The organism is Streptomyces sp. NPDC007971 (assembly GCF_042958635.1).
In the GTDB taxonomy this organism is placed as follows: Bacteria; Actinomycetota; Actinomycetes; order Streptomycetales; family Streptomycetaceae; genus Streptomyces.
Window position 1 is genome coordinate 1 of sequence record NZ_JBIBJK010000027.1, and the last position, 57671, is coordinate 57671.

38 protein-coding genes (1 of these 38 running past the window's edge) are annotated in these 57671 nt (G+C 71.6%); 27 read left to right on the forward strand and 11 right to left on the reverse strand.

The window, feature by feature from the left end; translation table 11 throughout:
* From ACFZCP_RS39565 to ACFZCP_RS39575, 3 genes are all read right to left on the reverse strand, one after another.
* The coding region (locus tag ACFZCP_RS39565; protein ID WP_391439498.1) for a VOC family protein at positions 1-272 on the reverse strand (272 nt) is incomplete at its 3' end.
* A 155-nt stretch (positions 273-427) separates the two neighbouring features.
* Positions 428-2053, reverse strand: a complete 1626-nt coding sequence (locus ACFZCP_RS39570) for an RICIN domain-containing protein (RefSeq protein WP_391439502.1) — start codon at positions 2051-2053, stop codon at positions 428-430.
* 625 nt (positions 2054-2678) lie between these two features.
* Positions 2679-4250 (reverse strand): hypothetical protein, encoded by a 1572-nt coding sequence (locus tag ACFZCP_RS39575; RefSeq protein ID WP_391439504.1) that lies wholly within the window; start codon positions 4248-4250, stop codon positions 2679-2681.
* Positions 4251-4339: 89 nt separating this feature from the next.
* On the opposite strand from ACFZCP_RS39575, the gene ACFZCP_RS39580 reads away from it, so the two are divergent.
* The 3 genes from ACFZCP_RS39580 to ACFZCP_RS39590 all read left to right on the forward strand — a co-directional run bounded on the left by ACFZCP_RS39580 (position 4340) and on the right by ACFZCP_RS39590 (position 9454).
* A complete protein-coding gene (locus ACFZCP_RS39580) occupies positions 4340-6097 on the forward strand; it encodes an FHA domain-containing protein (protein ID WP_391439508.1) in 1758 nt (585 codons plus the stop codon).
* Positions 6094-7677, forward strand: coding sequence for a protein kinase (locus tag ACFZCP_RS39585; protein ID WP_391439511.1), 1584 nt, complete (start codon positions 6094-6096; stop codon positions 7675-7677). Before ACFZCP_RS39580 ends, ACFZCP_RS39585 begins: the two co-directional genes overlap by 4 nt.
* Before the next feature lie 190 nt (positions 7678-7867).
* Positions 7868-9454, forward strand: coding sequence for a hypothetical protein (locus ACFZCP_RS39590; protein WP_391439513.1), 1587 nt, complete (start codon positions 7868-7870; stop codon positions 9452-9454).
* A 161-nt stretch (positions 9455-9615) separates the two neighbouring features.
* Here the strand turns inward: ACFZCP_RS39590 and ACFZCP_RS39595 are convergent, their stop codons facing one another.
* A complete protein-coding gene (locus ACFZCP_RS39595) occupies positions 9616-11676 on the reverse strand; it encodes a restriction endonuclease (RefSeq protein WP_391439518.1) in 2061 nt (686 codons plus the stop codon).
* Between the two features lie 306 nt (positions 11677-11982).
* On the opposite strand from ACFZCP_RS39595, the gene ACFZCP_RS39600 reads away from it, so the two are divergent.
* From ACFZCP_RS39600 to ACFZCP_RS39635, 8 genes are all read left to right on the forward strand, one after another.
* Entirely contained in the window at positions 11983-13191 is a 1209-nt protein-coding gene (locus ACFZCP_RS39600; protein ID WP_391439522.1) for a SpoIIE family protein phosphatase, read from the forward strand.
* Positions 13192-13831: 640 nt separating this feature from the next.
* Entirely contained in the window at positions 13832-15172 is a 1341-nt protein-coding gene (locus ACFZCP_RS39605; protein ID WP_391439527.1) for an MFS transporter, read from the forward strand.
* Between the two features lie 172 nt (positions 15173-15344).
* Complete coding sequence (locus tag ACFZCP_RS39610) at positions 15345-16640, forward strand: condensation domain-containing protein (RefSeq protein WP_391439533.1); 1296 nt, start codon at positions 15345-15347, stop codon at positions 16638-16640.
* Positions 16641-17170: 530 nt separating this feature from the next.
* On the forward strand, positions 17171-20386 hold the full coding sequence (locus ACFZCP_RS39615) for an amino acid adenylation domain-containing protein (RefSeq protein WP_391439537.1): 3216 nt from the start codon (positions 17171-17173) through the stop codon (positions 20384-20386).
* Positions 20386-22494, forward strand: a complete 2109-nt coding sequence (locus ACFZCP_RS39620) for an amino acid adenylation domain-containing protein (RefSeq protein ID WP_391439541.1) — start codon at positions 20386-20388, stop codon at positions 22492-22494. The genes ACFZCP_RS39615 and ACFZCP_RS39620 overlap by 1 nt, the downstream gene beginning before the upstream one ends.
* A gap of 1 nt (position 22495) precedes the next feature.
* Positions 22496-24403, forward strand: coding sequence for an amino acid adenylation domain-containing protein (locus ACFZCP_RS39625; RefSeq protein WP_391439544.1), 1908 nt, complete (start codon positions 22496-22498; stop codon positions 24401-24403).
* Positions 24393-27605 carry a condensation domain-containing protein gene (locus tag ACFZCP_RS39630; RefSeq protein ID WP_391439549.1) on the forward strand — a complete coding sequence of 1071 codons (3213 nt, stop codon included), beginning with the start codon at positions 24393-24395 and terminating at the stop codon, positions 27603-27605. The genes ACFZCP_RS39625 and ACFZCP_RS39630 overlap by 11 nt, the downstream gene beginning before the upstream one ends.
* A gap of 99 nt (positions 27606-27704) precedes the next feature.
* Positions 27705-28313: a hypothetical protein gene (locus ACFZCP_RS39635; protein WP_391439552.1), complete on the forward strand. Its 609-nt coding sequence runs from the start codon at positions 27705-27707 to the stop codon at positions 28311-28313.
* A 19-nt stretch (positions 28314-28332) separates the two neighbouring features.
* On the opposite strand, the gene ACFZCP_RS39640 is transcribed toward ACFZCP_RS39635, so the two are convergent.
* Together ACFZCP_RS39640 and ACFZCP_RS39645 are read right to left on the reverse strand one after the other, a co-directional pair.
* A complete protein-coding gene (locus tag ACFZCP_RS39640) occupies positions 28333-28506 on the reverse strand; it encodes a hypothetical protein (RefSeq protein ID WP_391439555.1) in 174 nt (57 codons plus the stop codon).
* 169 nt (positions 28507-28675) lie between these two features.
* Positions 28676-29542, reverse strand: a complete 867-nt coding sequence (locus ACFZCP_RS39645; protein WP_391439558.1) for a hypothetical protein — start codon at positions 29540-29542, stop codon at positions 28676-28678.
* 498 nt (positions 29543-30040) lie between these two features.
* Here ACFZCP_RS39645 and ACFZCP_RS39650 point away from each other — a divergent pair, with 498 nt between their 5' ends.
* The 5 genes from ACFZCP_RS39650 to ACFZCP_RS39670 all read left to right on the forward strand — a co-directional run bounded on the left by ACFZCP_RS39650 (position 30041) and on the right by ACFZCP_RS39670 (position 37125).
* The gene (locus ACFZCP_RS39650; protein ID WP_391439562.1) at positions 30041-30640 is read left to right on the forward strand and encodes a WHG domain-containing protein; all 600 of its coding nucleotides are present in this window, start codon (positions 30041-30043) and stop codon (positions 30638-30640) included.
* Positions 30641-30888: 248 nt separating this feature from the next.
* Positions 30889-31881 (forward strand): zinc-binding dehydrogenase, encoded by a 993-nt coding sequence (locus ACFZCP_RS39655; RefSeq protein ID WP_391439565.1) that lies wholly within the window; start codon positions 30889-30891, stop codon positions 31879-31881.
* A gap of 242 nt (positions 31882-32123) precedes the next feature.
* Positions 32124-33377: a cytochrome P450, cyclodipeptide synthase-associated gene (locus tag ACFZCP_RS39660; RefSeq protein WP_391439568.1), complete on the forward strand. Its 1254-nt coding sequence runs from the start codon at positions 32124-32126 to the stop codon at positions 33375-33377.
* A gap of 337 nt (positions 33378-33714) precedes the next feature.
* Positions 33715-35652 (forward strand): ATP-binding protein, encoded by a 1938-nt coding sequence (locus ACFZCP_RS39665; RefSeq protein WP_391439570.1) that lies wholly within the window; start codon positions 33715-33717, stop codon positions 35650-35652.
* 381 nt (positions 35653-36033) lie between these two features.
* Positions 36034-37125: a 2-dehydropantoate 2-reductase gene (locus tag ACFZCP_RS39670; RefSeq protein WP_391439573.1), complete on the forward strand. Its 1092-nt coding sequence runs from the start codon at positions 36034-36036 to the stop codon at positions 37123-37125.
* Between the two features lie 46 nt (positions 37126-37171).
* On the opposite strand, the gene ACFZCP_RS39675 is transcribed toward ACFZCP_RS39670, so the two are convergent.
* Positions 37172-37810 (reverse strand): TetR family transcriptional regulator, encoded by a 639-nt coding sequence (locus ACFZCP_RS39675; RefSeq protein WP_391439577.1) that lies wholly within the window; start codon positions 37808-37810, stop codon positions 37172-37174.
* Positions 37811-37879: 69 nt separating this feature from the next.
* On the opposite strand from ACFZCP_RS39675, the gene ACFZCP_RS39680 reads away from it, so the two are divergent.
* The 3 genes from ACFZCP_RS39680 (at position 37880) to ACFZCP_RS39690 (ending at position 42286) form a co-directional block, all read left to right on the forward strand.
* Positions 37880-39487 (forward strand): FAD-linked oxidase C-terminal domain-containing protein, encoded by a 1608-nt coding sequence (locus ACFZCP_RS39680; protein ID WP_391439580.1) that lies wholly within the window; start codon positions 37880-37882, stop codon positions 39485-39487.
* 280 nt (positions 39488-39767) lie between these two features.
* Positions 39768-40655 (forward strand): LysR substrate-binding domain-containing protein, encoded by an 888-nt coding sequence (locus ACFZCP_RS39685; RefSeq protein ID WP_391439586.1) that lies wholly within the window; start codon positions 39768-39770, stop codon positions 40653-40655.
* Positions 40656-40741: 86 nt separating this feature from the next.
* Complete coding sequence (locus tag ACFZCP_RS39690) at positions 40742-42286, forward strand: AMP-binding protein (protein WP_391439595.1); 1545 nt, start codon at positions 40742-40744, stop codon at positions 42284-42286.
* Positions 42287-42529: 243 nt separating this feature from the next.
* Here ACFZCP_RS39690 and ACFZCP_RS39695 read toward each other — a convergent pair whose 3' ends face one another.
* Entirely contained in the window at positions 42530-43666 is a 1137-nt protein-coding gene (locus ACFZCP_RS39695) for an FAD-dependent monooxygenase (protein ID WP_391439598.1), read from the reverse strand.
* Between the two features lie 90 nt (positions 43667-43756).
* Here ACFZCP_RS39695 and ACFZCP_RS39700 point away from each other — a divergent pair, with 90 nt between their 5' ends.
* The gene (locus tag ACFZCP_RS39700; RefSeq protein WP_391439603.1) at positions 43757-44515 is read left to right on the forward strand and encodes a TetR/AcrR family transcriptional regulator C-terminal domain-containing protein; all 759 of its coding nucleotides are present in this window, start codon (positions 43757-43759) and stop codon (positions 44513-44515) included.
* A gap of 176 nt (positions 44516-44691) precedes the next feature.
* On the opposite strand, the gene ACFZCP_RS39705 is transcribed toward ACFZCP_RS39700, so the two are convergent.
* Together ACFZCP_RS39705 and ACFZCP_RS39710 are read right to left on the reverse strand one after the other, a co-directional pair.
* Positions 44692-45615 (reverse strand): NAD-dependent protein deacetylase, encoded by a 924-nt coding sequence (locus ACFZCP_RS39705; RefSeq protein ID WP_391439606.1) that lies wholly within the window; start codon positions 45613-45615, stop codon positions 44692-44694.
* A gap of 370 nt (positions 45616-45985) precedes the next feature.
* On the reverse strand, positions 45986-46729 hold the full coding sequence (locus ACFZCP_RS39710; RefSeq protein ID WP_391439613.1) for a methyltransferase domain-containing protein: 744 nt from the start codon (positions 46727-46729) through the stop codon (positions 45986-45988).
* Between the two features lie 568 nt (positions 46730-47297).
* Between ACFZCP_RS39710 and ACFZCP_RS39715 the strand changes: the two genes are divergently transcribed.
* Positions 47298-47927, forward strand: a complete 630-nt coding sequence (locus tag ACFZCP_RS39715; protein WP_362698582.1) for a DUF1524 domain-containing protein — start codon at positions 47298-47300, stop codon at positions 47925-47927.
* A gap of 471 nt (positions 47928-48398) precedes the next feature.
* The gene (locus ACFZCP_RS39720; protein ID WP_391439906.1) at positions 48399-50024 is read left to right on the forward strand and encodes a M4 family metallopeptidase; all 1626 of its coding nucleotides are present in this window, start codon (positions 48399-48401) and stop codon (positions 50022-50024) included.
* A gap of 456 nt (positions 50025-50480) precedes the next feature.
* On the opposite strand, the gene ACFZCP_RS39725 is transcribed toward ACFZCP_RS39720, so the two are convergent.
* Entirely contained in the window at positions 50481-51185 is a 705-nt protein-coding gene (locus tag ACFZCP_RS39725) for a Clp protease N-terminal domain-containing protein (RefSeq protein ID WP_391439620.1), read from the reverse strand.
* Positions 51186-51715: 530 nt separating this feature from the next.
* Between ACFZCP_RS39725 and ACFZCP_RS39730 the strand changes: the two genes are divergently transcribed.
* The 5 genes from ACFZCP_RS39730 to ACFZCP_RS39750 form a co-directional block, all read left to right on the forward strand.
* Positions 51716-52702 carry an Ig-like domain-containing protein gene (locus ACFZCP_RS39730; protein ID WP_391439625.1) on the forward strand — a complete coding sequence of 329 codons (987 nt, stop codon included), beginning with the start codon at positions 51716-51718 and terminating at the stop codon, positions 52700-52702.
* A 951-nt stretch (positions 52703-53653) separates the two neighbouring features.
* Positions 53654-54754 (forward strand): M20/M25/M40 family metallo-hydrolase, encoded by a 1101-nt coding sequence (locus ACFZCP_RS39735; protein WP_391439627.1) that lies wholly within the window; start codon positions 53654-53656, stop codon positions 54752-54754.
* Positions 54751-55650 carry a lysine biosynthesis protein LysX gene (lysX, locus tag ACFZCP_RS39740; protein ID WP_391439633.1) on the forward strand — a complete coding sequence of 300 codons (900 nt, stop codon included), beginning with the start codon at positions 54751-54753 and terminating at the stop codon, positions 55648-55650. The genes ACFZCP_RS39735 and lysX overlap by 4 nt, the downstream gene beginning before the upstream one ends.
* On the forward strand, positions 55650-56963 hold the full coding sequence (locus ACFZCP_RS39745) for a DegT/DnrJ/EryC1/StrS family aminotransferase (RefSeq protein WP_391439636.1): 1314 nt from the start codon (positions 55650-55652) through the stop codon (positions 56961-56963). The genes lysX and ACFZCP_RS39745 overlap by 1 nt, the downstream gene beginning before the upstream one ends.
* A protein-coding gene (locus tag ACFZCP_RS39750; RefSeq protein WP_391439640.1) for a thiamine pyrophosphate-dependent enzyme crosses the window boundary here: on the forward strand, positions 56960-57671 show its 5' portion. The gene runs 131 nt beyond the window's last position; only the first 712 of its 843 coding nucleotides appear in the window; its start codon is at positions 56960-56962; the stop codon falls past the right edge of the window. Before ACFZCP_RS39745 ends, ACFZCP_RS39750 begins: the two co-directional genes overlap by 4 nt.

Here is a 57671-nt window from a genome sequence, read left to right on the forward strand (position 1 = left end):
AGGCGCGCGACCAACTCCGCCTGATGGGCCGCAGAGGTGGTGGCAAGATCGAGGTGCACACGGTTCTTCGTCGCAGTCTTGGGCTCCGGGACGGCAACGACGTCGATGCAGACGGCGACCGGGTCCGGCCAGACGAAGCCGCCGCCGGGTTCCACGTTGGTCACGCCCGGTCCCTCGCTGGAAACACCCCAATCGAGCGCCTCCGCCCAGAAGCGGCCGACGGCCTCGTCATCAAGAGCCTTTATGTTCACCTGAACAGGTCGCAGTGCCATGCCGGCGATCCTATGCGCCCGCTCTGGACGTCCACACCGTCGCCGAAGAGAACGTCCAACTGGAAGGACGCGCGCAGAGGACGCCGCCGTCCGACGGGCGGCGGCATGCCCGTTCGGGCATGCCGCCTGTCGGGTGGGGGCTGCGGACACCCTGCTCAGCGAGCTGTCCTGGACCATTTCTCGTCCTGGGCGCCGTTGCAGGTCCACTGGATCAACTGGGACCCCTTCGTGGCCTGCGAGCCGAGGGCTAGGCACTTGCCCGAGTAGACATTGCGCAGCCCGTGCGTGTCCGGGTCGTACCACCACTTCTCGTCGACGGCGCCGTTGCACGTGAACTGGACCATGCCCGCACCGTCGGTGAGTTTCGACGCGGGGCCCATGCACTTGCCCGAGTACGCGTTCTGCAGCTCGTAGGCCCGCTTGCCGTTGGAGTCGGTGGTGTCGCCGAACACCCAGAGCTCGTCCTGGCTTGTGTTGCAGCCCCACTGGACGACTGTCGCGCTGTTGACGGTCTTGCTGCCCACACCGGCACACAGCGCGCTGTAGTCATTGCTCAGGTAGGTGGCGCTGTCGATCCGCCTGGGCTGCATCGAGAAGACGACGCGATAGTCGGTCTTCTCGTTGCTGCCCCACAGACGGCCCGCGTTCGGATCGTAGTTGAGGTCCTGGGTGAGGGGCGGGGTCCGGGTCAGCGGCACCGTCTCACCGTCCGGCTCGGCGCGCCAGATGCAGGAGTAACTGCCGTCGTCCCCAGGCCGGGTGTCCCCCATGTAGCCGGTCCTGCACTCGGCGGACAGGTAGAAGTAGGTGCCGTCGGTGGCCACTCCCTGCAGCTGGCGGACCGGAGCCACATGGGCGGACGTGGCCGTGACCGGCGATGAGCCTCCTTCGCCGATGTACTGCAGCGGCCAGGTGATCACGCGCGCATCGCGCCTGTCGATGGACTGCGGGGGGTTCAGGTACCGCAGTTCGTCCGAGTTGCTCCGGTACTCCCCGGACACCAGGCGCGGCTGTGTACCCGAGCGGTCCAGACTGAGGGAACTCAGGCAGGCGATCATGCCGTCGCAGGCCCGCGGGCTCTTGTTGGAGTCCTTGTCCTCCTGGGCTTTGGTGCGCGTCATGTAGCGGGCGACCATGGGCAGGGCCCACTGGTGGTGGTCGGCGGACGAGACGCCGTTCTTCATGCCCACGCCGTCGGCGACGGAGCTCATCTTCCACAGGTGGTTCAGGTCGTAGATCTGCAGCTCGCCGCCGTTCGCCACGAACAGCCTGTTGCCATACCAGACGACACCGTCGGCGTGGACGTCCGGCACCGCCTGGAAGTCCGGCTTGTCCCTGCTGCCGACGGGCCTGACGAGCAGCACGTGTCCATAGCTCCAGTCCTTGCCGGTGGACTCGAGGATGGAGAGACGGGCCTTCAGGTCCCCCTTGTGGGTGTCCTTCGTGCTGCCCTTGCCGTAGTACCAGGCCTGCATGTACAGGTGATGGCCGTCCACCGTGCCGCTGTCATAGGCCTCGTGGGAAGCCGTCATGCCCTGCGGGTGCCAGCCACCGGTGTCGGACCAGGAGCTGGTGTTCTCGTCCGCCGAGTCCCAGCAGAATCCGTTGTACTTGAAGACGCCGTTGATCCCCGTCGTCTTGCACAGGGTGCGGCCGACGTGCTGACGTGACTGAGCGACGCTCAGGGGTGGGACGACGGAGACGGCCTTGGTCGCCTCCACGCCCTCGATCACGGATCTGGCCGTTTGGTCGCCCTTCGGCCCCGGGGCGACGCCTGGCATCTCACGCGGGTACAGATGGAAACCTGAGTGGTCCACCGCCCGGAACGTTCCGCCGTTCGGCCCACCGTCGGGAGGCGGCGGCAGGGTGTCTGCTGCTGCCTGCTGACTGCCTGTCACCACGGCCGCCAGTGCGGACAGCGCGACCAGTGCCGCTCCGACTCTCCCACCGCGGCGTGCACGTATATTCGATATCACGGGATGAAACGGTAATGACCCGGTCAAGATAGTCCAGGATTTCGCAGATACCGGCGCGTTCCTCGGTCGCGGCGGCCTGCGCGGGCGTGCGGCGCCCGAGTCCGGCTTCCCCGCAGATGCCGCGGACCGGGGAGGGCTGCCGGGGAGCAAGGATCCGTGCGGCCACTTCGAGGGACCTGACGGGCCACGCCGGTCGTCCCGGCGGCGGCGCCGGCGCCTCGAACTCCCGAAAGGACGGGTTCTCGGCCCTGAAGCCGGAAGTGCGGGTTCTCGGACCTCTGGCTCGCTGTCGCGCCGCGGTACTGTCGCGCCACCGCACTGCCGTACTGCCGCGCCGCCGACGAGGTGGGCCGGGTCGGTGGCGCGATTCCGTCGGCATCCGTTCGTCGCGTGCCCTGCTCCTGGTCTTGCGCGGGTTGGGTCATGCCCCTTATAACCGTCCCTGCAGGCATCGGTGGGGATGGCCGGAAATGGCAGTTGCCGCCGACCAGGGGGGATCCTCAGCTCCGCCGGGATCGGCATCAGCGCGCGACGACCCACGGAGACCGAGGACATGACCGACAACGCCTTCCACAACGCCATGACCCGCCTTGCCGTCGACCCGGCCTTCAGGGCCGAACTCGACGGGGACGCCGATGAGGTGGCCCGAAGACTCGGCCTTACACCCGACCAGGTCACCGCACTCCGCTCCCTCCGCGTCGAGTCGGGATCCGATGGGGGCCCGGCCGCACTCGACCCGCGACTGTCCAAGTCGTCCCTGTTCTTCGGCAGCGCGGCACATGCCTTGACGCACCATGACGTTCCGGACGTTCCGGCCCACCAGGTGTCCGCTGACCACATACCCGCTGATCACTTCTCCGCCGACCACGGCTCCGCCGACCATGGCCCCGTCGACCACGCGGCGGACTCGCCATTTCCCGCTGGAGGCCAAGAGGCCACCGGTGCCTTCGACGTGTCCGCTACCGGTGCCCAGAGCCTGCTCGGCGGGGGACTGGTCCATCAGTCGCCGACCGACGTGGGCGGTGGGTTCGGCGAGTTCGGTGAAGCCGGCGACTTCGGTGGATTGGGGAACGGGGACGAGTCGGATCTTGGCGGGCTCGGCGGTCATGCCGGGGGCGGTGCCGAGGGCGACTTCGGAGGGTTCGGCGACTTCGGCGGAGGCGGCTCCGAGGGCCCGGGCGGCTTCGGCGGTGGCGCCGGGGGCGACTTCGGCGGGCTCGGTGACGGTGGGTTCGGAGACGGTGGCCTCGGTTCCGGCGGGTTCGGATCCGGTGGAGACCTCGGAGGATCCGGCGGATTCGGTGACCTCGGCGGTCACGGCGGAGGCCTCGGCGGCGAGGGCGGCGGCGACGCGGGTCACTTCGGCCACGGTGGCATCTTCGACCGTGACGAGGGTGACGGTCACGGTGGTGGTGACGGCGGTGGTGGCGCAGCCGGTGGTGGCGGTGAAGGCGGTGGCGAGGGTGGTGGCCACGGTGGTGGTGGCGGTGAAGGCGGTGGCGGCGAGGAGGGCTCCGGTCACGGGGGCTCCTCCGGCGGTGAAGGCGGCGGTCACGGTGGGGGTGAAGGCGGCGGCGAAGGCGGTGGCGAGGGCGGCGGTCACGGTGGGGGTGAAGGCGGCGGTGGCGGTGAGGAAGGCGGCGGCCACGGTCACGAGGGCGGCTCCGGCGGCCACGGCGGAGGCGAAGGTGGCGGAGGCGAAGGTGGCGGGGGTAGCGGTGAGAACGGCGATCGTCCGCCGGGTGGCGGGGGCAGTGGTGAGAACGGCGACCGTCCCTCCGGCGGTGGCGGTGGCGGCGGCAGCGAGGAGAACGGCAATCGTCCCTCCGGCGGCGGTGAGAACGGCAACCGCCCCTCCGGAGGCGGCGAACCCGGTGGCGGTGACCCGGGCAGCGGTGAGAACGGCGGTCGCGGCCGTGAAACCATCGGCGGCGGCTCCGAGACCGTACGCGGCGGTGTGAACTTCCCCGGTGCCTCCCGCATCGGCGACATCTCCACGCACCTGTCGCCCTCCGCCCCCGGCCCCGACGCGGAGGGCGGCTTCTCCGACGGAACGTTCATCAGCGGATCCGGCGCGGGCTGAGCCGAACCATGCTCTGCCACGCCTGCCGCGTCCATGTGCGGCGCGACTTCCCGTACTGCCTGCACTGCGGCACTCTCCGCCGCGGCGCGGCACCGACGTCGTACGCCGCGCCGCACCTGCGCGGCCTCGACGATCCCTCCCTGCTCGTCCCGCTCGCCGGCCCGGTCACGACGCTGGGCCGAGGCGCGGACAACGACGTCGTCCTGCCCGACGGAAGCGTGTCGCGCAGCCATGCCCGGATCGTGCGCACGGAGTCGGGGTTCCGGATCGAGGACCTGGACTCGTTCAACGGTACGGCCGTGGCAGGCGTCGAACTGCACGGTGGCGTGGCCCACCTCGCCGACGGCACCGAACTGTCCGTCGGCGACGTGCGCCTGGTGTTCGAGCAGCCCCGCGAGGCGCACATCGGCCAGCGCACCCAGGTCGTCGGCACCCAGCTCACCCAACTTCCCACCGCCGTGAAGGACGCGGCGCCGGAGGCGAACGGCCCGCTCACCGCGCGTCCCCGGCGCCGCTCCGGCTGGGCGCTCAAGCAGGTGCCCACCGATCGCGGCGCACCCCGGTGGGTGCTGAGCAACACCCGCACCGGTGTGTACCTGGAACTGGACGAGCGAGAGGTCTTCCTCTGGAACGCCGTGGACGGCGAGAACACCGTGCGGGACCTGCTGTTCGCCTACGCCGACCGCTTCGGCGAACTCGCCCTGCCGCGCATCGAGGCGGCGCTCGCCGCGTTCGCGAACGCCGGCCTGCTGCGCGGCCTGCCCGGCCGTCCCGAGGCGGCGGAGCGGTCGGGCTGGCGCCGCGCGGGACGAGCCGTGTACCGGGCGCTGCTGAAACTGGAGGTGTCGGTCCCCGGCCTCGACCGCACCGTCACCCGCCTCTACCAGGCCTTCGGCTGGCGGTCCTTCACCCGGACCGGGGTGATGCTGGTCTGGCTGTCGGTGATCGGCGGCCTCGTCGCGTTCTTCGCCGCGCAGGGACGCCAGCACCTGCTGGACTTCGGCGGGGCGGGCGTGTGGGGCCCGGTGCTAATCGCCGCCGGCTATGTGTCCGCCCTGGTCGTGCACGAGCTGACGCACGCGCTCGCCGTGAAGTCGTACGGCCGCAAGGTCCGGCGCGGTGGGTTCCTGCTCATGATGGGCATGCCGTTCGCCTTCGTGGACACCAGCGACATGTGGTTCGGCACGCGCTGGTCGCGGGTGGTCGTGGCACTGTCCGGGCCGCTGTCGACGGCGGCGCTGGCCGGCTGGTGCGCGGCCGGAGCGGCATTCCTGCCCGCCGGCCCTGCCTCGGCCGTCCTCTTCCACCTGGCCTTCGGGCTCTACCTGAACACTCTGTACAACTTCAACCCCCTGATGCCGCTGGACGGTTACCAGGCCCTGACGGACGCGCTGCGCGTGCCGCGCCTGCGCGAGGAGGCGAGCGCGTACTTCCGCAAGGGGCTCTGGCAGGACCTGCGCGCGGGCAGGCGCCCGGGCCCCCGGCAGGCAGGCATGGCCGCGTACGGCCTCGCGGTCGTCGGCGGGACGTACGGCTTCCTGGCCCTGGCCCTGCTGGCCTGGCGCTCCCGGATCGGTGACCTGCTGGACGGCCGGCTGAGCCCGCCGTGGACCACGGTGATCGAGGCCCTCGTGGTCGCCCTGGTGGCCTTCCCCGTGTGGTCGGCACCCGCGCGGTGGCTGATGCGCCGCCTGCGGCACCGTCGCGCCACGAAGGGCGCGGCGCCCGTCCCGGCGATGGGCGCGGCCATGGAGGGGACGGCATGACAAGGGATCCGAGCAGCGGCGAGGGCGATCGGCGCGGCGACTGGGCCGTGCCCGGCTACGTACCCGTACGCACCCTCGGCGAGGGCGCAGGCGGACGGGTCGTACTCGCGCGGCACACCGCGACCGGCGTCCCCGTCGCGATCAAGTACCTGAGCCCGCGCTTGCGCGGCGACCGGGAGTTCCTCGCCCGCTTCCGCGCCGAGGCCCGGCTGCTGGGCGAACTGCGCCACCCGTGCGTGGTGCGGCTGTACGAGTACGTCGAAGCGCGCGCCGGTGCCGCGATCGTCATGGAAGCGGTGGACGGCGTCAGCCTCCGCCGGCTGCTGCGCCGGCACGGGGCGACCGGCCCCGAGGCCGCCCTGGTCCTGCTCAAGGGGTCGCTGCTGGGCCTCGGCGCGGCTCATGCGGCCGGGGTGGTCCACCGCGACTACAAGCCGGAGAACGTGCTGGTCCGTGCCGACGGCACCAGCGCGCTCGCCGACTTCGGCATCGCCGTACGCACCGGACGCCAGACCGAGGCCGCCGGCACACCCGCCTACATGGCGCCCGAGCAGTGGCAGGGTGAACCGGCCGGACCGGCGGGCGACGTGTACGCGGCGGCCGCCGTGTTCCACGAGTGCCTGACCGGGCGCCGCCCGTTCACCGGCGACGACCTGACCGCCTTGCGCCTGCAGCATCTGCGGGCCCCCGTCCCCCTGGACGACGTACCCGCGCCGGTGCGTGGACTGCTGCGCAGGGGACTGGCCAAGGATCCGGCGGACCGGCCGGGCATCGAGGACTTCCTCGCCCAGCTGGAACGGTCCGCCACCGAGGGGTACGGCGCCGACTGGGAAGAGCGCGGCCGCCGCCGACTCGCCGAACTCACCGCGCTGCTGGCGCTGTTGTTGCCGTTCACCGCAACGGTGACCCTGGACGCGCCCGCGCAGGCCGTCACCCTGCTCGGCCGGGTGAAGCGCAGCGGATGGAAGGCCGCCGCCGGAGCGGTGGCGCTCGCGGTCGTCGCGGGCGGCGCGACCGCTGTGGCCGCCCATCCGCACGACACCACGACGACGGTGGTCAGTTCGGTGCCGTCGGCCGTCAAGTCAGCCACGCCACCGGCCATTTCACCCTCCAGCGCGCCGACGACCGTGCCGCCGACGCCGACGACCGCCACCACGCCCTCCGGCACCCCCTCGGACAGCCCGTCGGCCTCGCCCACCCCCTCCCTGACCACCGCCGTGCCGGCGGAGCCGCCCACTCCGGCGACCGAAGGCACGGAGGCGCCCACAGCGGGCACGGTCACCCTCACCATCGGTTCCTGGCAGCGAGGGCAGGCCCCGGGCACGCTGATCGCCGACGTGACCGTCGACACCACGGGAACCGGGCCCGTGACCGTGACGGCGAACTACTACGTCGACTCGCCCGCCGATCCCTACGGCAACCAGACCAAGAACCTGTCCGGCAGCACGCACTACCCCGTGACCTTCGAGGCCGACTTCGCCAACCACCCCTGCCGGGGCACCTGGATGGTCACCCTCACCAGCACCCCGGCGCCCGTGAACGGACCACAGACGGCGTCCCTGGACGCACCACCATGCTGAGCGTCGCCGCGAATGCAGCACCGAACGCCGTCGCGAACCCCGCGCCGAACGCCGTCGCGAACCCCGCGCCGAGCACCGTTGCGAATGCCGCGTCGAGCACCGTTGCGAACGCCGCGCGGAGCGTCGTAACGAACCCCGGGCCGAGCGCTGTACCGAACGCCGTATCGAGCGAGAACGAGAACGGAACGACATGACGACAGCCACCTCGGTCGCCGGGCGGCCCCTGTCGGGATGGTCGCGGGACGCCCGCCACGGCACCTGGCACGCCCTGCTCCCCGGCCGGTCCGACGAGCACTCGCTCGGCGCGCTCCGCATCGACCGTGCCCTGCTCGTGCCGGAGGGCACGCGCGAGCGCCTGGCGACCGCGGTGATCGCCGTGGCCGAACTGCGTCTGCCCGGGGTGCTCGTTACCGTCGACCTCGTCGCGGAGGCGGGGGAGGTGTGGCTGATCACCGCCCGGCCGCCGGCTCCCACACTTGCGGACCTGCTGGCGGACGGCGGTGGCGGCCTCGACGCGGGCAGCGCGGCCAGCGTCCTGAACGAGACCGCGCAGACCCTGTTCAGCCTGCACAAGGCCGGCCTCGCCCACGGGACGCTGGACACGGACACCGTGGTCCTGGCCCCGGACGGCGTCGCCCTGCTCGCCGAGGCCGCGCTGGGCACGGTGCTCGGTGACGCACCGGACTCCGCGCGCCGCGAGGCCGACGTCGCGGCGTGGGCCGACCTGTCGCACACCCTCGGCGAGGCCTGGGCTGCTCCCGGCACTCCCGCCGCCGCCCTTCTCGCACAGTGCTCCGCCCTCGCCGGTACCGAGGGCCTCGCGCCGGCCCGAGCCGCACTGGTCGCCGGACGCGCTGCACTTCCTGCGGGCTTCCTGCAACGTACGGAACTCCGCACGGCGGTGGCCGCCGCGACCCCGGCGCTCACCGCGACTCCGACGGGGGAGGAGACGTGCGACGGGCCGACGGACAAGACGGCAGACGGCAAGCAGTGCGAGACGGCAGACGGGAGGAGGCGCCAGACGGTAGACGGGCAGAGGAAGGAGGCAGCAGACGGGCAGCGGAACGAGGGAGCGGACGGGAGGAGGTACGAGACAGCAGACGGGCAGAGGAACGAGACGGCAGTCGGGAAGAGGTACGAGCGGGCCGCCGACATGTCGGACGAGACGGTGTTTCCCGACACCGCCCGGGACGACCAGGCCACCGTCCTCGGCAGTCGCAACCGCACCCCGCACCAGGCCCACCCGACCGCCCCCACCGGCGAGGTTCTTCTGCGTTTCGGCCCAGGCGTTCCCGTCGACGCCCAGGATGTCCTCCGCGCCCAATGGCGCACGGCGCCCGTGCCCCCCGACGGCCGCTCCCACCGCCGCGTACGGCGGGCCTGGATCGCCACGACCGTCTTCGTGGCCGCCGCGGTCGTCCTGCTCTGGCTGCTGCTGCGGCCGGCCCCCGCCTCCACGGTCACCGCCGTCGAAGTCCAGGCCCCCACCGGTCGCTTGCACTGCGGTCAGACCGCCGATCTGGTCGGTGTGGTGACCACTGACGGCCGTGGAGGCCCGGTGACGTACCACTGGCTGCGCAGCGACGGTCACGACTCGGGTGAGCTGGTCCACATGGCGCGCAGTGGCGAACGCCGGGTCACCGTGCACCTCCGCTGGACCGTGCGCGGACCCGGCGGATTCCGCGGCACCGCACGCCTGCTGATCGCGCACCAGCGAAAGCCGCTGGGGGCGGAAGGGACCTTCAGCTACGTCTGCCGGAGCCACCGCAGCGGGTGATCCGATCGCTGCAGAGGACACGACCTGGCGACGCGTTCGGCATCCTCGCGCGGCCGGGACAGCTCGACGGCGCGCGGTCGGGCGGTGCGGCCTCCCGGTTCCAGTGGCAGAGCCGGAATGTCCGGAGCCGCCTGCAGTCGTCCGGAGCGGGTGCGAACGATCTACTCCACTTCTACGCCGTAGTCCCTGACGAGTTCTTCCAGGCCGCCGGTGTAGCCCTTGCCGCCGAGGACGAAGTCCCAGTCGCCGTTGGACCTTCGGCGGAAGGAACCGAGTACCAGGGCTGTCTCGCGGGGTCTGCCGTCGGAGACGTCGAGCCGTCCCAGTTCGGCCGTCCCAGGGTCGAGAAGCCGGATGCACGCGTCCGTGAAGCCGGAGAGGTCCGCGTCGGGGTCGGTCTCCGGGTCCACGGCGGCCACGAGCACGAACCGGTCGGCAGCCTGCGGAAGTTCGTCGAAGGCCACACGGATCGCGGCCTTGTCAGGGGCGGTGGGAGGAACCACTCGTACCGTGCCGTCGGGCGTTCGGTGGTTGTTGAAGAAGACGAAGTGATCGTCGCTGAGGACGCGGTTGCCCCGGCAGACGAGTGCGCACACGTCCAACGCGACGCTTCCGCTCCATGACATGCCCAGAATGCTGTAGTCGGCGGGCAACCGGGCATCCGCACCCGGCGGGGTCGTCTGCGCCGTGGTGGGGCGGCCTCCATCGCCCAGTCGCCCACGCAGTCCATGACGATGCAGCAGATCGACGAGCTCCGGGCCCGAGATCAGTTCCAGGGGTTTGCCGTTGGCGAAGGTGCGCGAGCCGGAGCCGAAGCCCGACGTCGTCACGAGGACACCCTTGTTGGCACCGGCGTCCTGCACGGTCCCGTACAAGTCCCGCACGGCCGTGGGCGGCACCGTGTTGCGGTAGCGCTTCACCTGCACGACGATCTTCCCGCCCCTGATCGGTGCCGGATCCAGCGCGTCGACGTCGACACCGCCGTCGTTGGAGCGCTGGGTGGTCACCGCCTGCATCCCCATGGCCCGGAAGAGGTCGGCCACGAGGTGCTCGAACGCGATCGGATCCATGGCGTACAGGTCCGGCTCGTCATCGCCGCCATGAGCGACAACGCGGTTGCCGACCTCTGGTGGCCGGCGGCTCGGCCGCACGGGGGCGAGCTGGTCCGGCCGCGCCGAGAGCTGCCCTCGAAGTCCGTCGGTCAGGCAGGTGACCGGGTCCACCTGCGCCAGGTGGAGATCACGGAATGACGACCGCGAAGCCATGACGGTGGTGAGGTAGAGGTGGCCGCGCCGACCGGTCGTGGGGTCGTGTTCGTCCACGAATCCGTTGAAGGCCACGGACTCGAGGGCTCCTGTGTCGTCCGCGGCGAAGAGTTCGTGCAGGACGAGCAGCACGGACTGCGCGACGACCTCTCTGTACAGGGCTCGACGCTGACCCACCGGACGAGGGGATTCCTTGTCCTGGTCGAGGGAGGCCACGTACCGCACGGACCGGGCTTCGGGGACCACACCGTACCCGGGGAGCTCCCAGTCGAGGACGAGCTGCCGCGCTTCCGCGTCGTACGCCGCGGAGATCTGCCGAGGGAAGTTCTCGGGCCATGCGGTCGAAGCGTAGAGAGCGGCGGAGAAGTACTCGACCACCGCCTCCGGGTCTCTGTGTCTGACTCCCTCGGTCACCTCGCGAACGCCGGCGTTGTGCCGGCGGACCTCCGCGAGCTGGGCACTCGCCCACCGCTCGTACTCCCGCTGCGATGCAGCAAGCTGCTGCCGGCGCTGAGTCTCCGCCGCCAGTGCGGCCTGCCGGTCCCGTTCGAAACGCGCCCGCGCTCCCGCCTCGGCCTGCGCGCGCCGACCCGCCGTCCAGCCACCCTGCGCCTGGTACAGGGCAGGGTTCGGCATGGGTACGGGGTGGGCTGACGCTCCCGGCGCGAAGGGCTGTACCTCCTCGGTCCGCATCAGTGTGGCCGCCCTGAAGACCGGTGCCTGGCAACCGGCAGCGAGAAGGCCTTGGAGCGAGGCCACCTGGGCGTCCAGTTCCTCCGTACGACGTTGCGCCTGCGCCTGGCGGTATTCGCGGTGGCTCTGGGCGGCTCGGCGCTGGTGGGCCCGCGCTTGCTGCTCCTCTTGTCTCCGCCGTCTGGCCTCGGCCTCCAGCCGGCGCTGTTGCTGCCGTTGGATCTCAGCCCAGACACCGACCAGACCGGTAGAGCGACGACTCATGTGCTGCAGGCCCTCCCCAGGACGTAGGCAGCCGAAAGGCGCTTTGGTTGTCCCCACAACCAGATGTAACGGGACGACTCTATCCAGCAATGACCGCCTCGCCCATCCACTCGGCAAAGGCCGTCTGCTCGCATCATCCCCGCAGGTCAGCGTGGTGCAAGGGCAGCTACTCCGTCTCACCGCATACGAGGCGCGCAGGGCCGGCGCAGGTGATCGGCCCGGCCGCTCTCCGCCCTCGCCACGGGCTTCGCCTGACGTGAGAGGCGGCGGGATCGGTGTGAGACTGGGCGAGGAAGGGGTGATCCTGTGTCGGACCCACCGCACGCGTCCTTTGGTCCCGACACCGACGTCGACGAGAAGCGGCTGGAAGAGCTGATCGTCGAGGCGCAGACCGCCCTGCCGGTCGAACTGCCCGACCTGGCGAACCGGTGTGCCTCGTCCCTCGGCCTGGACACCGCGTTGATCTACCTCGTCGACCTGCAACAACAGCTGCTCGTTCCTCTCGACGAGGCCTTGGAACCGCTGCCGGTGGACCGCTCGTCGGCCGGCTGGGCGTACCGCACGGTCTCCCCGCGGGTGGCCGAGGCCGACGACGGCTTGATCCTCTGGATGCCTCTGGTCGACGGTGCGGAGCGGCTGGGAGTGCTGGCGGTGCGGACTGCCTCGCTCGACGCGATCCGGATGCGCCGCAGTCGGATGCTGGCGCATCTGTTCGCCATGCTGATCACCTCCAAGCGCGCCTACAGCGACTGGCTCGCCGGCCGTACCCGCACCGCGACCATGGAGTTGCCCACCGAGATGCTGCGCGCTTTCCTGCCGCCCCACACCATCGGCAGCAGCAAGTGCGTATCGACCGCGGTCCTGGAGCCGGCGTACGACATCGGCGGCGACGCCTTCGACCACTCGGTGGTCAAGAACCTGCTGCACACCATGATCCTCGACGGCATGGGCCACGATCTGACCGCCGGCCTGACCACGTCGGTCGCCATGGCGGCGGCGCGCAACACCCGGCGCAGCGGTGGCGACCCGGCCGATGTCGTCGCCGCCGTCGACCAGGCGATCGCCCAGTGGCTGCCCGACCACTTCTGCACCGGCGTGCTGTGCCGCCTCGACGCCGAGACCGGGGTGCTGCGCTGGGTCAACTGCGGTCACCCCCCGCCGCTGCTGATCCGCGCCGAACGGGTGCTCGCCGGGGTGCTGGACAGCTCCCCGCAGCCGCCGATCGGTCTGGCCGGCCTGCTTGCCCCGGAAGCCCGGCAGGTCCACGAGACGACCCTGGAACCCGGTGACTGCGTCCTGCTCTACACCGACGGTGTCCTGGAGGCCCGTGACGCGGACGGGGCGGAGTTCGGCCTCGACCGGTTCACCGACTTCATCATCCGCTCCTCCGCCGCCGGACAGCGCCCGGCCGAGGTGCTGCGGCTGCTCATCCACGCCATCCTCGACTACCAGCGCAACCAACTGCGGGACGACGTGACCATCCTGCTCTTCGAATGGCGCCCGCAGCACCGGTGATGCGGTAGCGCGCCGAGCTTTTCCGTGCTCGTGCTCGTGCGCGGTCGTCGGGCGGGTCGGGGACGAGGCCGGCACCCTAGGGCACTCGCTCGCTCCAGGGGCTCATCGGGCATGGCCTGTCGGGGAGTGGGCGGCATCCTTCGGATCGGCGGCAGGGTTCTGGACTGCGAGGCGCAGCCCGCCCGTTGGCGTGGGCGTCGGCATTGGCCTCGGCGTCGGCGGCGGCGGGCGGACGAAGGACCGGCCTCCGGGCATGCGCGTTCCGGGCGGGGCCCGGCTGCCTGCGGATGTCCCGTGACCACCTGCCGGGCCTCCTGCGGTGCGCGTGGGCCGGCGCCGCATACGCTTCTTAGCCGACGGAATGGATGATTCCGCACGGGTCTGATCGCGTGTGAGTGTTTTCGGTCAGGATCCGTGCAGTTACTCTGCGTGCGGGAGGCTGGTCGCCTCACTCCCGCCTCCCCTGCCCCCTCGGGTGTGTGCCTGTCGGACAGTGCGTGCCGGGTGGCGGGCATTCATGTGGAGGTACGTAGGATACGGCGAAAGTTTTCCTGACTTGCCGCCAAGTAGGCGCAAGAATCGACCGAAACTGACCGGGATGCTTTGACTCCTGATCGGCCGTTCAGTGAGTGTCGTTCACATGTCCGTCACATCCCGAGCCGCCGCCGGTGGCCCGATGCGCATACGCGACTTCCGGATGCTGCTCGCGGGAGCGGCCGCCGGACAGCTCGGTGCCCAGGTCACGCTGGTGGCCCTGCCCCTCGTGGCCGTCCTCGAACTCGACGCCTCCGCCTTCCAGGTGGGCCTCCTCACCGCCGCGGAGACAGCCGCGTTCCTGCTCGTCGGGCTGCCCGCCGGGGCACTCACCGACCGCATGCGCAAGCGACCCCTGATGATCCGCGCGGACCTGGTGCGCGCCGCGGCCATGGCGAGCATCCCCGTCGCCGCGCTCGCCCACGTCCTGACGATGGCTCAGCTCTACGCGGTAGCTCTCGTCACCGGCGTGGCGACCGTGTTCTTCGACGTCGCCCACCAGAGCTACCTGCCCCAGATCCTGCCCCGCGACCAGCTCGTGGCCGGCAACGGCGCTCTGGAGACGGTCCGTTCCACCGCCCAGGTGACCGGCCCCGGAGTCGGCGGCGGGCTGGTCCAGCTCGCCGGGGCGCACCTCGCCGTCATCGTCGACGCCATCGGCTACGCACTCTCCGCGCTGTTCCTCCTGCGCGTCGAACAGCCCGAGGAACAGCCCGAGCCGGCCACCGGCGGTTCCCTGCGCAAGGACATCGGCGAGGGCATCCGCTTCGTCACCGGCCATCCGCTGCTCCGTGTCATCGCCCTCACCACCGGCCTCGCCAACCTGTGCACGGCCGTCCTCATGGCGACGCAGACCGTCTACCTCGTCCGCGTCGTCGGGCTGCAGCCGGGCGCGCTCGGGCTGGTGATGTCCGCGTCGGCCGTCGGAGGGCTCCTGGGTGCCCTGGGCGCCGCACACCTCGCCACCCGACTGGGGCAGGCCCGGGTCATCCTCCTGTCCGTCCTCGTGACCGGGCCGTTCGCCTTCCTGTGGCCCCTGTCCGGTCACGGCGTCCTCGGCGCGGCCCTCTTCGCCACCGGATCGGCGGTCGCCTCCTTCGGTGCCGTCGTCTACAACGTCTCCCAGGTCAGCTTCCGCCAGGGGCTGTGTCCGCCACGGCTGCTCGGCCGGATGAACGCCACCCTGCGCTTCCTCATGTGGGGCACGCTGCCGCTCGGAGCACTCCTCGGCGGCGCCCTCGCCCAGTCCTTCGGGCCGCGCACGGCACTCGCCTGGTGCGCCGCCGGCTTCCTCGCCGTACCGCTGCCCCTGCTGTTCTCCCCGCTGCGCCGGATGCGGGACCTGCCCGGACCGGACGACCCCCTCGCAGGTGCCGCCGACGAGACACCGCCCAAGGCCGCCACCGCGGACGGCGGCGAACGGACCGCCCCCGCGCCCACCCGCTGAACCACGCGCGCGGTCCCGCAAGGGCCTCCCCGCGCCAGCCCTGCCCCTGCGCGGGCACCGCCCCGCGCCCCCATCGCATCGCCCGGTACCGGTACAAGGCAGGACGCACACCGCCCGTACCGGCACCCACCGCCCCGCTCCGTGCAACCGCGGCCACGACAGAGAGGACCACGTGCTCAGCATCACGAGCCAGTACCTGGCCCGCTACCGGCATCACACGGCCGGCGACCGGTCCGGCGCCCTGCTGCCCGTCACCGGGGCACAGCGCCGCTTCGTACTGGTGCGTTCACTGGACCCGTCGGGACGCCCCGACGTGGTGCCGATGTTCTTCGCCTTCCCGCACGACACCATCGACCCCGAACGCCTGCGGTCAGCGGCCCGTCGGCTCGCCGCGCGGCACACCGCCCTGCGCTCGCGGCCCGTCGTCGTCCGCGGGACCCCCGTCCTGCGCGTCGGAGAGCCGGACGTCTGCGTGACCCGGCCGGCATCCGCCCCCGGCGAGCGGCCCGCCGACACGCTCCGTCGCGCGCTGGCCGCCTGGGATCCGCAGGGTCCACCGCTGAGGCTGTTCCTCGCACGCGACGACGAGGACCGCAAGGAGGACATCCTCGCCGTCGTCCTGGACCACGCCGTCTGCGACGGCCGCTCGCTGGCCCGGATCGTCGAGGACCTGGGAGCCGCATACGCCGAGGACGCCGGCGCGGCCCGTTTCTCGCCCGAGGAGACACAGGCCGAACTGGTCGCCTACCGAGAGGCCGTCCTGCTCCAACTGGCCGCCGAGGACCGGGCGGAGACGCCCGAGGCGGTCGCGTACTGGGCGGACCGGCTGCGCGCCCTACGCGCACAGGCCCCGCCGCCCCGCCCGGACCGCGTGCCGGACGGCACACTCCCGAGCGGCGCCGCGCAGGCCGTGCTGCCCGCGCACGACGGCGGCGTACCCTTCCCCGACCTGCTCGACGCCTGCCGCGCCGCGGCCCGCGCGCTGTACGGTCCGGGCCACGTCGTCCCGCTCGGCTACCCGTGGGGAGGCCGTCCCGCCGGCGCGGAGACGGTCGTCGGCTGCTTCCTCAACACCGTCGTCTTCCCGGCCACCACCGGCCAGGACTCCGCCGCGGGGGCGACGGCCGACGCCTGGTGGGACGACCTCGACCGGGCCGACGCGCCCTTCGACGCGGTCGTGGCCGGCGCGCGGTCCGCCGGCTCGGGCTGGACCGGCAGCCTCGACGGCCTGCTGACCGTGGACGACGACAGCCGCCGGCCTCCCCTCGTGCTGGCCGGTGTCGAAGGACGGGAGGCCGACGTCGACGGCAGACAGGTCCGCGGTCCCTTCGCCGTGTCCGTCACCCAGGGCGCGGAGATCCGTCTGCGGATGGTGTGGGACCGGGCGGTCCTCGACGACGACACCGCGCACGGTGCGTTCGACGCGCTCACCCAGGCGCTGTGCCCGTCGGAGCGGGCCGTGAACTGACCCCGCCCCCCTGGGCGCACGCACCCCGCCGGCAAGATCCGAACGGGCCGACACCGACGACGCTCCCCGAGGCGAGACTCCCCGAAGCGAGGCTCCACCGCCCGGAACCGGAACGTCACCGGGACCCGGAACGTCGCCGGAGTCCGGATCGTCGCTGGAATCCGGTACGTGCTCCGGACTCGGTACGTGCTCGGGACTCGGTACGTCATCGGGAACCGAGAGGTGCCCGGAACCCCGAACGTCCCCGGAACGCACCGCATCCGGGGAAGCCGACGCCTCACCGGGCTGCAGCGCACCACCCGGGTCCACCCCACTCCCGCCCGGAGCCACCCCGCACCACCGCACACCCCGCACGAGCGGATCCGGGGCGCCCCTCGCGGCACAGCACCGCCACGACCCGGAGCACCGCCCACCCCCGCGCCCCACGTTCCACACGGCTGCGCGCAACCCGCGAAGCCGCCCGCACGACCGTGCCGGCCACGACCGGGACCGGCACCGGCAAACCGCCCCGACGACCTCAGGGATCGCCCATGTTTCCGCTCTCCTCCTCGCAGGAGATCGTCTGGCTGCACGAGCAGATGCAGCCCGGCAGCCGCGCCTACAACTTCACCGCCGCACTCGACCTGTGGGGCACCCTCGACACCGAGGCGCTGCGCCAGGGGCTTGTCGCCACGCTGGCACGCCACCCCGGTCTGCGGCTCGAACTCGTCGCCTCCACGGGGTCCGTACCGGGGCAGCGGGTCGCGCAGCAGTGCCTGCCGAGGCTGCACACGGTCGACCTCAGCGGGGGAGAGGACCCCGAGGCTGCCTTCGCGCAACTGCTGCGCACCGAGGCCGAGACGCCGCTCGACACCTTCGAGGCACCGCTGATCCGCTGGACGCTCGTACGGCTCGCCGAGCGCCACCACCGGCTGGTCCATGTGGAGCACCACCTGATCCACGACGGGCACTCCTTCGCGATCCTGCTCGACGACGTGTTCCGCGTCTACCGTGCCCATGTCCTCGGCGAGACCCCGAAGCTGCCGCCCGCCCCGTCGTACGCGGACCACGTCCGGGCCCAGGCCGAGGCCGCGTACGCACCCGAGTCCCTCGACTTCTGGCGGAACGAACTGCGCGACCAGCCCCACGACCTGCCGCTGCCCGGCCTCACCCGCCCCGGCGCCCGCCGCAGGCACCACGGCGGCCAGCTGCGACAGGCGATCGGCGCCGATCTCGCCGAGCGGCTGCGCGGGCACGCCCGTGAGCGCGGCCTCACCCCGTTCGCCACGCTCCTCGGCCTGTTCGCCGAACTCCTCCGCCGGCACAGCGGCCGCTCCCGGATGGTCATCGGCACCGCCGTCGGCAACCGCCCCCTCGGCTACGAGGACGCCGTCGGCATGTTCGTCAACACCATCCCGCTGCCGCTCGCCCTCGACGCGACCACCCCCGCCCAGGACACCATGGACGAGGTCACCGACACCCTCATCCGCGCCCTGCCGCACCAGGACGTACCGGTCCAGGAGCTGACCCGGGCGCTCGGCATGCACACCTCCGGCGCCGACAACCCGCTGTTCTCCGTCATGTTCAGCGCCCACGACGCACCGCTGCCCGAGATCGACGTACCCGGCCTCGACATCACTCTCTTCGAGGGGTTCAACACCGGCACCACCCGCTTCGACCTCGATGTGGTGCTCCTGCCGGACGACCGGCGCGGCGTCACCCCGCGCCACGGCGCGCCCGGAATGACCCTGGTCTGGGACTACGACGCCGACCTCCTCGGCGAGGACGTTGCCCGGCTGCTCACCGGCCGCTTCCTGGACCTGTTGCGCGCCTACCTCGCCGCCCCCGAGACCCCGCTGGCCGACCTGGCACCTGCCGCGGTGGAGCCGGCCGCCCGGGCCGTGCCCGTCCCGGCCGACCGCGATCCGCTGGATCCCGCGGCCGCCCACCACCCGTCCCTGCCCGCCCTGCTGTGCGGCGCACGCCGCCTCACCTACGGCGAACTCGACGAACGCGTCGGCTCGCTCGCGCAGCGACTGCGCACCGCGGGCGTGACGCCCGGTCTGCCGGTGGCCGTCGTCCTGCCCCGGGGGACCGACTCGGTCGTCGCCCTGCTGGCGTGCCTGCGGACCGGCGCCGTCTACTGCCCGCTGTCCCCGTCCGACCCTCCGGCACGGCTCGGCCTGCTGCTGGAGCGGCTCGCACCGGCACTGGTCCTCACCGGCGACGGCACCCCGGACCTCCCGGAAGCACTGCCGACCGCCCGGATCGACGCCCCGGTACTGCCCCGTGCCCACGAGGCGGACGTACTGCCCGGAGCCACCTACGTCATCCACACCTCCGGCTCCACCGGGACGCCCAAGCCGGTCGCCGTCGGCCGCGCGGCGCTGGAGCACCATCTGACCGCGACCGCCGACCGGTTCGGCCTCACCACCTCGGACCGGGTGCTGATGTTCGCCCAGCCGTCCTTCGACGTGGCGCTGGAGGAAGTGCTGCCCACCCTGTACTCGGGTGCGTGCCTGGTCCTCCCCGAGCACGAGGTGCCCACCGGCGCGGAACTCGCCGACCTGCTCGCGTCCGCCCGGGTCACCGTCGCCAACCTGCCCACCAGCTACTTCCTCGCCACCCGCGAGGACCTGCGGCCCGTCCTGCGCGACGAGAGCTGGGCACCGAGGCTCCTGGTCCTCGGCGGTGAGCGCCTTCCCGCGCAGGCACTGGGCGGCGTCCTCGCCGACACCGACGCCACCGTCCTCAACGTGTACGGCGTCACCGAGGCGGCCATCAGCTCCACCGTCCACGAGGTCTCCCGCGAGGCACTGGCCGAGGGTGCCGAGATCCCCCTCGGCACCGAACTGCCGGGCGAGCGCGTCCATGTCCTGGACGCCCACCACCGGCCGCTGCCGTCCGGCGCCGTCGGTGAACTCGCCGTCGCCGGGCCGGGCCTCGCCGAGGGGTACGCGGGCAACGCGGAGGCGACGGCCGCCCGGTTCGTCACCGTCGACGCGCTCGGCGGTGAGCGCGTCTACCTCACCGGTGACCTCGGCTACCGCGGTCTGGACGGCCTGCTGTACTTCCTGGGGCGGCGCGACAACCAGATCAAGCTGCGCGGCCACCGCATCGAGCTGGAGGAGATCGAGGCCGCGGCGTCCGCGGCGCTCGGAGGCCGCTCCTGCGCCGTCGTGCTGGACCGTGAGAGCTCCGGAGGGCCCCGGCTCGTCGGCTTCCTCGAAGACGCCGCCGACCGCGGGGACTTCGACGAGAAGGCGCTCCACGCCGAGCTGAGCCGCCGCCTGCCCGGCCCCCTCGTGCCGGCCCGGTGGACCCGGCTGGACACCATGCCGACCCTCGCCGGCGGCAAGCCCGACCGGACGGCCCTTGCCCGTCGCGCGGCGGCACTCGACCCGGTGCCCACCACGGCGTCCGGTCCCGCGTCCGACACCGACACCATGTCCGGGACAGCGTCCGACACCGAGGCCGTGTCCGGGACTGCGCGCGGGCAGGGCCCGGCGGCCGCCGGCGTGCCGGACGATCCGATGACGGCCCTGCTCACGGAGGGCTGGCGCAAGGTCCTCGGCCACAGCCGCTTCGACGCCCGCTCCCACTTCTTCCACAGCGGCGGCCATTCCCTGCTCGCCGCCGAGCTCGCGGCCTGGCTGGAGCCCCGGCTGGGCACCCGCCCGCCACTGAAGGTGCTCTTCCGCAACCCTGTGCTCGCCGACCAGGCCGACGCCCTCGCGGCCACCGCCACCCTCACTTCGGAGTCGTGATGACCCAGTCCCTGCCCACCCTCGACACCCCCGCCGCGTCCCTCACCACCGACACCGCGCCCGCGCCCCGCGCCACCGGCACCATGCCCGCGCCCCGCGCCACCGGAACGGCGACCGCGCTCCTCACCGACGGCAGCGGCATCACGACCGCGCCCCTCGTCGGCGGCACCGGCACCAGCATCAGCACCGGCACCGGTATCAGTACCGGCGCTGCGACCGCGCCCGGCGTTGCCGAAATCGGCACGGACACCGGCACCGGCACCGGTGCCGCGTCGAGCATCGCCCACGGCCCGGCCGCCGAACCCACCGCCGTGCTCGCCCGCTTCGAGGACTGGGTACGACGGACCCCGCAGGCCCCCGCCGTCATCGACGGCGACCGGACCTGGACGTACCGGGACCTCGACACCGCTGCCGCCCGCGTCACCTCTGCCCTGCGCGAGCGCATACGGCCCGGGGACCTGGTCGGCGTCTGCCTCGACCGCTCCACCGCGCTGGTGGTGACCGCCGTGGCCCTCGCCCGGATCGGCGCCGTCTACCTGCCGCTCGGCCCCCGCCCCGGCGAGCGCCGTACCCAGGCTGTCACCGAGGACCTCGACGTCGCCTGTCTCATCGGCGACCCCGGTGTCCTGCCCGAAGACCACCGGGCCGGGGAGCGGGTCCCGCTGCCCCTGCCCACCGACGGCGTGAACGCCCCTGCCGCCGCGGTGGCTGCCTTCACCGAGGACGGCCGCGGCGCGCGGCGTGCGCCCGAGGGCGCCCTGTACGCCGTCCTGACCTCCGGATCCACCGGCCGCCCCAAGGCGGTCGCCGTGGCCGAGGCCTCGCTGTCCGTCGCCCTCGACTGGTACCGGGACGAGACCGGCCTGGCACCCGGTGACCGCCAGTCCCTGCTCATCGGTGTCGCGTTCGACCCGCACCTGCTGGAGCTGTGGGCCGCACTGACCTCCGGTGCCGCCCTCGTCCCGGCCCCCGACGACACCCGCTGGGACTCGCAGGTGCTCGCCGACTGGTGGCGCGACGCCGCCGTCACCGTCTCCGTGGCGGCCACTCCCACCGTCGAACCGCTCCTGGACCGGCCGTGGCCGCAGGACCTGAAGCTGCGTCACCTCGTCGTCGGCGGTGACCGCATGCGCCGCCGCCCCGGCCCCGACGTCACCGCGACCGTCCACAACGCCTACGGCCCGGCGGAGGCCACCGTCGTCGCCACCACCCACGCCATGCGCGGCACCGACGCGGACGCGGGCGACCCCGCTGCGCCGCCCATCGGCACCCCGCTGCCGGGCGTCACCGTCGTCGTCACGGGCGACGACGGCCACCCCGTCGCCCGCGGCCAGGACGGCGAACTGCGCATCGGCGGCCACTGCCTGGCGCTCGGCTACCTCGACCCGGAGCTCACCGCACAGCGGTTCACCGCCCCGCCGGAAGACCTGCCGCTGCCCGCGGCCGACCGCCTCTACCGCACCGGTGACCGGGTACGGATGAAGGCCGACGGCAGCCTGGAATTCCTCGGCCGCCTCGACGATCAGGTCAAGATCAGCGGCGTACGGATCGAACCGGCCGAGGTGGAGGCCGCCTTCGAACAGAACCCCAGCGTGCGCAGCGCTGCTGTTACCGTGCTGCGCGACAGCTCCGGCCACGCCCGCCTGGTGGCCCACGTACGTCCCGCCGACGGTGCCGAGCCCACGGCCGCCGATCTGCTCGGCGCGGTCCGCGCCTGGCTCCCCGAGCAGGCCGTCCCCTCCGCCGTGCGGATCGTCGAGGGCTACCCCCTCGACGCCAACGGAAAGGTCGACCGGGCCGCCCTGGCGGCTCAGGGCCTCGCCCCCGCAGTGCCGGCGACGGCTCCCGACGATCTCGCCGGCGCCACGCCCACCGAACGGCTCGTCCTGACGACCGTGCGCGACCTCCTCGGCCGCCCCGGCACCACGCTCGGCGACAACTTCACCGACGCCGGCGGCACCTCCGTCGTCGCCGCCAGGCTGCTCGTGGCCGTCGAGCGCGAGACGGGCGTACGCCCGCGCGCCCACGAACTGCTGCGGAGCACCGACCTGCGCGCCTTCGCCGCCCTCCTCGACCAGCGCCGGACCCCGCGACCGGCAGGAGCCTGACATGACATCCACGACCACGCAGTCCGCCGGCGCGGCGAACCACACGCCTTCGGTGCCGTCCGGAGCCCCGACCACCGCACACGTCCCGCCGCCCGCGCGGGCGGCGGCTCTGACGGCACTCGTCGCGCGGCACGCCGAACTCACCCCGAACGCGCTGGCCGTCGTCGACGGCGACACCACCCTCACCTACGGCCGTCTCGCCCAGGCCGGCCGGGCCCTCGCCGCACACCTGCGCGACCACAAGGTGACCCGCGGCGACCGGGTGGCGCTGCTGACGACCCGGTCGGCCGGCACGATCGTCGCGCAGCTCGCACTGTGGTGGGCCGGGGCCGTGTGCGTACCGCTCGACCCCGCCCAGCCCCGGCCCCGCACCGAAGCGATGATCGCCGACGCGGAGGTGACGCTCACCGTCGGCGACGCGCAGCTGCTGGACGCGGCCGCGCTCACCGGACCCGTCCTCGCCCTGCCCGAGGATCCGCGGCGGTGGGAGCGCGACAGCGACCGCCCCACGAGCGCCGGGCCGGACGAAGCCGCCCCGGACAGCCCCGCGTTCATCATGTTCACCTCGGGCTCCACCGGCCGGCCCAAGGGCGTCGCCGTCCCGCACGCCGCCATCGCCGAACTGGTCACGGCGCCCGACTACGTCACCCTCACCGCCCGCGACCGTGTCCTGTTCCACTCGCCCATGACCTTCGACGGCTCGACGTTCGAGGTCTGGGGGGCGCTCGCCAACGGCGCCGCGGTCGCCGTCTGCACCGTGCAACGGCCCTCCCTGGAGGACCTGGCCCGGCACGTCGAACGCCACGGCGTGACGGTGGCGTTCTTCACCACCGCCCTCTTCCACCAGCTCGCCGCCCGGCGCTCCCGCGTCTTCGCCCAGCTCCGCTCGGTCGTCGTGGGCGGCGAGGCCATGGCCGCCACGCACGCCCGCGAGGTGCTGACCGCCTTCCCCTGGCTGGAGCTCGTCAACGGTTACGGGCCGACCGAGACGACCACCTTCGCCACCGCCCACCGGGTCACCCAGCGCGACTGCGACGCACCGATACCGATCGGCCGGCCCATCGCCGGGGCCACCGTGCACGTCCTGGACGACGACGGCCGCCCGGTCCCGGACGGCGACCGGGGCGAACTGTGGATCGGCGGCAGCAGACTCGCCCACGGCTACACGGGCCTGCCCGAACTCACCGCCGAGCGGTTCGTCGACCACCCCGACGCCGGGCGCATCTACCGTACGGGCGACATCGTCTCCCTGCGGCCCGACGGCCCACTGGAGTTCCACGGCCGCAACGACGACCAGGTCAAGGTCCGCGGCTTCCGCATCGAACCCGCAGAGGTCGAACACGCCCTGCGCCGGGAGCCGGACGTCGACGACGCGGCCGTCACCGTCGACCGCACGGGCACCCCCGAGGCACGCCTCGTCGCATTCGTCGTCGCCGCCCCCGGACCCGTGCCCCCTCCCGCAGCGCTGCGCGAGCGGCTCACCGCCGTCCTGCCCGCCCACCTGGTGCCCGACGCGGTCACCGTGGTGGAGCAGCTCCCGCTCACCCCGTCCGGCAAGGTCGACCGGCGCGCGCTGACCGAACGCGCCCGGGCGGCCGAGAACAGCTCCACGGACACGCCCACGACGGTGATGACACCGCTGGAGCAGGCCGTCGCCGAGGTGTGGAGCCGGGCACTGGGCAACGAGGTCACTCACGCCGACGCCGACTTCCTCGCCCTCGGCGGCCATTCCCTCCTCGCCCTCGCCGTCACCGACGACCTGCGCGAGGAACTCGGGATCGAGCTCGCCCTCGCCGACTTCTTCGCCGCCCCGACCGTCGCCGCCCAGGCCGCCCTCGTCGAACGCGCCCTGATGGCCGCGCACAGCGACCTCCACCCCGAGACCTCGGAGCACAGCGATGTCCACTGACGCCGACTCCACGGCGCGCACCCAGCAGCAGCAACTCCAGCGGGAACTGCTGCGCCGGGCCCGCGCCGGAGCCGCCCGGCGCACCACGGCCGCCCCGGACACCGGCGCGGCCCCGGGCGGGAACGAGCGCTCACCGCAGGACACCGCCCGGGCCGCCACCGACCTGCCCCACGGCCGCGTTCCGCTCTCGCGCGCCCAGCGCCGCATGTGGCTGATGGAACGGCTCGGCGGCGCCGGCGACTCCTACCACGTGCCGTTCGCCACCCGTGTCCGCGGCCCGTTCGACCCGGCAGCGTTCTCCACCGCCCTCACCGCGCTGGTGGCCCGCCACGGGATCCTGCGCACCCGCTACGAGGAGCAGGACGGCGAGCCCTACCAGGAAGTGCTCCCGGCACCGCAGACCGTCCCCGTCCCCGTCGTCGACACCGCCGCCACGCACGCCCCGGCGCTGCTGCAGCGAGAGGCGACCCGGCCGTTCGACCTCACCGCCGGCGAGGCCGTACGCGCACTCGTCCTGCGCCACGCACCCCAGGACCACACCGTCCTGCTGACGTTCCACCACATCGCCGTCGACGGCGGCTCACTGGAAACCGTGGCCGACGAACTCGCCGCCCTCCACACCGCGGCCGGCGACGGAACCGGCCGGCCCGCACTCACCACACCGCCGCAGTACGCCGACCATGCGCGCCGCGAGCACGACGAGATCCCCGGCCTTGAGGCGGAACTGACCCACTGGAGCGGCCTGCTGGCCGACGCCGACCCGCCCCGCCTGCCCCTGCCGACGACGGTCACGCGGCACGCCGCCGCCCGTCCGGCAGCCGTACACACCGTGCCTCTCGCGCCCACCCTGCCCGACGCCCTGCGGGCGCTGGGAGCCGAGCGGCGCGCCACGCTCTTCGCCGTGTCGCTCACCGCGGCCTTCGCCGCACTGCACCGCCTCACCGGCGACAACGACCTCGTCATCGGCGTGGCAGGCACCCACCGCAGCGGAACCGCCATGCGCGGCCTGGTCGGCCTGTGCGTCAACACCCTGCCCGTACGGGTGGACACCTCCGGCGACCCGTCCTTCGCCCAACTGCTGGGGCGGGTACGCGACGCACTCCTGGAGGCCCAGCGCCACCGGCACATCCCCCTCGACCTCGTCCTCGAACGCCTCGGCGCCCGAGCGCGCGGCGCCGACGGCACCGCACTGATCCGCGTCACCTCCGACGTCCTCGGCGAGCCCACGGTGCTCCGGCTGCCCGGTACGTCGGCCGAGTACGTCGACGTCCCCACCGACGGCGCGAAGTTCACCCTCTCCTACGGCCTGGGGGTGGGCGATGCCGGACATCCCGTGGCACTCGTCCAGTACGACCGCAACGCACTGGACGACGCCGTGGCGCAGGCGACCGCACGGGACTACGCGGCCCTGCTCGACGCGGCGGCGTCCGACCCGGAACGCAGGCTGACCGATCAGCCCGGCTTCCGGACGGGGACCGTGTCCGGGACGACGCCCGGTTCCGCCACGCCGCACCTTCCTGCCCGGCGCGATGACGCGGGCGGCGTTCCCGGCACCCGTGATGACGCGGGCGACGACCTCGGCAGGCGCGATGACGCGGGCCACGTCCCCGGCCTGCGCGGCGAGGCCGGCGGCGTCCCCGGAGCGTGCGACCAGGCCGGTGCCTGTTCCGGCGCGGGGTCCCGGCCGACGGGCCGGATGGGCGCGGCCACCCAGTCCTCACCGGCCGGGGAAGCCGGCGCGCCGGACGGCGCCGGCCACCCGGCCGCACAGGCCCTGCGCGCCCACCCGCAGGTCGCCGACGCCACGGTGGTCAAGGCCGCCGAGGGGCCCCTTGTGGCCTATGCCGTCCTGCACGACAGCGTCGGCCCGTCCGGACACGAACTGCTCGGTCTGCTGCGCCGTTCGCTCGCGCCCGAGACCGTACCCGCCACGGTCACGCTGCTCGACGTGCTGCCGCGCACGGCTGCCGGCGCGCTCGACCGCACCGGCCTGCCCGGTCCGCACACGCCGAGCGCCCCGTCCGGCCCCCGCGCCCAAGCCGTCACCGAGACCTTCACCGCGCTGCTCGGTTCCCCTCCGTCACCCGACGACGACTTCTTCGCCCTCGGCGGCCACTCCCTGATCGCAGTGCAGCTGGCCGAACGCCTGCGCACGGAGGTCGGACTACCGCTCACCGGCCTCGATGTGCTCCAGGCCCGGACGCCCCGGGCACTCACCGCGCTCCTCGACGAACGCGCAGCGCAGCAGACCGCCGCCAAGGCCGCGAGCAGGCCGGCCCGCTCCCTGAAGATCCGCCCGGGCACCGTGCTGGTCACCGGGGCGACAGGCGGCGTAGGCGCGTTCGTCCTGCGTGAACTGGCCGCCCGGGGCCGCCCCGTGCTGGCCCTGGCCCGGCCCGAGTCCGCTCATCTGATCACCACCGAGGGCGTCGATGTCGTCGAGGGAGATCTCTCCGACCTGGCCGGGCTGCGGGACGCCGTCGCGAACGCGGACGCGATCGTCCACGCCGCCTGCACCTTCACCCGGCCCGAGGTGGACCTGGCGGCCATGGAGACGATGGCCGAAGCCTGGCGGCACGGCCCGTTCGTGTTCGTCAGCAGCATCGACGCCCATGGACACCCCCGGGCGGACCGGGTCGCCGAGGAGTCACCGCCCCACGAGCCCATCAGCCCCTACGGGAAGGCCAAACTCGACTGCGAGGCGATGGTGCTGGGCGCCGCGGGAACCGAGGGGCGCGGGGGAGCGAGCGCCGTGCGGTCACCGATCGTCTGGGGTGCGCACGACCGGCTGCGCGAACAGCTGCGCTGGGGCGCTGTCGGCAGGCTCTACCAGGCCGCCCGCCACGGCGAACCGATCGAACTCCCTCGCTCCGGCACCGGCGGACACGCCTGGTACGGGGCCGCGTGGGTGCACGCGGCCGCCCTGGCCCGCGCGGTGGCCGAGTGCCTGGACCGCCCTGTGCACGGCGTCGCCAACGCCGTCAGCGGTCATGTGTCCTGGCGCGACCTTGCACACGACCTCACGGAACTCCTGGGCACCTGCGGTGACTTCCACGACACCGACGAGGTCCCTCGGGACCTCGACCACCGCTGGCACTACGACAGCACGCGCCTGGCCCGTCCGCTGCGGGCGCGGCCGGGGGAGGACCGACGGACCGTGCTGGCCGAGATGATCGAGGGCATGACGCCCGACAACGGCTGACGCGCAGGCGGCGCCCGGATCCCTTCAGGGAGTACCGGGCGCCCGCCGCGCCGTGCAGGGCGATCGGCCCGGCGGCGCCGACAAAGGCGAAGGAGTTGAATGACGCCGGCGGGGGAGGCGCTTGACGCTCGCGGACGGTTCCACTTTCCTGTCCGTGTGCCGGAAATGAACGACAGTGTTCTTCACGTCCTCATGGCGTCCATGGGTGCGCTCCCCACTTTTAATATCGTGTACTTGTCGCCTGGTGGGAAGGTCAAGGACAGGGTTCTCAAGCATGACCTCCTCCACGTGCTTCTGATCGACAGGGAATGGCCCGTCACCTTCAGGTTCGAGGACGAGTACAGTGCCGCCGTCGTGCAGGCGGTTTTAATGAGGGACTGCCGAGTGTCGGCCCGGTCCGTGAGCGGAAGGACGTCTGCCTGCTCCAGGCCGGTGCCCGGCCTGGACGAGATTCGCGAGGTGACAATCCCCGGGGTGGTCTCGTTTCTCAGGAATGTGCTGGGCCGGTTCGGACTGCGCGTCCCGCACGATTTCAGACCGCCGGACATTGAATTCATCCAGGAGTACTACCGGTTGGGCCTGCTCTTCGCCGAGGAGTTCCGCGCGATGCACGGTGAGGACTATGCCGCGATTCCCGCGGAGACATTGAAAGACATTCCGTTCGCGCATGTGTTCCGGAGCTTCCAGCGGGCTGCCGCGAGACTCTGAAATCCCGGGCGGAGCCTGATCATTCAAGTGCCCCGGACTTTCCCTGCTCGAACGCGACGCGGCAGCGTTCCACCTGGTCGGCCACCTGCTCCATGAACCAGCGCATGATCTCGTAGGGGACGACGTGCTCGTCACCACTGTGGATGTGGACGGCGTAGTGACGGCCTGCGTGTACTCGCAGCTCTGCCGGCACGGCGGCAGGCTGCCGCAGCTGCGAGGCCAGGGCCACGGAGATATGCAGACCGAGGTCAGCCCCGGAGGGGCGGGCGTTGTGCGACCCGCGGCCGGGCGGTGGCTCGCCGGGACCGGTCCGGCGACGGCGGCTCTCCCGCTGTTCCCGACCACGGGTCGCTGAGGGGCCCCTACGGGCGCCAGTCCGCCTCCAGGTCATGGGAGTCGGTCTTGGTGAGCTGGGTCAGTCCGGTGCCGTCGGCCTTTACCAGGTAGAGGTGTTCGGGGTCCGCGTCGTCGCCACCGCCTCGGGTGAAGACCAGACGGCTGCCGTCCGGGGACCATGAGGGGTTCTTGTCGTTGAGGCGGGCCGCGGTGATGCGGTGCACTCCGGTGCCGTCGGGGCGGGCGACGTAGAGGTGGGCGAAGCCCGAGGAGTCCACGCGGCTGAAGGCGATCCGGTCGGTGCGCGACCAGTCGGGGGTCCAGTCGTGGGAGCCGGCCGCGGTGACCGCCGTCTGGGCCAGGGTGGAGAGCCGGATCCGCATCACCCTGCTGTGTCCGCCCGCGTCCGCACGGTTGAACGCCAGGTACTTGCCGTCCGGGGACCACGTCGGGTGGAGGTCGTCCGCCGTGGTGTGGGTGAGCCGGGTGGCGGGGGTGCCGTCGACGTCGGCCACATAGATCTCGCGCTGGGTGCCGACCGGCTTCGCGTAGGCGATCCGCTTGCCGTCCGGGGACCACGCAGGGTCGGAGGCGCCCTTGGTGCCGGGGACGGCCTTGAGGTCACTGCCCGAGGACTTCATCGTCCAGATGCCGTCGATGGCGCCACCGGATCCGTAACGGACGAAGGCCACCTGCTTGCCGTCGGGGGACCAGGTGGGCATCACGTCGCTGACCGTGGAGGTGTGGGTGAGCTTGACGGGCGTGCCACCACCGGAGGAGATCGCGTAGAGGTCTTCGACGGGCGCTGCCGCGGTGTAGCGGGCGAAGACGATCGGATGGTCGCCCGCCGCCCCCGCGTCACCTGCGGCGCCGAGGGTCAGAGGTACGGACATGGCGAGCACCGCGGCGGCCACCGCCGCTCGGCCGCGCCGCGTTGTGCCGTTCCTGCCGCCCCTGCCGGTTCTTCGGTCCCCTGCGGCGGTTCTGTCATTGCTGGTGCGGAGTTGTTCGTGCGTCAAGGTGTCCACCCCGATCCCTCCCGGCGGCCCGTTGCGGGCCGCTCCGGCCGGTAAACATCCCACCCGGCCGGGTTCCGGGGAAGCGCCCGCGCCCGGTGGTACGAGCCCTGTGACATGTTCCGTACATCGCTGTCACACGCGATGCGGTGCCGGTGCGCGGGCGCCTCCCGAAGATCACGAACAGGCCGGCTGCGATCTTCGGCGTGCGCCTGCCGTTGGTGCATCGTTGGTGCAGGTGCGGGCGAAAACCCTCCCCTGTGCCGTCGCCCCCCCGCAGCAAGGTGCGCCACCGCCTTTGCTGATCTCTTATGATGTGTGCTCTGCTCACATCGGAGTGGCAGTCTGAGCAGCGGCAACTTCCGAGAGGTGATCATGCCCAGGTCGAATGCCTCGTATCACCACGGCGACCTGCGTGCGGCCTGTCTGCGCGCCGCCCGGGAGCTGCTGGAGCAGGACGGCGGTGCGGCGCTGTCCCTGCGCGCCGTGGCGCGGCGCGCAGGCGTGTCGCCCACGGCTCCCTACCGTCACTTCGCGGACCGCGACGCACTCGTCTCCGCGGTCGCCGCCGAGGGCTACCGGGAACTCGCGCAGAAGCTCCTGGCCGCGCACCCGGCACCCGCGTCGCCCGACGACATGGCTCTCGTCGCCGTCGCGTACGTCGCCTTCGCGCTCGAACATCCGGCGCTGTTCCGTGCCATGTTCTCGGAACCCTGCGACCCGGGCAGTGACGAACGGGTCGCCGCGACCGCCGCGATCTCCGGGTACGTGGACAGCCTCGCCCGGCGTGCGTTCCCCGGTGTCACGTCGGACGCGCTGCCGACCGCCGTGTGGGCCCTGGTCCACGGTCTGGCGGTCCTGCACCTCGACGGCAAGCTGGACGCTTCCAGTCCCGACGCAGTGGCCGACCGTGTCGGTGCCGCCGTTCGTGCCCTGCTGGCCGCGCAGCCGACCTCGACCCCGTCCGCACCGTGAAGCCCCGCGTCGCAGGCTGACCGCTCGACCAATGTTGACGCTGCTCACTTCCGCGCCCTAATGTGTGCGGTGTACACATTGAGGCTGAGGGCAGCCGGTCCCGCCGACGCCGGGCCCGCACATCGCTTCGGCTGCCGTACGGCGCACCCAGGCCGGGCCGGACCCTGTGCCCTTCCGCCTTCACCTCGACAACGCCGGACAGGCGTCTACACCGCCGCCACCCTTGTGGACGTGCGCGGAGGAGCATCATGAAAGCAATCTCGATCAAGGAACCCGGGGGACCGGAAGTCCTGCGGTGGACCGACGTGGAAGACCCCCGTCCTGCTGCGGGCGAAGTGATCGTCGACGTCGTCGCCGGCGCCGTCAACCGGGCCGATGTCGCACAACGCATGGGCCTGTACCCGGTCCCGCAGGGGGCGTCGCCCTACCCCGGGCTGGAGGTCTCCGGACGGATCGGCGCCGTCGGTGACGGCGTGACGGGCTGGCAGCCCGGCGACGAGGTGTGCGCACTGCTGACCGGAGGCGGGTACGCGCAGAAGGTCGCCGTCCCAGCCGCGCAGTTGATGAGGGTGCCGAAGGGCGTCGGCCTGGTCCAGGCGGCAGCCTTGCCCGAAGCCACCAGTACGGTGTGGTCCAACGTCTTCATGGCCGGTGCCCTGAAGGCCGGGGAGACCTTCCTCATGCACGGCGGCGCCGGCGGGATCGGCACGACGGCCATCCAGATCGCCAAGGCCCGTGGCGCCCGCGTCGTGACCACGGTCGGCGGGCCCGAGCAGGCCGCCCGGGTCCGCGAGCTCGGCGCAGACCTCGCGATCAACTACCGCACCGAGGACTTCACCGAGCACGGCCCCTACGACGTGATCCTCGACGTCATCGGCGGCGACTACCTCTCGCGCAACATCGGCTCCCTGGGTACGGACGGACGCCTGGTCGTCATCGGTCTGCAGAACGGTCTGACGGCCGAACTCAACCTCGCCGAACTCGTCTTCAAGAGGATCTCGTTGCACGGGACCGCCCTGCGCTCACGCCCGGCGGAGCAGAAGGCGGCCATCGTCGCCGAGGTCCAGGAGCACGTCTGGCCCCTGATCGAGAGCGGAGCCGTGCGACTCGTCGTCGACCGAACCCTGCCGATGGACCAGGCTGCGGAGGCGCATCGCATCCTGGACGCCCATCACATCGGCAAGATCCTGCTGGTCAACCCGGACGCGGTACAGCGGTACAACGGGAACGCCCGACCGTGAAGCCGCCACGGCAACACACAGGCCCTGCCGTGGTCCGTGGACCCGTCGCCGTGGATCCGCTGTCCGTGAGGCGGCGGATCACCGCGTGCCCGTGCGTGGCGATCGGGCAGCGGCCGGCCATGCGAACCACCCCTGGACCGCGCGTCGGCCGAGTCCCCCTCCAGCTCCTCCGGAGGCCCCTCCGACGGCCCCTCCAGGCCCCTGGCTCCTGTTCCTGCCGCGCGCTTTGAGAAGCTTTCGCCGTGCCCAAGGTCAATCCCCGCTTCAGCGTCCTGTCCGAGGACTTCGCCGCCGTCCCCTACCGCTACTTCGCGTGGCTGAGGGAGCAGGCACCGGTGCACTACGAGCCGGCGATCGACAGCTACTTCCTTTCCCGTCATCAGGACGTGAAGCGGGTGCTGACCGACCATGAGGCGTTCAGCACCGAAACGCTGCAGGTCCGTGCCGAGCCGGTGATGCGCGGTCCGGTCCTCGCCCAGATGACCGGGACGGAACACACCGCCAAGCGGAAGATCGTCGTGCGGAGCTTCACCGGACAGGCCCTGCAGGACCAGATGCGCGTCATCCACACCAACGCCGCCGAACTCATCGCACCCTTCCTGCCCCTGGGGCGGGTGGACCTCGTCAACGACTACGGCAAGCCCCTTGCCGTCCATGTGACGCTGGACGTTCTCGGCCTGGACAAGAAGGACTGGCAGCAGATAGCCGCCTGGCACAGTGGGGTTGCCGAGTTCATCACCAGCATCGCCCTCACGCCCGAGCGTCGTCGGCACTGCATGGACTGCGCCGAGCAACTGGAGGCCTACCTCCTCCCCGTGATCGAGCAGCGCCGCCGTCACCCCGGCGAAGACCTGATATCGAAGCTGTGCACCGCCGAGTTCGACGGCATCGCCATGAGCAACCGCGATGTGACCGCTCTGATCATCAACGTCCTGGCCGCTGCCACCGAGCCCGCGGACAAGACTCTCGCCCTTCTCTTCAAGCACCTGATCGACCACCCCGAGCAGATGGCCCAGGTCCGCCGCGACCCGGCTCTGCTGCCCGCCGCCATCGCCGAGACACTGCGCTACACCCCACCTGTCCAGCTCATCCCCCGTCAGGCGGAACGGGACGCCGAGTTCGCCGGCACCACCGTCCCGGCCGGTGCCACCGTCTTCTGCATGGTGGGCGCGGCCAACCGCGACCGCGACGCGTTCACCGACCCGGACACCTTCGACATCCACCGCCCGGACCTGAGTACCGCCCGCTCCTTCACCGCCGCCGCCCAGCACCTGGCCTTCGGTACCGGCCTCCACCAGTGCGTCGGCGCAGCCTTCGCACGCGCCGAGATCGAGACCGTCGCGGCCATGCTCCTCCCCCTCTTGGACCAGGTCCGCTACACCCCCGGCTTTCGCTACCGGGAGACAGGCCTGTACACCCGTGGTCCCGCGTCCCTCTGCGTGGACTTCACCCCCGTTCCGAGCGCCTCTGTCCCCAGCGCCCCCGACCATGACTGACTTGCGAGCGTCCCTTGTCCTGGTCACCGGCTGACCCGCTCGACACTTTTGTCCGATCGTCGGCCTGAGCGAGGCCTTCAGCACCCCTTTGTGCGAGTGGGTGGCGCTGTCTCGACGGGCCGGAGCGGGGCGGCGCAAGGGGAGATCGGGCCACTGTCGCACGTGCCTCGTGTTGGTGCCCGACTCTGGGAGGGCCTGTGGGTATCTTCGGACACCTGTCCGACGCTGGAACGCAGGCATGGGAGCGAACGTGGCATCCGTGGGGGAGAGACTCAGCCGAGCCCGAGAGCGGGCTTTCATAGGCCGGGAAGAAGAAATCGGCCGCTTCGGACAGGCCTTGGCCGGCGATCCCCAGGCGCCGTTCGCGTTCTACGTGTTCGGTCCGGGCGGCATAGGGAAGTCGACGCTGCTGCGGTGCCTTGCGGACCAAGCCCGTGCGGCCGGCCGGCTGCTCGTCGAACTCGACGGCCGTTTCGTCAGCCGGGACCCGGAAGAATTCGAGCGCGCGGCCGGTCCTTTCCTGGACGTCCCCGGCACGGTCCTGGTCCTCGACTCCTTCGAGCACTGCCAGTGGCTGGAGAGCTGGCTGTGGCAGCATTTTCTGCCCCGCGCGGCTGACGACACCCTGATCCTCCTGGCCGGTCGGCTCACCCCGCAGCCGCAGTGGACCGCGGATCCCGCCTGGGCCGGACTCCTGCAGGTGACCGAGCTGGAGCCCTTCTCCGAGGAACAGGCCCTGAACCTGCTGGCCACGGCGCGGATCCGGCCCGAACTGCGAGAGCGGGTCCTCCACTTCGCCGGAGGCAATCCCCTGGCGCTGTCCCTCGCGGCAGCCGCGGGATCGACGGGCTGCAGCAGGGAGGAGATCTGGGCCCCCTCGGCGGACGTCCTGCGAACCCTGCTGACCGGGCTGATCGGTGAGGTGCCCACGGCGGCCCACCGCCGGGCCCTGGAGGTGGCGGCACAGGCTCACTCGACGTCCGAGGAGCTGCTCACCGCGGTGCTGCCCGAGGAGGACGCCCATCTGCTCTTCTCCTGGCTGAGGGACCTGCCCTTCATGGAGTCCACGCCTCGCGGGCTCCACCCGCACGACGCGGCACGCGAGACGCTCGCCGCCGACCTGCGCTGGCGGGCACCCCATGCCTTCGTGACGATGCGCCGGCGACTGGCGGAGGAGTATCTGCGCCTGCTGAGGGAGGCACCGCAGGAGCGGGTCTGGACCGTCACCGACGAGCTCTTCTACCTCTTCCGCGAGGGGAAGATCCTGGCCCGACTGCGCACCTGGTCCCGCGAGGACGAGGTGCACGACCGCCCTCTGCACCCGGATGACATGGACGCAGTGCTGCGGATGGCGGAGGAGACCGAGGGACCCGCCTCGGCCGAACTGGTCCGCTACTGGGCACAGCGCCAGCCGCAGGCCTTCAGCGTCTACCGGCTCGTGAGCACGGGCCGGATCGTGGCGTTCACGGCCCGGCTCGCTCTGCCGGCCCCTCCCGACCCCCAGGACCTGGCCACCGATCCCGTCGTCGCCGCGGCGTGGCAGCACACCGATGCCGGCGCGCCGGTGGGTCCCGGCGAGGAGATCGGCATAAGCCGCTTCTCGATCTACCCCGAGCGGTACCAGGTCCCCTCGCGCGTCATCGACCTGAGCAGTTCCCGCGCCCAGGCGGAGGCTGCCCGTGCGCGCCATCGGGTCTACGGCTTCGCCGTCTGGCGGGACGCCGAAAGCTGGGCCGAGCGCGTCAAGGGGACCCTCAGCGACACCGGTGCGCGACCGCGGGTCGGCGAGCACACCTACGGACTGTTCAGCGTCGACTGGCGCCAGATGCCCGTCGAGGCCTGGCTCCGTCATTTCATATCGGCCACCGAAATAGCGCCTCGGTCGGGGCCCTCGGGCCTGTCGCGCACCGCGTTCGACCAGGCCGTACGCGAAGCCCTGCAGCACTGGCGCGACCCTGCCGCCTTCGCCGCCTGCGCTCTGACCCGCACCCGCCTGGCGGCCGACTTCTCCGATCCCGTCGAGGAGCTACGCGCCCTGCTGCGCCAGGCGGTCGACGACCTCGCCCGTGACCCGCGCGGCGTGCGCGCCCGAGAGGCCCTGACGACGGGCCACTTCTCCGGCGCACCCACGCAGGAGGCCGCCGCCCGCCGCCTCGGCCTTCCGTACGGCACCTACCGGCGCCATCTGCGCCAGGGCATGGACCTGCTCTGCGAGGCCCTGTGGCAGCAGGAGCTGCACGGCCCCCGACAAGAGGAGCTCAACGACCCGCGGTAACAGCAGCTGCACAGCCCCTGACGACAGGAGTTGCGCGACGCCGGACAAGCGGCCCCCGATGAGCGGCCTTCGACAAGTGGCTTCCGCAATCCGGCACAGGTGGCCCCCGCCAACCGGCACAGGTGGCCCCGCCAACCGGCACAGACGGCTCCCGACAAACGGCCCCCCGCTACGAGGCCCCGGATAGGAACCGCAGGGCGCCTCGCCCTCCTTCGGCTCTCTGCCCGCTTGCCGCCGACGGAACCCGGACGACGGCCCGCCCCTGGGCGTCCTCATGGACCGCGACGGTGCATCGCCCGGCCGCCCGGCGCGGTCCCGGGCTGCGCGGTGCGTGTGGTGAGAGCCGTCTGCTCGGTGGTGATGGGGGGACGATGGTCAGCGGTGCCCGCCTCGGTCATGCTGGACCCCTCCGCCAAGCCCTCGGGAGTGAACCGCATGTTCGAGCACCGTCCCAAGTTCGCCGTCCTCGGTGCGGGCAGCATCGGCTGCCATCTCGGCGGCAGCCTTGCCGCGGCCGGCGCCGACGTCACCCTGATCGGCCGGCCGGCTGCGATGGAGGTCCTGCGGGAGAAGGGCCTGACACTCAGCGACTCGGTCCGCCCGCCCCGGCATCTGCCGCCGGGCCGGCCGGCAGTCGCCACCACGCCCGACGCCGCGGCCGAGGCGGACTACGTGCTCGTCACCGTGAAGACCGCGGCCACCGGAGCCGCCGGCCGGGAGCTGGCCGGTCACCTCAAGCCCGGTGCGGTCGTGGTCAGTTTCCAGAATGGGCTGCACAATCCCGCAACCCTCCGCGCGGCCCTCCCGGCGGCCCGGGTGCTGGCCGGAATGGTGCCTTACAACGTGGTCCAGACCGATCCTGGCACCGTGCACCAGGGAATGCCGGGCACCCTGATGGTGGAAGACGCCCCTGAGGCGACCACGTTGATGCGTGCCTGCAAGGAAGCGGGTCTGGCCATCGAGGCGCGTGGCGACATCTCCGAGGTGCAGCACGCCAAGCTCCTGATGAACCTCAACAACGCCGTCAACGCCCTTTCCGGCCTGCCGCTGCGCACCCAGCTGGCGCAGCGCCCGTACCGGCTGTGCCTCGCGCTGTGCCACCAGGAGGCCCTCGCCGCCTACCGGGCCGCGGGCATCCGCCCCGCGCGGCTCGGCCCGGCGCCCGCCTGGCTCACCCCGTACGTGCTGCGCCTGCCGGACGCCCTGTTCCGCAGGGTGGCGGCCTCGGCCCTGCGCATCGACGCACACGCCCGCTCCTCGATGTGGGAGGACCTGCAGCGCGGCAGACCCACCGAGATCGACACTCTGCAGGGGGAGATCGTCGCCCTGGCCGAACGGCACGGCCTGCGGGCGCCGGCGAACCACCGCATGGTGGACCTGGTCAGGGAGGCCGAGACCGCGCAGGCCGGGACGGGCAAGAGCTGGACGGGACCCGACCTGCTGGCCCAACTCCGCAGGGCGGCCCGGCCCTGACGGGAGCCCCGCCCGAGACGGCGGAGGGGCAGGGCGTCGGCCCGGTTCACATGCTCTCGTCGCCGGCGGCGAGGGCGGCGCGGCCGGCCGCGAAGAGCCGTGCGCAGCGTTGCGCCATGGCTGCGGGCGACTGGTCGGGGTGGTTGACCCACCAGCGGACCAGGGCGGTGCACAGACCGCGCCAGGCGTATTTCAGAGCGTCGGCGTCAAGCGGGTCGCCGGTGCCGGCCCCGTGCAGGAGGTCGGCGGTGCCGATCGCGGCGAGCTCGTCGATGGCACCGCGGTAGTACGCCGCGCGCCCGGCGGCGTCGCTGTCGGGAGGCAGCGTGGCGTCGTAGAGGACGAACCACGCCTCGCGCTGCCCGTCCAAAGCGGTGAACAGGGCGTGCAGTACACGCAGCGGGGTGGGCGGCGCACCGGAGCCCTGATCGGCCATGCCGGTGCGGATGGCGTCCAGCAGCCGGTCGCCGACCGGGTTCAGGCAGGCGAGGTAGAGGTCCTGCTTGCTGCCGAAGTAGTGGTGCAGCAGCGGCTTGGTCACGCCCACACGGGCTGCGATGGCGGCCACGGTCGTCGCCTCGTAGCCGTGGCGGCCGAACTCCTCGGTGGCCGCGGTCAGGACCTGCCGTTCGCGCGCGGCCCTGGGCACGCCCTTGGTGCCGGCCCTGGAGGGGAGCGTTGTCATGGAACCCGATATTACCCTAGGGTAATTTTCCGTTGGGTAAATTACCTGGACCCCGCTGGGAGCACACGCATGCCTGCCACCCCGTCCGACCCCGGCACCTCCCGCACCCGCTCCTGGTGGGGCTGGGGCTACGCCGACGCCCACCCCGACGACGCCGAATGCGCCGCCATGGGAGCCCTGCTGCCGGGCACGCTGGCCCGCCCGCTGCCGATACCCCGTGTCGCCGACCTGCCCGTCGGCCGCCCCGGCGCGACGCCCCCGCCCGCACTGGCACACCTGATCACCACCGATCCCGAGGCGCGCGCCTCCCACGCCATGGGCAAGGCCTACCGCGACATCATCAGGGCCCTGCGCGGCCGACCCGGCCGGATCCCCGACCTGGTCGCCCGCCCGACCGACGAGCAGGAGGTGGCCGACCTCCTGGACTGGGCCGGCGGGCACGACGTGGCCGTCATCCCCTTCGGCGGCGGCTCCTCGGTGGTCGGCGGCGTCGAGTACCGGGGCGACACCCACCGCGCCGTGCTGTCGCTCGACATGACCTCGATGAACCGGGTCCTGGAGATCGACACCGTCAGCCGCTCGGCCCGCATCCAGGCCGGCGCGCTCGGACCCGTGCTGGAGGAACAGTTGCGGCCCCACGGCCTCACCCTGCGCCACTTCCCGCAGAGCTTCGAGTTCTCCACCCTCGGCGGATGGCTGGCCACCCGGGCCGGAGGCCACTACGCCACCGTCCACACCCACATCGACGACTTCGTGCAGTCCCTGAACGTGGTCACGCCCGCCGGCTTCGGCACGTCCTGGCGCCTGCCCGCTTCCGGCGCCGGACCGTCACCCGACCGCCTGTTCCTCGGCTCCGAGGGCGCACTCGGCGTCATCACCGAGGCGTGGATGCGGCTTCAGGAGCGCCCGCGGTTCAAGGCCTCGGCCTCCGTGCCCTTCGCCGACTTCCACCAGGCGCTGGACGCGGTGCGCGCCATCGCCCAGTCGGACCTCGCCCCCGCCAACTGCCGCCTGCTCGATCCCGGCGAGGCACTGCTGTCCGGCGCCTCGCACGACGGCTCCGCCGTCCTGGTCCTGGGCTTCGAATCCGCCACCGCCCGCGTCGACGACCGCCTCACGAGCGCCCTGGACCTGGCCCGCTCCTACGGCGGCCGCGCCGGGACGCCGGCCGGGCAGGACCACGAGGCCCCGGCCGACGCGGCCGTGAGCGCCTGGCGTTCCACCTTCCTGCGCATGCCCTACCTGCGAGACGGCCTGGCCCGCATGGGCGCCGTCGTCGACACCTTCGAGACCGCCGCCACCTGGGACAGGATTCCCGCCCTGATCGACGCCGTCCGCACCGAGGTCGGCGCCGCCGCCCTGAAGGCCACCGGACACCCGGCCACCGTCAACTGCCGCCTGACCCACGTCTACCCCGACGGCGCCGCCCCCTACTTCACGGTGGCCGTCGCCGGCCGACCCGGCGACGAGGTGGAGGTCTGGGACGACATCAAGGCCGCCGCGGGCGACGTCCTGCACCGCCACCGCGCGACCATCACCCACCACCACGCGGTCGGCCGCGACCACCGCCCCGGCTACGACCTCCAGCGCCCGGAGCCCTTCGCGCTGGCGCTGCGCGCAGCCAAGGACGCGCTGGACCCCCACCGCATCCTCAACCCAGGCGTCCTGATCGACTGAGACGACGGCGGCAGCCGAGCGGGCGTGGCGTGAGCTCTCCGAGCGACACTGACGCAACGGCGCCCCGGCAGCGGGATACGACGGGGATGTCCTCCGGTCCGGGGCCGGTCCGGACATGTCACGGGCCCCGGGGGAAAGGACATCCCCGGGGCCCGGTGTATGGAGTCGTACCGTTCAACGACGGTGTCGCCCCGGAGTCACGCTGCAACCCGGGACGAAGCACTCGCTCGTACGGGCACAGCGGACGCCACGGAAAGCAAGATCCGGCGAGACTACCGGCATGGACCTGCTCTCGCTGCGATATTTCCAGGCCGTGGCCCGCTACCAGCACATCAGCCGGGCCGCGGAGGAACTCCGGGTCGCCCAGCCGTCGGTGAGCCGGACCATCATCCGGCTCGAAAAAGAACTGGGCATGGCGCTTTTCGACCGGCAGGGGCGCCGCATACGGCTCAACGACCACGGTGCCGCCTTCCTGGTCCGGGTCGAGCGGGCCCTGGCGGAGCTCGATGACGCCCGCCGGGAGATGACCGATGCCGCCGGGACCGGTCCGGGCCGCGTCGCCGTCGCCGCCGAGACCCTGTTTCAGCTGGCCGGCGTTCTCTCCGCCCTCCGTACGCTGCGTCCCGGGGTGGGCGTGCGCCTGTTCCAGGCTCCGGTGGACTCGATGCGACAGCATCTGCACTCGGCCGAAGTGGATTTCGCACTTGCCTCGCAGCCGCTGGCCGGGCCTGAGCTGTGCTCGGTGGAAGTGGCGTGCGAGGAGGTGTTCCTGGCCGTGCCTCCCGGGCATCCGCTGTCCGGCCGGGACCGCGTCGCGGTGGCCGACCTGGCCGGTGAGGAGTTCGTCAGCACGCGCCCGGGGCACTGGCAACGCGCCCTGCTGGACCGGCTCTTCGCTCGCGAGGGACTTGCACCGCACGTGGTCTGCGAGGGCGACGAAGTCGCCGCCACTCCCGAGCTGATCGGTGCCGGGCTGGGCATCGGCCTGATGCCGGCAGTGGCCCGTCGCGCTCTCGGAGAGCGAGGCGGCCTGGCCTGGTTGCGGGTGGACGCCCCGGACTGCCGTCGGACCCTGACCCTGGTGTGGCGCCGGGGCGCGTATCTTTCCCCGGCCGCGCTGGACTTCCGCCGGCTGGCCATGGAGGGCCTCATGCTCGACGCGTCATGAGCACATGGCGAACTCGGTCGTGGAAGAGACGAAGCACCCGGCATAGCGTCAGGGGTGTCCACTGGTCCAGACGAGGGAGAACGCCGATGAGCCGGCAACGCGTCATGGGGGAGACCGGTTTCAGCAGCTACGTGGAGAGCGTCCTTCACGTACTGTCCGCCGATCCGTCGCGGGCGGCCGTCACGACGGCGGAGGGTCTCGTGATCAGCGCGGGGGCGTTACGGGACCAGGTCCACCGGCTCGGCCGAGAGCTGCTGGAGAGAGGGGTGGGCCGCGGCACCACGGTCACCCTGCTCACCGGCAACACCGCCGAGGCCCTCGTCGCCCGCTATGCCGCCAACCTGGCCGGGGCCCGGGTGGTCGGCCTCTACGAGGGCACGAGCGCGCCGGTCATGGCCCGCGTGATGGCGAGCGTGGACTGCTCCCTCCTCCTGGTCGACGAGCAACGGCAGGCCACAGCAGGTGAGTTGCAGCGGCTTCCCGGCACTCCCCGGATGCTGTCCCTGGGGCCGAGCGACGTGGCCGGGGACGTACTGGCCGATGCCTCCCGGCGACCGGCACAGCCGTTCGGCGGGCTGGTGAGCCCGGACGACGACTGGTGCATCCGGCACACCGGCGGAACCACCGGGATCCCCAAAGGCATCCGGATGACTCATGGCTCCTACCTGCGAAGCCTGGACCACCCCATCGCCAACGCCGGCGACCCTCCCTGCTTTCTGGCCTGCACCTCGCTGGCCCACCTCGCGGGCATCCTGGCCGACAGGGCACTCCATCAGGGCGGCTCGGTCGTCCTGCGGCACGGTTTCGAGGCCGGGGACGTGCTGGCCACGATCGAACGCGAGCGCATCACCCACACCTGGCTGCTGCCGTCCCTGCTCTACCAGCTGCTGGATCACCCGGACCTGCCCGGCACCGATCTGACCAGTCTGAGCCGGATCACCTATGGCGGCACCGCCGCCTCCCCGTCCAGGATGCGGCACGCGGCCAAGGTACTGGGACCCGTGCTGCACGGCCTGTACGGGCAGGCAGAGACGCAGCACATCACCGAAGTCGGCCCCGGTGAGCAGGAGGTGACCGGCCGCGGTGGGCAGCTGACGGTCGGCCGGGCCCTGCCCGGTGTGGAGATCGCCGTCCGGAACGCTGACGGCGAGGATCTTCCGCCCGGGGAACGAGGCGAAGTGCAGGTGCGCTCACCGTTCGTGATGAACGGATACTGGAAGCAGCCGGAGCTGACCGCACAGGTGCTGCGCGACGGCTGGGTGCACACCGGCGACGTCGGCTACCTCGACGAGGACGGCTACCTCTACATCGTGGACCGGATCAAGGACATGATCGTGGTCGTCGGGGGCCATGTGTATCCGGCGGAGCTGGAGGACCTGCTGCTGAGCCATCCCGCCATCGCCCAGTGCGCGGTTTTCGGCAGCCGGGACGACGAGTCGGTGGAGCACGTCCATGCCACTGTGGTGCCCGCCGCGGGGCAGCGGCCCTCGCTGGAGGAGGTCCGGGACTTCGTCACCGCCCGCAAGGGACGCCTCTACGCTCCCGAGGCGCTCCACCTGGTACCTGTCATTCCGCTGACGGCGGCAGGCAAACCGGACAAGCAGCTGCTGAGGTCCCAGCTGTCCGGCTGAGGCACGGCAGGGGGGCCGAAGAGGGGACGCTCGTCCCGGATCCCGTCCCGGATCCCGTCCTTGGGCAGAGGCCCCGAGAGGGACGCCGGCCTCGGGGAACATCAGTACAGCGGTTGGCGCCAAGCCAGTGATTTTGGTCAGGCCGGGGCTCCGGGTGCGGGTGACGCGGTTCGCGTACTCGCGGCGAGCCTTGCGCTGTGCCGGGACCGCGGCAGGTGGTGGGCCGGGCGGTGGCGCACCGGCTCAGGCCGAGGTGCTTTCCTCTTCTGAGAACAGGCTGATGACCCCGGCGGGGGCGTTGGCGCCGAAGATGAAGTCGATGGTGCGGTGGGCGGCGGCAGCCGCCTTCCGGCTCCGGGGGAACATTCTGCTCTCGTGGTCGGCGAGGGCCTGCTCGATGTCGTCGGGGTGGGATGCGATCGCCGCACCGAGTTCGGCGCCGTCGAGCATCGCGAGATTGGCTCCGTCTCCTCCGGGGACGGTCGCGTGTGCCGCGTCGCCGAGAAGTGTGACGCCGGGGACCCGGTCCCAGCGGTGGTCGTCCGGCAGCTCGTAGATGCTGCGCAGGACGGGTGCGGACTCGCCGTCGGTGATCAGGGCCAGCAGTTCCGGTGCCCAGCCGTCGAACTCTGCCGCTATCCGTGCCTTCGCCGCCGCGGCGTCGGTGAAGTCGATCGCATCGAACCACTCCACAGGACGGTGCAGCACGACGTAGGTGTGGACGACGTCATCGACTTCACGGTGGGCGAGGAATCCCTTACCCGGGACCAGGGCGTACAGGGCGCCGTTCCCGACGAGGCCGGCCACGCGCGGGTGGGCCGTGTCGACGTCGTGAAGGTAGGTGTCGATGTAGCTCATGCCCGAGTACACCGGCCGCTCGTCCGACAGGAGCGCCCGGACCTTGGACCAGACCCCGTCGGCGCCCACGAGGACGTCGGACACGGCCGACGAGCCATCCACGAACGACACCTGATGTCGTCCGTTTCCGATGGGGGTAGCCGAGACGAGCTTCTTGTCCCATCGCACCGTGCCGGGCGGCAGTGATTCGAGCAGGATCCGACGGATGTCACCGCGCAGTGTTTCCGGCCGTGCCAGGAAGCCGTCGTCCGGCCGATCCACGACAACCCGTCCCTGCTCGTTGACGACACGTCGTGCTCCGCCGCCTCGGTGGATGATCGAGCGGTACTCCTCGGTGAGCCCGGCCATCTCCAGGGCGAGCTGGCCGTCCTCTTCGTGGAGGTCGAGCTGTCCTCCCTGGGTGCGGACGCCTGCGGACTTCTCCGCCTCGTAGACGGTGGCGGGGATGTTGTGGAGGTGCAGGATCCGGGCGAGCGTGAGTCCGCCGAGGCCGGCGCCGATGATCGAGACCGAGGCCGTCATGGTGATTCCTTTCGAGTTGGTCCGCTTTCTAAGCCGTGACGAACATTGTTCTATTGACGATCATTGTTCGTCAACGGGTAGAGTGGCGTCGTGGCAGGACGACGGGCAGCGCGTGACGCAATCTCCCGGGATCAGTGGGCGGCGCTGATCTCGGCCAACGAGGCCGACTCGGAAACCGGAGCGCGCCGGGCCGCCGGCCGGGAGAAGACCCCCATCACGGTTGCGCGCATCATCGACGCCGCTCTCCAGGCCGTCGAGGCGGGCGGCTTCGAGGACCTGACGATGCGTATGGTCGCGACGAGGCTCGGGACCGGCCCCGCGTCGTTGTACGCGCACGTGCGCAACAGGGCAGAGCTCGGTGACCTGCTCATCGGCAGGCTGTGCTCCCAGGTCACTCTCCCCGCACCGGACCCCGCGTGCTGGCGGGACCAGTTCATGGACGTGTGCGCACAGCTGCGCGATCAGTTTCTGCGCTACCCCGGTATCGCGCAGGCCGCTCTCGCCGTGGTGCCCGCCGATCTGGCAACTCTGCGGGTCGGCGAGGGGATGCTCGCGATCCTGCTCGCCAGTGGCGCGCCCGCCCGACAGGCGGCCTGGACCAGTGACGCGGCCTTCCTCTACATCACGGGCTACTGCCTGGAGGCATCCGCGGCCCGGCGGCAGAGAGAGGATGCCGACGGCCGTGTGATCGACCGCGCCGAAATCGCGGAGCGGCTTCGGATGCTGCCGCCCGACCAGTTCCCCCATACCGTCGCCCATGCGCGGGAGCTCACCTCAGGCACCGGACACGACCGGTTCACCTTCACCCTCACCCTGCTGCTGCAGGGGCTGGTCCCGCCACGGCCGTGAACAGTCTCAGGACATCGGGGCGGCGGTTGACGCGAATCCGGCGTTCTTGGTCAGGCCGTGGGCCCGAGAGCGGTGACGAGGTTCTCGTATGGGTGCCGGACGCCGTCAGCACCCATGTGGTGAGAGGTCTCCCGGCGACCGCCGGGGTGCGTGCGGCCGACCTCCGCAGGGGCGTTTCAGGCCGTTGTCGGGCCGTCGACAGGGATGTCCAGCCGATCGTCGACGGGGATGTCCAGTCGGCCGGCCACGGTGGTGAGAGCCGTTCCCAGCGGGAGTGCGACCCGGGTGACGGCGTGCCGGTCGCCCCGGGTCGGGTCGCGGTTGACGATCAGTACGGGCTTGTCGGCCTGGGCCGCCTGGCGGACGAACCGGAGCCCGGACATCACTGTCAGCGAGGAGCCCAGGACCAGCAGTGAGGAGGCCTCTCGGACCAGCTTGCGGCAGTGCTCGACCCGCCGCGGCGGAACGGCTTCGCCGAAGAACACCACGTCCGGTTTGAGGATGCCGCCGCACCGCGTGCAGGGCACCACGCGGAAGTCCCCGACCTGGTCGTCGGTGAGGTCGGCGTCACCGTCCGGGTTGATTCCCGCGGCCACCGGCGCGAAGCCGGGATTGGCCTCCTCCAGCCGTCGGGCCAGTTCGCGGCGCGGGCTGAGGGCGCCGCAGGAAAGGCAGACGACACGTTCCAGGCTTCCGTGGAGTTCTGTGACGCGGTCGCTGCCGGCGGCCTGGTGCAGGCCGTCGACATTCTGGGTGATCACGCCCGAGAGCAGGCCGTGCTGTTCGTAAGCGGCCACGGCCCGGTGTCCGGCGTTGGGGCGGGCGCGGCCGAAGGTGCGCCAGCCCAGGTGGCTGCGCGCCCAGTACCGGCAGCGGGCCTGAGCACTGTCCGTGAAGTCCTGGTAGGTCATCGGCGTGTGCCGGCTCAGGCTCCCACCTTCGCCCCGGTAGTCGGGGATGCCCGACTCGGTGGAGATGCCCGCCCCGCTGAGCACCAGCACACCACCGGTCCTCAGCGCGTCGGCGACCGGCTGGAGATCAGTGGTGCCCGGCGGCAGGTCCTCGGTAGGTGTCCAGCTCAGGGTGGGGCGCATACGCATGCCGCCAGGGTACGGAACAGGCGGCCTTGAACCGCGCCCTCGCCGGGTGACGGTGATCGACGTCGACAGCCCAGGTCCGCTGCTCTCCCCGCGACCTGCCCGGAATCTGCTGGGCCTGCCGAAGCCCTTGGCAAGGATCATCCTCGGCCTCGGGCATATCACCCGGTTCGACGACCTCTGCGGGAACCAGGCCGTGCGCATGGTTCTGGACGTGAGCACCGCCCTGGCGCCATCAAGCCGCGGCGCGCCCAGGCCCCGCCCAGGGGCAGGGGTGGACGGGCGGCGGCGGATGGCGCGGAGGGTGCGCCCCGGAACCCAAAGCCGTCCGCGGAGCGGAAACGTACTCGGGGTCCGGCCGGTCGGTCGGCCGTCAGGCGCGACAGCGCAGCATCTCCAGTGGCGGGTGCGTGAGGAGGTCTGCCCAGAAGTCCTCACCGAACTCACGGATGCCGGCTTCTGACACCTGCAGCGGAACCCACTCCACCGCGCCGAACCCGGTCGCCCGCAGACACTGCTCGTAGACCTCGCGCCGCGGGGCCGTCGCGACGATGCTGATCGGCTGCGGGGCGAGGAGGGCCGTGACCCGGACCTGCGGACCCGTCTCGGCCTCCTCACCGGTCGGCTCGCAGTGGAACCCGTACGTGTCCAGGGACGGACAGTCGAACCGGTAGTCGGGCTTCTGGGCGAGCACGAAGAACTCCCCACCCGGCACCAGGCTCCGGTGGATGTTGCGGCACATGCGCTCCATCGCCGCGATGTCCTCGGCGTAGTTGAGGCACTGCACGCCCACCGAGATGTCGAACCGCCTGTCGGGTGGCGGCAGCTCGGCCACATCACCGACCTCGTAGCGCACGCCCAGGGGGTCGCGCTGCTCGCTCGCTCGCGCGGCGGCGATCATCTCGACGGAGATGTCGACACCGAGGACATCCGTGGCACCGCGCCGCTTGAACTCCCTGCTGTAGAAACCGGTGCCGCACGCCAGGTCGAGCACCGACTTGCCGCTCACGTCCCCGACCATGCCCAGAAGGCTCGGCACCTCCCCGAAACGCATCAGCGGCAGGGACTTGAACCCCTCGAACGCCTCACCGATCTCGTCGTACTGCTGCACGCTCATGTGCTGCCCCCTCTTGTGCTTCGTCCTGTACGCGGTCATGCCGGAGCCCTCCGGATCCACGGGCTCGCCGGGGCGACGTCGCGACAGGAAGTCTCCTCCGCTCCTGCCTGACCGCCGTACTGGCAGATGACACAAAGAAGTTGGCCGTGCGACCCCACCATCACCCAACTCCGTCTCGCACCTTGCGCATGACCAGATCCTCCTCCGCCTCCGTGTCCCTGCACCCCAGTCATCCATGGGGGAGTGAGCGTCGATCGTGCGGAGTGAGCCGCTCCCGCGGTTGTGCCGGGCGGCTGCCCGGCGCTTACGTCACCGTCCCCCGGGCCCGCCCGCACCCCGGCGTGTTTCGCGCGGCAGGGGTCAACTCCGCCTCGGCGCACGGCCGGTCATGCCGCGGTGAGGGGCAGGACGGTGTGGTGCTGTCGTGAGGGCCCCGCTGCGGGAGTGACCACGCGGTGAAGGAGCCGTGGGGGAGTTGTCGGAGCTTGTCAACGCGCGTAGCGGATGGAACACGTTTGCGGTTTTGTCATGCACACAGTCTTCCATCCCCCCACTTCATGGAGACCTCATGCGTCGTGCCGCCTTCGGTCTGCCCGCAACCGCCGTGCTCCTGATAACCTGCGCCACTCCCGCCCTCGCGGAGCCGCCGGCGCCACCCTCGACCGCGACCGCCCGCAGTGAGCTGGCCGCCCTCACCGTGGGCACGCCCCATTCGATGGACGGCTACGCCCGGGACAAGTTCGACATCTGGTCCACCCAGCCCGACGGCTGTACCACCCGCCAGGACGTCCTGGCCCGTGACGGCAAGGACGTCCAGGACAAGCCCGACCACTGCCAGCCGGCCTCCGGCTCCTGGTACTCGGCCTACGACGACACCACGGTCACCGAAGTCGCCCAGGCCACGATAGACCACATGGTGCCGCTCGCCGAGGCCTGGCGCTCCGGGGCCGACACCTGGACCGCGGACCAGCGCAAGGCCTTCGGCAACGACCTCAAGGACCCGCAGCTGCTGATCGCCTCGGAGTCCTCCAACTCCTCCAAGTCCGACAGCGGGCCGGCGGACTGGAAGCCCACCAACCACGCCATCTGGTGCACCTACGCCAAGGACTACACGCACGTGAAGTCAGTCTGGAAGCTGACTACCACGGACAAGGAGAAGTCGGCCCTGTCGGCCATGCTCGACACCTGCAACGACTGACCGCCGAAGGACATCCGTGCCGCCGTTGCCCTCTCGTCCGTGTGGGCCGCCTGGGGCGGGTTCGCCGTAACGGGCGCCGGTTTGGTGTCCTGCGCACTGTCGGACCCAGTTGGTGAAAACGCCGTGAGCGGCACGAGCCGCGGCCGGGCGTGCAGCCGGTATGTGGCCAGGGCTCGTCGCCCTCTGGCGCGGCTCCCTGTGCGAGCTGTGCGGGGAGCACTGAGTGCCTTTCGCCATGCTCGACTGCCGTCGGCCTTCACCGCCCTGATGGACCGTCCGGTTACCTCCGGGCTCCGTTCGTCAACTGGCAATTTTTCATCGACATCGCCCACGGCGTGCTGACATGTACCTGTCAGTTGTGTGATTCTTCTTCCACCGCTGCAGGAACACGAGAAGTTTCCACACCTCCGGTCGGCCCCACACCGGCTGGAACATTCCCCCCACAAAGGAGCTTGTGTGTCCTCCCGCAACATGCGTCATCAGCGCACTGCGTTGGCCGCGGCCACTGCCGTCGCGGCCGCGGCCCTCATGAGTCCCGCACTCACGGCCACCGCCACCGCCCAGCCCACGGCCGGCACCTCGCGCCTGGCCGCCGCGCCACTCGCGCTGTCGGCCGCTGCCCGCACCACCCTGATACAGAAGGCCCAGGCCGACGCCGCCGGGACCGCGCGGCAGATAGGCCTCGGCGCCAAGGAGAAGCTCGTCGTCAAGGACGTCGTCAAGGACGCCGACGGCGCCGTCCACACCCGCTACGAGCGCACTTACGCGGGCCTGCCGGTCCTGGGCGGCGACCTGGTCGTCCACACCGCCAAGTCCGGCGCGACGGAAGGCGTGACGCGAGCGAGCAAGGCCAAGCTGTCGCTCGTCTCGCTCAAGCCCCGGATCGCCGCGTCCGCGGCGCAGAAGCAGGCCCTGGGCCTGGCCAAGGCGGCCGGTTCGGCGAAGACCACCGCGGACCAGGCTCCGCGCAAGGTGATCTGGGCCGGCTCCGGCAAGCCCGTCCTCGCCTACGAGACGGTCGTCGGCGGCCTCCAGGACGACGGCACCCCGAACCAGCTGCACGTCGTCACCGACGCCGCCACCGGCAAGAAGCTCTTCGAGTACCAGGGCATCGAGACCGGCGTCGGAAGCACCCAGTACAGCGGGAAGGTGGACCTGACGACGACTCAGTCGGGCTCCTCCTACACCCTCACCGACGCCTCCCGCGGAGGGCACAAGACCTACAACCTCGACCACGGCACCTCCGGCACGGGAACGCTGTTCTCCCAGTCCAGCGACACCTGGGGCGACGGAACGGTGGGTAACGCGGGGACGGCCGCCGCCGATGCCGCCTACGGCGCGCAGGAGACCTGGGACTTCTACAAGACGGCCTTCGGCCGCAGCGGCATCAAGAACGACGGTGTCGGCGCCTACTCCCGCGTCCACTACGGCAATTCGTACGTGAACGCGTTCTGGGACGACAGCTGCTTCTGCATGACCTACGGCGACGGCTCCGGCAACAAGGACCCGCTGACCGCACTCGATGTCGCGGGCCACGAGATGAGCCACGGCGTCACCGCCAACACCGCGGGCCTGGAGTACAGCGGTGAGTCCGGTGGCCTGAACGAGGCCACCAGCGACATCATGGGCACCGGCGTGGAGTTCTTCGCCAAGAACAGCACGGACGTCGGTGACTACCTCATCGGCGAGAAGATCAACATCAACGGCGACGGCAAGCCGCTGCGCTACATGGACAAGCCCAGCAAGGACGGCAACTCGGCCGACTACTGGTCCTCCGGCGTGGGCGATCTGGACGTGCACTACTCGTCCGGTGTCGCGAACCACTTCTTCTACCTGCTGTCCGAGGGCAGTGGCGCGAAGACGATCAACGGCGTGAACTACGACTCGCCGACGAAGGACGGCTCGAAGGTCACCGGCATCGGCCGGGACAAGGCGCTGCAGATCTGGTACAAGGCGCTGACGACGTACTTCACGTCGACAACCAAGTACGCGGACGCCCGCAAGGGCACCCTCTCCGCGGCTTCCGACCTGTACGGCGCCTCCAGCGAGGAGTACAAGGCGGTTGCGGCGGCCTGGTCCGCAGTCAGCGTGAGCTGAACCCTGCACAAGTGAAGTGCGGCACCCGGGCACGCCCCGGGTGCCGCACGATTTCCGCGGTCGAGCGGTGTCGACAGCCGGCGGATTGCGATCGAGCGGTGCGGCAATCGCCTCGACCCGCGGCTCGCCACGGCCTGATGGTGCGCAGCGACAGACTCACGGTCGCCCACCAGGCCGCACTCCACCCGTGACCATCCCTCTATGGGCCTGCAGATGACCAGAGAGGCGCCCTGACTGACGGTTTCGAAGTCTGCTCCCGCAGGTGACCAGGGTTGCGGGACCTGACTGACGGTTTCGAAACGAGTCGGCGTATCGGCTGCTGCGCGTCTCACCCACCGCGCACTGCAGAGCCGTTGCCGAGGTCCATGGAGGGTTGGCGGCACGAGCGCACCGTCCCGTGCCGGGTGGGGTGGGAGGCCGTGTCGCTCCGGTCCTCCCCGGCGACTGATCGTTTCGTTACTGCTTGTCGCGCGCGGCGAGCCGTTCGGCGACCTCGGTCCTGACCGTCTCGTGCAGCTCGTCCGACGTGAAGCCGAGGTTGCGCAGGATCTGCGCGGCCGGGCCCTGCTCGGCGCGGATCAGGCCCAGCAATGTGTGTTCCGTACCGACCCAGTCGTGGCCGAGGTCGGCCGACGCGAGGCGTGCCTGCTCGATGGCCTCCTTGCTCTCCGGGCGGAACGGGATGTGACCCCGCAGCGCCTTCTGCCCGGCCGGCGGCAGCGCTTCCGCGATCGCGTCGCGAATGCGTTGCTCCGAGTCGGCTTTCGCCACCAGCACCTCGTACGCCAGGCCCTGCGGTTCACCGAGCAGGCCGAGCAGGATGTGTTCGGTGCCGATGGAGTCGTGCTTGTGCGTTCGGGCGGCCTCCTGCGCCAGCACGATGCTGTGCCGGTTCAGTTTGGTGAACCGATCGAACGGGGCGGGCGCGTGGCGCTGCTGGGCGGCCTGTTTGGACACTCCGATGGCGTCGCCGATCTCGGTCCACGACGCGCCGGTCTGCTTGGCCTTGCTCACGTAGTGGTCGATGAGCTGGTCACCGAGGTCCGACAGCGTCTGGGCACGAAGACGTGCCTCGCTGATGCGGGCCAGTTCGTTGGAGTCGGGGAGCTCTTCATCGAGGCGGGCGATCAGGTCGGCGAGGCTGATGTCGAGTGGGCTCATGCGTCAATCGTAAGTTGACGATACCGCGGCGTCAACTTGTAATTGACGCTTGTTTCGGGTGTGCTCCCGTAGTTTCGTGCGATGGTCCGGTGCGGCGGTGGGGGAACCGTCGCGACCGCTGGATCGCTTCGGAGGTGGCACTGTCGTACCGGGGCGGTAGCTTGCCGCCGTGGCAGACATCCATGAACTCTCCATCGCGGCGAATCTGCACGAGGGGCTCTCCGGCGAGGAGCTTGCGGAGCTTCGGTGGGTTGCGTGGCCATAGAGTCCTCGCCGCAGCCGCAGCCGCAGCCGCAGCCGCAGCCGCAGCCACAGCCGCAACTCATGGGCATGGGGCGGAGGCGCGATCGCCACAGGCGTCGTCCGGAGGGGGAGGCGACGATGCCGCGTCCCCCGGTGCTCCGATCCGGCGAGGCTCGCCGATTCTTGGGACACGCTTTACGCAATGCATGCAACTGCGGGCCCTGCCGTCGCAGTCTGACAGGGAGTCGGGCCCGTCGGGGCCGAAGTGCGAGAGAGCGGGGCAGGTCGTGGGACGGCGCAACGGCGGCATAGGGATCGCAGTCGTCACGGGTGCGATGCTGGTGGGCGTGAGTGCCTGCGGCGGGGGCGGCAGTGACAAGGCGAGTGGGAACGACGCAAAGGCGTCGGGCAAGCCGAACGCGAGTGCCTCGCCCACGCACACGAAGCCTGCGGGCCCGCCGATGCTGCTGGAGACGATCACCCCGCAGACGGGAACTACGGTCGGCGTGGCCATGCCGATCTCGGTGGTCTTCACGAACCCGGTCGCGGCAAAGGCACGGGCCGCCGTGGAGAAGCACCTGAAGGTGAGCGCCTCGCAGCCGGTGGCCGGCGCCTGGCACTGGCTGGGCGACAAGCGCGCCGACTGGCGGCCGAAGGAGTACTGGCCCTCCGGCACGAAGGTGAAGATCGATGCTGACATGAACGGTGTCAGCAACGGCAACGGACGCTATGGCGTGCGCAACTACACGCACAGCTTCACGGTCGGCGACGATGTGCGCGCGGATGTCTCGGTGACCGGCCACACCATGAAGGTGACCCGGAACGGCAAGACGGTGCGCACCCTGTCGATCAATGCGGGCAGTGCCCAGTATCCGACGTGGAACGGCACGATGGCCGTCATCGACAAGGAGGAGAAGGTCCACATGACCTCCTGCAGCGTCGGCATCAGCTGCGACAAGGGCAGCCCCAACTATTACGACCTGACGCTGCCCTGGGACGTCCATCTCACCCAGAGCGGTACGTACGTGCACTATTCGACCGGCGACCCCAATCCGGGCAGCGGCAGCGCCCGCGGCTCGCACGGCTGCGTGCATCTGTCCAAGTCGGATGCCGAGTGGTTCTACCACCAGGTCAAGCAGGGCGACCCCGTGACCATCACCGGCTCGTCCCGTGCCAAGGCCTCGGCCGACAACGGCTACGCCGACTTCAACCTGGGATGGGACCAGTGGCTCGCGGGCAGCGCCTCAGGGGAGCAGACGACCGCGACGCTGTGACACGCTGCTGCGGTGGCTGCGCCAGTCGGCATTCGATGATGTCGACGGCGCAGCCACTGCCGTACTGGCAGTACTGGCCCTTCATCCCGATCGGGAACGGCTGCTGCCCCGGCACACACCACCCCTCCAGCTGTGGGCCGGCCCTACGAACAGGGCAAAGAACTCCTGCATGAGTGCTGCCGGCTCACGTGCCGCACCTGCTCCCGACGAGTGAAGTGCACCCGCCATCCCGTGATCGACATGGCGCTGGACGATACCGCGGACAGCTGAGCAGCGCATGACCGAGGCGGGACGGTCGGCGACTGCGTGATCCACCCCGCGACCCGAGGGGTGTGCTGCCGGTTCGTGTACCGACTGCCGCTGCCGACGGCGACCGGGCCGCACCCGGTCGGGGCGATGCGCCCTCCCGGATCCTCTCCCTGGCGCACGATGTCGCCCACCGGTCTGATCGCGCCGACGTCCCCCCAACGTGCGCCGTGATGATCCGGTCTCCTTGTGGGCGTACTCGGGGCGGTCGTCCGGAACCTCGCGTGACGGACCGCCGGTGCGGAGAGTGCCAGGGGATGCCGAAGACAAGCCAGTCGATGAATCAAGGTGTTTGTCGGCCGTTTTCTCTGAGGGGCACGACCAGTGAAATCCCGCCAAGTTCAACGGAGTTGATCGAAAAGCGGCAGAGGCGATCATGTCTTGACCGACTCGGTGCTCGGCGCTTAGCGTCACGGCAGACGGTGGCCCGGGGGACGCGCAGAACATCGCCGAAACCGGGTGCGGAACAAACGGGGGAATAATCCAATGAACGACCGTCCGGGGTGGTATCGGCCGGTCGCCGCAGAGCGCATGCCCTGTCGGCGCGGCCACGGACTGCACACATCACGCGGCGCCGGGTGTCCGCCCGGCAGGAAAGGCCGCGCCCTGCACGCACCCGGCACGCTCACGGTGCGGGCCTGAGGCGTGCGCGGACACGACGAAACGGCATTGCTGCGGCGCATGGTGGAGATCGCGTCGGTCACCGGCGACGAGGACCGGCTCGCCCGTCTGCTCGTCGACGACATGGCCGCGCTGGGCTTCCGTGCCCACCGTGACGCCGCCGGCAACGCCGTCGGCGAACTGGGCGGCCCCGACGGGCCGCTGATCCTGCTCCTCGGCCACCTCGACACGGTGCCCGGCGACCTCCCCGTCCAGGAACGGGACGGCAAACTGTACGGCCGCGGCACGGTGGACGCCAAAGGCCCGCTCGCCACCATGATCTGGGCGGCACGGCGCGCCTGGGCACGCTGCGACGCCCGCCTCATGGTGGTCGGCGCCGTCGGCGAGGAGGGCTCCTCACCGGGCGCACACCATCTGGCCGGCACGGTCCGGCCCGACGCGGTCGTCATCGGCGAACCGAGCGGCCTGGGGACCGTGGTGCTCGGCTACAAGGGAATCGTGCGCTGGAGCGTGGACGTCACCCGCCCCGGCTCGCACACCAGCTCACCCGGGCCGAGGGCGGTCGAGGTCGCCGCCGATCACTGGGAGACCGTGCGTCGGCAGCTCGCGGCGGACTGCGGTGGGCGCTCCGCCTTCGACCGGCCCATCCCCGCCCTGGTCGCACTCCATGGAGACCTGACGCACGCCAGAGCCGAGATCTCCTGCCGCGTGCCGGTCGGTTTCGACCGGGACGGGTTCCTGGAGGGGCTGCGCGAACTGGCAGGACCCGACACCCTCACCGTCGCCGAGAGCCTCCCGGCAGTGCGTTCACCGCGTACCGATCCCGTGGTGTCCGCGCTGCGGGCAGGCATCCGGCGGCACGCCGGAACACCGACCGACAAGGTCAAACTCGGCACCTCCGACATGAACGTCGTCGGCCCGGTGTGGAACGTCCCCATCGCCGCCTACGGTCCCGGTGACTCCCGGCTGGACCACACCGACGAGGAACACCTGGACCTGGCCGAGTACCTCACGGCGATCGACGTACTGGCCACGGCCGTCGAGGAGTTGGCTCTCGCACCGTCCCTCGCCGGGACCGGCCCGCGGGCCGCCGGTGCTGGTGCCGGTCGGGAGACGGTCCGGTGACCGCGTCGGACGACGCGCGTGCGCCACAGGAAGCCATGCGCGACCTCCCGCCGAGCCTTGCCGTGATTGCGTCCCGGATCACCGTCGAGGAGAAACGCATCCTCGACGAACTCGACCGGCGCCGCGTCCCCTACGACGTGCTCGATCCGCGGACGGCGGTCTTCCGCCTGGACCGGCCCCGGGCACCCTGGTCGGTGGCGCTCGCCCGCGAGGTCTCGCACCACCGCAGCCTCACGGTGGCACGCATCCTGGAGCACGCGGGCGTGACCGTCGTCAGCAGCGCCCGGGCGATCGCCCTGTGCGGCGACAAACTGCTGACCACGCTCGCCCTCCAGGCCGCCGGGATACCCGTCCCGCGGTGCCTGGTCACCGCCGTCCCGCAGGCTGCCCTCGATGCCCTGGACGACTTCGGCTACCCCTCGGTGGTCAAGCCGCTGACGGGTTCGTGGGGCAGGCAGGTCGCCAGGCTGGCCGACCGTGACGCGGCCGAGGCGGTCCTCGAACTGCGCGAGGCGCTCCCCGACCCGCAGCAGCGGATCACCTACGTCCAGGAGTACGTGGACAAGCCCGGCCGGGACATCAGGGCGCTGGTCTTCGGCACCGAGGTGATCGGCGCCGTCTACCGTGTCTCCGCGTCCTGGCGCACCAACACCGCCCGCGACGCACGGACCCTGCCCTGCCCGCTCACCCCGGAGCTCGTGAGCCTCGTGACGGCCACTGCGGCCGCGATCGGGCCCGGAGCCTACGGCATCGACGTCCTGGAGGACGCCGACGGCCGGCTCCTGGTCAACGAGGTCAACCACACACCGCAGTTCCGCGGCGCCGCCGAAGCCCTCGACGTCGACCTGGCCGGCCGCTACGTGGACTACCTGACTCAGCAACTGGTGAGGAACTGATGGCCAAGTCACGGCTGGCAATGTTCGGCGGGTCCCGCACCGTGGAGGCCGCAGCAGGTACCTCGGCCCGGACGGCCTGGCCCATCGTCACGGACACCGAGCGCGAGGCGGTGCTGGGCGTCCTGGACAGCGGCCGCTTCACCTCGGTGGAACGCGGCGAGGTACAGCTTCTGGAGCAGGAGTGGGCCGGCTACACGGGCGTACGCCACTGCGCGGCCCTGTCGTCGGGAACCGCCGCCATCGAGCTGGCCCTCGTCGGCGCCGGGCTGGAACCGGGCGCCGAGATCCTGGTCCCCGCCTTCTCCTTCATCGCCACGGCGTCCGCGCCCGTGCTGCGCGGGCTCGTCCCGGTGTTCGTGGACATCGACCCCGTCACCTACACCCTGGACCCGGCCGCCGCGGCGGCCGCCGTCACGCCCCGGACCAGGGCCGTCCTCGCGGTGCATCTGCACGGACTGCCCTGCGACATGGACGCCCTGCAAGCCCTGGCCGACCGCCACGGCCTCGTCCTCGTCGAGGACGCGGCACAGTCCCACGGCGCCACCTACCGGGGCAGGCAGACCGGTGCGCTCGGGGACGTGGCCGCCTTCAGCCTCAACGCGTCCAAGAACCTGCCCACGAGCGGCGAGGGCGGACTGCTCACCACCGACGACGACGCCCTGTACGAACGCGTCGTGCTGCACCGGCAGTTCGGCGAGGACCTGAACGGGCGCGGCGAGCGCGCCTACCTCTCCCACGTGGTCGCCGGCAACGCCAAGCTCAGCAGCATCCAGGCCGCCTTCACCCGTGGCCAGCTCTCCCGGCTCGACGAGCGGCACGAGCAGCGCGACCGCAACGTACGACGCTTCCTCGGACGGCTCGCGGAACTCGACGGGCTGGTCACCCCCCACTGCCCGGACGACCGCACGCACGCCTGGTTCCAGCTGCGGCTGCGCTTCGACCACCAGCGGATGGGCTGCCCCGACATCGCCCCGGGAGCGCTGCGCAGCGTCCTGCAGCGGGCGCTGCGCGCGGAGGGCGTGCCGGTGCGGCCGTACCAGTCACTGCCCCTGCCCGCCCAGCCCGCACTGCGCGACCTGCCGGGGACGCAGCCCTACCGTCCCGAGGACCACCCCGCCACGCTGGCCCTGATCGAGGACTCCCTGACCCTGCAGCGCTGGCACCTCAACCCGGCCTCCGGACCGCTCCTGGACCGCTGCGCCGACGCGTTCGAGAAGGTGTGGGGCGAGCTGGACCTGCTCCTGCCCGTCGCCCGGTCGACGACGTACGAACCCCTGTGGCGGCAGACCGGCACGGCGGCGGTGGGTGCATGACTCACACCGGCATCAGCACCGGGGAACTGGCCGACCGGGCCCACCGCGCCCGCGAGGCCGTCCTGCAGATGGGCGCGAGCGAGCACGGCACGCATGTCGGGGGCAGCCTGTCGGCCGTCGACGTGCTCACCGTCCTGTACGGAGCGGTGCTGCGGGTACGGCCCGCCGAACCTGAATGGGCCGACCGCGACTGGTTCGTGCTCAGCAAGGGCCACGCCGCCGCCGCGCTGTACGCGGTGCTCGCCGAGCACGGCTACTTCCCGCCCGAGGAACTGGCCACCTACGCCCAGCGGCACAGCCGGCTGGCGGGGCACCCGCTGCGCCGCCTGCCCGGCGTGGAGTTCCCCACCGGATCACTCGGCCACGGGCTCTCGCTCGCCGCCGGAGTCGCCCTGGCCGCGGCCCGCACCGGCCGCAGCAGCCGCGCGTTCGTCCTGCTGGGCGACGGAGAACTGCAGGAGGGCTCCAACTGGGAGGCCATCATGGCGGCCTCCCGGTACGGCCTCGGCAACCTGACCGCCGTCGTCGACCGCAACGGCTGGCAGATCAGCGGCCGTACCGAGGAGTCCGTGGGACTCGAACCGCTCGCCGACCGCTGGCGCAGCTTCGGCTGGGCGGTCGCCGAGACCGACGGGCACGACCTGGACGGCCTGCGGTCCGTGTTCGGGGCGGTGCCCGCCGACCCGGACCGGCCCACCGTCGTCATCG

Excerpts from the sequence above, each read along its gene's own strand:
- ACFZCP_RS39710 (WP_391439613.1), bottom strand. The coding sequence starts at position 46,729 with ATGAGCGTGCAGCAGTACGACGAGATCGGTGAGGCGTTCGAGGGGTTC.
- ACFZCP_RS39715 (WP_362698582.1), top strand. The coding sequence starts at position 47,298 with ATGCGTCGTGCCGCCTTCGGTCTGCCCGCAACCGCCGTGCTCCTGATA.
- ACFZCP_RS39605 (WP_391439527.1), top strand. The coding sequence starts at position 13,832 with ATGTCCGTCACATCCCGAGCCGCCGCCGGTGGCCCGATGCGCATACGC.
- ACFZCP_RS39675 (WP_391439577.1), bottom strand. The coding sequence starts at position 37,810 with ATGACAACGCTCCCCTCCAGGGCCGGCACCAAGGGCGTGCCCAGGGCC.
- ACFZCP_RS39690 (WP_391439595.1), top strand. The coding sequence starts at position 40,742 with ATGAGCCGGCAACGCGTCATGGGGGAGACCGGTTTCAGCAGCTACGTG.
- ACFZCP_RS39685 (WP_391439586.1), top strand. The coding sequence starts at position 39,768 with ATGGACCTGCTCTCGCTGCGATATTTCCAGGCCGTGGCCCGCTACCAG.
- ACFZCP_RS39705 (WP_391439606.1), bottom strand. The coding sequence starts at position 45,615 with ATGCGTATGCGCCCCACCCTGAGCTGGACACCTACCGAGGACCTGCCG.
- ACFZCP_RS39585 (WP_391439511.1), top strand. The coding sequence starts at position 6,094 with ATGACAAGGGATCCGAGCAGCGGCGAGGGCGATCGGCGCGGCGACTGG.
- ACFZCP_RS39655 (WP_391439565.1), top strand. The coding sequence starts at position 30,889 with ATGAAAGCAATCTCGATCAAGGAACCCGGGGGACCGGAAGTCCTGCGG.
- ACFZCP_RS39580 (WP_391439508.1), top strand. The coding sequence starts at position 4,340 with ATGCTCTGCCACGCCTGCCGCGTCCATGTGCGGCGCGACTTCCCGTAC.
- ACFZCP_RS39595 (WP_391439518.1), bottom strand. The coding sequence starts at position 11,676 with ATGAGTCGTCGCTCTACCGGTCTGGTCGGTGTCTGGGCTGAGATCCAA.
- ACFZCP_RS39625 (WP_391439544.1), top strand. The coding sequence starts at position 22,496 with ATGACATCCACGACCACGCAGTCCGCCGGCGCGGCGAACCACACGCCT.
- ACFZCP_RS39630 (WP_391439549.1), top strand. The coding sequence starts at position 24,393 with ATGTCCACTGACGCCGACTCCACGGCGCGCACCCAGCAGCAGCAACTC.
- ACFZCP_RS39615 (WP_391439537.1), top strand. The coding sequence starts at position 17,171 with ATGTTTCCGCTCTCCTCCTCGCAGGAGATCGTCTGGCTGCACGAGCAG.
- ACFZCP_RS39635 (WP_391439552.1), top strand. The coding sequence starts at position 27,705 with ATGACGCCGGCGGGGGAGGCGCTTGACGCTCGCGGACGGTTCCACTTT.
- ACFZCP_RS39745 (WP_391439636.1), top strand. The coding sequence starts at position 55,650 with ATGGCCAAGTCACGGCTGGCAATGTTCGGCGGGTCCCGCACCGTGGAG.
- ACFZCP_RS39720 (WP_391439906.1), top strand. The coding sequence starts at position 48,399 with ATGCGTCATCAGCGCACTGCGTTGGCCGCGGCCACTGCCGTCGCGGCC.
- ACFZCP_RS39650 (WP_391439562.1), top strand. The coding sequence starts at position 30,041 with ATGCCCAGGTCGAATGCCTCGTATCACCACGGCGACCTGCGTGCGGCC.
- ACFZCP_RS39590 (WP_391439513.1), top strand. The coding sequence starts at position 7,868 with ATGACGACAGCCACCTCGGTCGCCGGGCGGCCCCTGTCGGGATGGTCG.
- ACFZCP_RS39620 (WP_391439541.1), top strand. The coding sequence starts at position 20,386 with ATGACCCAGTCCCTGCCCACCCTCGACACCCCCGCCGCGTCCCTCACC.
- ACFZCP_RS39645 (WP_391439558.1), bottom strand. The coding sequence starts at position 29,542 with ATGTCCGTACCTCTGACCCTCGGCGCCGCAGGTGACGCGGGGGCGGCG.
- ACFZCP_RS39570 (WP_391439502.1), bottom strand. The coding sequence starts at position 2,053 with ATGCCAGGCGTCGCCCCGGGGCCGAAGGGCGACCAAACGGCCAGATCC.
- ACFZCP_RS39725 (WP_391439620.1), bottom strand. The coding sequence starts at position 51,185 with ATGAGCCCACTCGACATCAGCCTCGCCGACCTGATCGCCCGCCTCGAT.
- ACFZCP_RS39695 (WP_391439598.1), bottom strand. The coding sequence starts at position 43,666 with ATGACGGCCTCGGTCTCGATCATCGGCGCCGGCCTCGGCGGACTCACG.
- ACFZCP_RS39680 (WP_391439580.1), top strand. The coding sequence starts at position 37,880 with ATGCCTGCCACCCCGTCCGACCCCGGCACCTCCCGCACCCGCTCCTGG.